Origin of the sequence: Halomonas sp. AOP27-A1-41 (assembly GCF_052378605.1) — a bacterium.
GTDB classification, from domain to species: domain Bacteria; phylum Pseudomonadota; class Gammaproteobacteria; order Pseudomonadales; family Halomonadaceae; genus Vreelandella; species Vreelandella citrativorans.
Genome location: NZ_JBQSXT010000001.1, coordinates 115,343 through 173,013, shown reverse-complemented (window position 1 = coordinate 173,013; position 57,671 = coordinate 115,343). Strand labels below are relative to the sequence as shown.

The 57,671-nt window shown below is 53.6% G+C and carries 46 protein-coding genes, 1 tRNA gene and 1 pseudogene (1 of these 48 cut by a window edge); 24 read left to right on the top strand and 24 right to left on the bottom strand.

Features of this window, described 5'->3' with window-relative positions; genetic code table 11:
• The 3 genes in view from uxuA to uxaC are tightly spaced (at most 30 nt apart) and all read right to left on the bottom strand, a layout consistent with a single transcriptional unit that may run on beyond the window.
• Positions 1-656, bottom strand: the 5' portion of a protein-coding gene (gene uxuA, locus ACT3TC_RS00685) for a mannonate dehydratase (protein WP_444638761.1). 523 nt of this gene lie to the left of the window's left edge; the window shows 656 of its 1,179 coding nt (coding positions 1-656); it begins with the start codon at positions 654-656; the stop codon falls past the left edge of the window.
• Between the two features lie 10 nt (positions 657-666).
• The gene (locus ACT3TC_RS00680) at positions 667-2,133 is read right to left on the bottom strand and encodes a mannitol dehydrogenase family protein (protein WP_444638951.1); all 1,467 of its coding nucleotides are present in this window, start codon (positions 2,131-2,133) and stop codon (positions 667-669) included.
• A 30-nt stretch (positions 2,134-2,163) separates the two neighbouring features.
• Positions 2,164-3,573 (bottom strand): glucuronate isomerase, encoded by a 1,410-nt coding sequence (gene uxaC / locus ACT3TC_RS00675; RefSeq protein ID WP_444638760.1) that lies wholly within the window; start codon positions 3,571-3,573, stop codon positions 2,164-2,166.
• 246 nt (positions 3,574-3,819) lie between these two features.
• On the opposite strand from uxaC, the gene ACT3TC_RS00670 reads away from it, so the two are divergent.
• The 5 genes from ACT3TC_RS00670 to ACT3TC_RS00650 all read left to right on the top strand — a co-directional run bounded on the left by ACT3TC_RS00670 (position 3,820) and on the right by ACT3TC_RS00650 (position 10,003).
• On the top strand, positions 3,820-4,818 hold the full coding sequence (locus ACT3TC_RS00670) for a TRAP transporter substrate-binding protein (protein WP_444638759.1): 999 nt from the start codon (positions 3,820-3,822) through the stop codon (positions 4,816-4,818).
• Positions 4,819-4,822: 4 nt separating this feature from the next.
• On the top strand, positions 4,823-5,323 hold the full coding sequence (locus ACT3TC_RS00665; RefSeq protein ID WP_444638758.1) for a TRAP transporter small permease: 501 nt from the start codon (positions 4,823-4,825) through the stop codon (positions 5,321-5,323).
• Positions 5,324-5,346: 23 nt separating this feature from the next.
• Entirely contained in the window at positions 5,347-6,645 is a 1,299-nt protein-coding gene (locus tag ACT3TC_RS00660; protein ID WP_444630021.1) for a TRAP transporter large permease, read from the top strand.
• A gap of 19 nt (positions 6,646-6,664) precedes the next feature.
• The gene (locus ACT3TC_RS00655) at positions 6,665-9,064 is read left to right on the top strand and encodes a TIM-barrel domain-containing protein (protein WP_444638757.1); all 2,400 of its coding nucleotides are present in this window, start codon (positions 6,665-6,667) and stop codon (positions 9,062-9,064) included.
• A 180-nt stretch (positions 9,065-9,244) separates the two neighbouring features.
• Complete coding sequence (locus tag ACT3TC_RS00650) at positions 9,245-10,003, top strand: GntR family transcriptional regulator (RefSeq protein ID WP_444631553.1); 759 nt, start codon at positions 9,245-9,247, stop codon at positions 10,001-10,003.
• 75 nt (positions 10,004-10,078) lie between these two features.
• Here the strand turns inward: ACT3TC_RS00650 and ACT3TC_RS00645 are convergent, their stop codons facing one another.
• The 4 genes from ACT3TC_RS00645 to ACT3TC_RS00630 all read right to left on the bottom strand — a co-directional run bounded on the left by ACT3TC_RS00645 (position 10,079) and on the right by ACT3TC_RS00630 (position 13,740).
• Entirely contained in the window at positions 10,079-11,368 is a 1,290-nt protein-coding gene (locus ACT3TC_RS00645) for a TRAP transporter large permease (protein WP_444638756.1), read from the bottom strand.
• Positions 11,365-11,859 carry a TRAP transporter small permease gene (locus tag ACT3TC_RS00640; protein WP_444631555.1) on the bottom strand — a complete coding sequence of 165 codons (495 nt, stop codon included), beginning with the start codon at positions 11,857-11,859 and terminating at the stop codon, positions 11,365-11,367. The genes ACT3TC_RS00645 and ACT3TC_RS00640 overlap by 4 nt, the downstream gene beginning before the upstream one ends.
• 90 nt (positions 11,860-11,949) lie before the next feature.
• Positions 11,950-12,906 (bottom strand): C4-dicarboxylate TRAP transporter substrate-binding protein, encoded by a 957-nt coding sequence (locus ACT3TC_RS00635; protein ID WP_444638755.1) that lies wholly within the window; start codon positions 12,904-12,906, stop codon positions 11,950-11,952.
• 93 nt (positions 12,907-12,999) lie between these two features.
• A complete protein-coding gene (locus tag ACT3TC_RS00630) occupies positions 13,000-13,740 on the bottom strand; it encodes a GntR family transcriptional regulator (protein WP_444638753.1) in 741 nt (246 codons plus the stop codon).
• Positions 13,741-14,074: 334 nt separating this feature from the next.
• Between ACT3TC_RS00630 and ACT3TC_RS00625 the strand changes: the two genes are divergently transcribed.
• The gene (locus tag ACT3TC_RS00625) at positions 14,075-14,224 is read left to right on the top strand and encodes a hypothetical protein (protein ID WP_444638752.1); all 150 of its coding nucleotides are present in this window, start codon (positions 14,075-14,077) and stop codon (positions 14,222-14,224) included.
• A gap of 67 nt (positions 14,225-14,291) precedes the next feature.
• Here ACT3TC_RS00625 and ACT3TC_RS00620 read toward each other — a convergent pair whose 3' ends face one another.
• The 6 genes from ACT3TC_RS00620 to ACT3TC_RS00595 form a co-directional block, all read right to left on the bottom strand.
• Positions 14,292-15,575: a TRAP transporter large permease gene (locus ACT3TC_RS00620; RefSeq protein ID WP_444638751.1), complete on the bottom strand. Its 1,284-nt coding sequence runs from the start codon at positions 15,573-15,575 to the stop codon at positions 14,292-14,294.
• Positions 15,576-15,577: 2 nt separating this feature from the next.
• Positions 15,578-16,159, bottom strand: coding sequence for a TRAP transporter small permease (locus ACT3TC_RS00615; protein ID WP_444638750.1), 582 nt, complete (start codon positions 16,157-16,159; stop codon positions 15,578-15,580).
• 83 nt (positions 16,160-16,242) lie between these two features.
• Positions 16,243-17,211 carry a TRAP transporter substrate-binding protein gene (locus ACT3TC_RS00610; RefSeq protein ID WP_444638749.1) on the bottom strand — a complete coding sequence of 323 codons (969 nt, stop codon included), beginning with the start codon at positions 17,209-17,211 and terminating at the stop codon, positions 16,243-16,245.
• Positions 17,212-17,280: 69 nt separating this feature from the next.
• Positions 17,281-18,303 (bottom strand): Zn-dependent oxidoreductase, encoded by a 1,023-nt coding sequence (locus tag ACT3TC_RS00605; RefSeq protein ID WP_444638748.1) that lies wholly within the window; start codon positions 18,301-18,303, stop codon positions 17,281-17,283.
• A 30-nt stretch (positions 18,304-18,333) separates the two neighbouring features.
• Positions 18,334-19,545, bottom strand: coding sequence for a D-mannonate dehydratase ManD (manD, locus tag ACT3TC_RS00600; protein ID WP_192526269.1), 1,212 nt, complete (start codon positions 19,543-19,545; stop codon positions 18,334-18,336).
• Positions 19,542-20,288: a GntR family transcriptional regulator gene (locus ACT3TC_RS00595; protein WP_172116231.1), complete on the bottom strand. Its 747-nt coding sequence runs from the start codon at positions 20,286-20,288 to the stop codon at positions 19,542-19,544. The genes manD and ACT3TC_RS00595 overlap by 4 nt, the downstream gene beginning before the upstream one ends.
• Before the next feature lie 114 nt (positions 20,289-20,402).
• Between ACT3TC_RS00595 and ACT3TC_RS00590 the strand changes: the two genes are divergently transcribed.
• The 4 genes from ACT3TC_RS00590 (at position 20,403) to ACT3TC_RS00575 (ending at position 24,137) form a co-directional block, all read left to right on the top strand.
• The gene (locus tag ACT3TC_RS00590) at positions 20,403-21,578 is read left to right on the top strand and encodes an alpha-hydroxy acid oxidase (protein ID WP_193053862.1); all 1,176 of its coding nucleotides are present in this window, start codon (positions 20,403-20,405) and stop codon (positions 21,576-21,578) included.
• A gap of 373 nt (positions 21,579-21,951) precedes the next feature.
• Complete coding sequence (locus ACT3TC_RS00585; RefSeq protein ID WP_192528543.1) at positions 21,952-22,281, top strand: four-helix bundle copper-binding protein; 330 nt, start codon at positions 21,952-21,954, stop codon at positions 22,279-22,281.
• 267 nt (positions 22,282-22,548) lie between these two features.
• The gene (locus ACT3TC_RS00580; RefSeq protein ID WP_444638747.1) at positions 22,549-23,163 is read left to right on the top strand and encodes a transporter substrate-binding domain-containing protein; all 615 of its coding nucleotides are present in this window, start codon (positions 22,549-22,551) and stop codon (positions 23,161-23,163) included.
• Positions 23,160-24,137: a cation diffusion facilitator family transporter gene (locus tag ACT3TC_RS00575; RefSeq protein WP_444638746.1), complete on the top strand. Its 978-nt coding sequence runs from the start codon at positions 23,160-23,162 to the stop codon at positions 24,135-24,137. The genes ACT3TC_RS00580 and ACT3TC_RS00575 overlap by 4 nt, the downstream gene beginning before the upstream one ends.
• Before the next feature lie 149 nt (positions 24,138-24,286).
• Here the strand turns inward: ACT3TC_RS00575 and hmpA are convergent, their stop codons facing one another.
• From hmpA to ACT3TC_RS00540, 7 genes are all read right to left on the bottom strand, one after another.
• A complete protein-coding gene (hmpA, locus tag ACT3TC_RS00570) occupies positions 24,287-25,456 on the bottom strand; it encodes an NO-inducible flavohemoprotein (protein WP_444638745.1) in 1,170 nt (389 codons plus the stop codon).
• Between the two features lie 207 nt (positions 25,457-25,663).
• Positions 25,664-26,155: a CreA family protein gene (locus tag ACT3TC_RS00565; protein ID WP_444638744.1), complete on the bottom strand. Its 492-nt coding sequence runs from the start codon at positions 26,153-26,155 to the stop codon at positions 25,664-25,666.
• A 128-nt stretch (positions 26,156-26,283) separates the two neighbouring features.
• Positions 26,284-26,523, bottom strand: coding sequence for a DUF333 domain-containing protein (locus tag ACT3TC_RS00560; protein ID WP_193056252.1), 240 nt, complete (start codon positions 26,521-26,523; stop codon positions 26,284-26,286).
• 121 nt (positions 26,524-26,644) lie between these two features.
• Positions 26,645-27,550 (bottom strand): hydroxymethylglutaryl-CoA lyase, encoded by a 906-nt coding sequence (locus tag ACT3TC_RS00555; RefSeq protein ID WP_444638743.1) that lies wholly within the window; start codon positions 27,548-27,550, stop codon positions 26,645-26,647.
• Positions 27,551-27,559: 9 nt separating this feature from the next.
• The gene (locus ACT3TC_RS00550) at positions 27,560-28,819 is read right to left on the bottom strand and encodes a hydroxymethylglutaryl-CoA reductase, degradative (RefSeq protein ID WP_444638742.1); all 1,260 of its coding nucleotides are present in this window, start codon (positions 28,817-28,819) and stop codon (positions 27,560-27,562) included.
• 99 nt (positions 28,820-28,918) lie between these two features.
• Positions 28,919-30,271: a tripartite tricarboxylate transporter permease gene (locus tag ACT3TC_RS00545; RefSeq protein WP_192528551.1), complete on the bottom strand. Its 1,353-nt coding sequence runs from the start codon at positions 30,269-30,271 to the stop codon at positions 28,919-28,921.
• A 2-nt stretch (positions 30,272-30,273) separates the two neighbouring features.
• Entirely contained in the window at positions 30,274-30,507 is a 234-nt protein-coding gene (locus ACT3TC_RS00540; RefSeq protein WP_193053870.1) for a hypothetical protein, read from the bottom strand.
• 178 nt (positions 30,508-30,685) lie between these two features.
• Here ACT3TC_RS00540 and ACT3TC_RS00535 point away from each other — a divergent pair, with 178 nt between their 5' ends.
• From ACT3TC_RS00535 to ACT3TC_RS00510, 6 genes are all read left to right on the top strand, one after another.
• Positions 30,686-32,050, top strand: coding sequence for an aminotransferase-like domain-containing protein (locus ACT3TC_RS00535; RefSeq protein ID WP_444638740.1), 1,365 nt, complete (start codon positions 30,686-30,688; stop codon positions 32,048-32,050).
• A 606-nt stretch (positions 32,051-32,656) separates the two neighbouring features.
• Positions 32,657-33,835 (top strand): ABC transporter ATP-binding protein, encoded by a 1,179-nt coding sequence (locus ACT3TC_RS00530; protein ID WP_444638739.1) that lies wholly within the window; start codon positions 32,657-32,659, stop codon positions 33,833-33,835.
• A complete protein-coding gene (locus ACT3TC_RS00525) occupies positions 33,832-34,764 on the top strand; it encodes a carbohydrate ABC transporter permease (RefSeq protein WP_444638738.1) in 933 nt (310 codons plus the stop codon). The genes ACT3TC_RS00530 and ACT3TC_RS00525 overlap by 4 nt, the downstream gene beginning before the upstream one ends.
• Entirely contained in the window at positions 34,764-35,612 is an 849-nt protein-coding gene (locus ACT3TC_RS00520; protein WP_444638736.1) for a carbohydrate ABC transporter permease, read from the top strand. The genes ACT3TC_RS00525 and ACT3TC_RS00520 overlap by 1 nt, the downstream gene beginning before the upstream one ends.
• Positions 35,613-35,645: 33 nt before the next feature.
• Positions 35,646-36,920 carry an ABC transporter substrate-binding protein gene (locus ACT3TC_RS00515; RefSeq protein ID WP_444638734.1) on the top strand — a complete coding sequence of 425 codons (1,275 nt, stop codon included), beginning with the start codon at positions 35,646-35,648 and terminating at the stop codon, positions 36,918-36,920.
• Positions 36,921-37,033: 113 nt separating this feature from the next.
• On the top strand, positions 37,034-37,846 hold the full coding sequence (locus ACT3TC_RS00510) for a phosphodiesterase (RefSeq protein WP_444638733.1): 813 nt from the start codon (positions 37,034-37,036) through the stop codon (positions 37,844-37,846).
• Between the two features lie 32 nt (positions 37,847-37,878).
• Here the strand turns inward: ACT3TC_RS00510 and ACT3TC_RS00505 are convergent.
• From ACT3TC_RS00505 to ACT3TC_RS00490, 4 genes and pseudogenes are all read right to left on the bottom strand, one after another.
• A pseudogene (locus tag ACT3TC_RS00505) lies at positions 37,879-38,124 on the bottom strand (transposase); the annotation flags it as partial.
• 332 nt (positions 38,125-38,456) lie between these two features.
• Positions 38,457-38,533: transfer RNA gene (locus ACT3TC_RS00500), tRNA-Arg, on the bottom strand.
• A gap of 67 nt (positions 38,534-38,600) precedes the next feature.
• Positions 38,601-39,548 carry an AEC family transporter gene (locus ACT3TC_RS00495; protein WP_444638732.1) on the bottom strand — a complete coding sequence of 316 codons (948 nt, stop codon included), beginning with the start codon at positions 39,546-39,548 and terminating at the stop codon, positions 38,601-38,603.
• 18 nt (positions 39,549-39,566) lie between these two features.
• Positions 39,567-41,678 (bottom strand): diguanylate cyclase, encoded by a 2,112-nt coding sequence (locus ACT3TC_RS00490; protein WP_444638730.1) that lies wholly within the window; start codon positions 41,676-41,678, stop codon positions 39,567-39,569.
• Between the two features lie 250 nt (positions 41,679-41,928).
• On the opposite strand from ACT3TC_RS00490, the gene ACT3TC_RS00485 reads away from it, so the two are divergent.
• The 8 genes from ACT3TC_RS00485 to tnpA all read left to right on the top strand — a co-directional run bounded on the left by ACT3TC_RS00485 (position 41,929) and on the right by tnpA (position 57,503).
• Positions 41,929-43,932, top strand: a complete 2,004-nt coding sequence (locus tag ACT3TC_RS00485; protein ID WP_444638728.1) for a capsular polysaccharide biosynthesis protein — start codon at positions 41,929-41,931, stop codon at positions 43,930-43,932.
• A gap of 1 nt (position 43,933) precedes the next feature.
• The gene (locus ACT3TC_RS00480; RefSeq protein ID WP_444638726.1) at positions 43,934-45,169 is read left to right on the top strand and encodes a capsule biosynthesis protein; all 1,236 of its coding nucleotides are present in this window, start codon (positions 43,934-43,936) and stop codon (positions 45,167-45,169) included.
• The gene (locus tag ACT3TC_RS00475) at positions 45,166-45,975 is read left to right on the top strand and encodes an SDR family NAD(P)-dependent oxidoreductase (protein ID WP_444638724.1); all 810 of its coding nucleotides are present in this window, start codon (positions 45,166-45,168) and stop codon (positions 45,973-45,975) included. Before ACT3TC_RS00480 ends, ACT3TC_RS00475 begins: the two co-directional genes overlap by 4 nt.
• A 1-nt stretch (position 45,976) precedes the next feature.
• Positions 45,977-47,608, top strand: coding sequence for an LTA synthase family protein (locus tag ACT3TC_RS00470; RefSeq protein WP_444638722.1), 1,632 nt, complete (start codon positions 45,977-45,979; stop codon positions 47,606-47,608).
• Positions 47,605-54,963 carry an SDR family NAD(P)-dependent oxidoreductase gene (locus ACT3TC_RS00465; protein ID WP_444638720.1) on the top strand — a complete coding sequence of 2,453 codons (7,359 nt, stop codon included), beginning with the start codon at positions 47,605-47,607 and terminating at the stop codon, positions 54,961-54,963. The genes ACT3TC_RS00470 and ACT3TC_RS00465 overlap by 4 nt, the downstream gene beginning before the upstream one ends.
• Positions 54,960-56,297 (top strand): aminotransferase class I/II-fold pyridoxal phosphate-dependent enzyme, encoded by a 1,338-nt coding sequence (locus ACT3TC_RS00460; RefSeq protein WP_444638718.1) that lies wholly within the window; start codon positions 54,960-54,962, stop codon positions 56,295-56,297. The genes ACT3TC_RS00465 and ACT3TC_RS00460 overlap by 4 nt, the downstream gene beginning before the upstream one ends.
• 4 nt (positions 56,298-56,301) lie before the next feature.
• Positions 56,302-56,847, top strand: coding sequence for a transcription/translation regulatory transformer protein RfaH (gene rfaH / locus ACT3TC_RS00455; protein WP_444638717.1), 546 nt, complete (start codon positions 56,302-56,304; stop codon positions 56,845-56,847).
• A 224-nt stretch (positions 56,848-57,071) separates the two neighbouring features.
• Positions 57,072-57,503 (top strand): IS200/IS605 family transposase, encoded by a 432-nt coding sequence (gene tnpA, locus ACT3TC_RS00450; RefSeq protein ID WP_087721126.1) that lies wholly within the window; start codon positions 57,072-57,074, stop codon positions 57,501-57,503.
• The last annotated feature ends 168 nt before the right edge of the window (positions 57,504-57,671 follow it).

Sequence of the window (57,671 nt, the reverse complement as noted above, 5' to 3'; positions counted from 1 at the left end):
ATCGCCTGTAAGAAGTAGCCAAGATTTTCGCGCAGCTTTTGCGCATCAATCTCGGCATACTCCGCCAGCACATCCCGAAACTGTTCCAGCGTATAGTGCTCTTCCGCCCCAGGCAGCCCGGCAATCAGTGTCGTCACCAGCTTGTCGCGGGCGGTCTGATCAAGCGTCTCAAGGTAGCGTTGGGCCATATGCTTATCCGCTTCGCTATACTCAGACTCGGCCCCTGGCCGCTTAAGAATATAGAGATCAAACGCCGCAAACGCGGTGTGATCAAAGCGCAGCGCCAGCGCACCATCCGGCAGTGCATGGACGAGATCGGTTCGCGTCCAGTCGAGCACCGGCATAAAGTTGTAACAAACGGTGTCGATACCGCAAGCTGCCAAATTACGTAGCGTTTGGCAGTACGTAGCAATCAACGCATCGCGCTCGGGCAGGCCCTGCTTTATCGCTTCATGGACCGGCACACTTTCAACCACCGACCAGCGAAGCCCGGCGGTCTCAATCAGGTTCTTGCGCGCTTGAATAGCCTCGACCGGCCACACCTGGTGATTAGGTATTTCATGCAGTGCCGTCACAATGCCGGTCGCACCGGCTTGGCGAATTTCCTCAAGACGTATCGCATCGTTAGGGCCGAACCAGCGCCAGGTATGCTCCATAAATAACTCCCTATCCTTCGATGCCTAGCGCTGCTAACGCGGCGTTTAACCCATCTTGCGTTAAGGCGCGATAGGCCGCTACTACGTCGTCGACAAACGGCTGATGTGTTGCCAACGCGGGCGGTACCACTTCGTCAATGGCTAAAAATGCGTTTACCAACGCGACCGGCTGGTCACCGTGAGTCTGATGTAGCTCAGCAAACTGTTTTGCCATGGGGTCATCAACGGTATAAAGCTTGCCGTTTAGCTCCTGGCCATCGGTATAACGAATCCACCCAGCCATTCCTAATGCAGTGCAAGGCGATGCCTGACCCGCTTGAATACGCTCAAGAGCGCCGCTCAGCCAGCGCTGGGGCAGCTTCTGGCTGCCGTCCATGGCGATCTGCTGCAAACGGTGGCGCAAGCTGTCATTGGTAAAGCGTGAAAGTAGCGAATCAGCGTACACCGCAAGGTCAGTGCCTTCGGGCATATTAAGCGTCGGTGCGGCTTCTTCCAGCATGTAGCGGCGCAACAGCGCGCGCAGTGCCGGTTGGTTGATGCCGTCATACACCGTTTCAACGCCTTCCAAAGCCCCCAGATAGGCCAGCAGAGAGTGGCTACCGTTCAGCATTCGCAGCTTCATGGTTTCAAACGGGGCAACATCGGCGACCATTTCTACGCCGTCGGCCTCCCAGCTTGGCCGTCCGGTGGGGAAGTTATCCTCTACCACCCACTGCGAGAATGCCTCACCCACCACGGCATTAGGATCAGCAACGCCCAAGGCAGCCAAGCGCTCAAAGTCAGCGTCGGTCATCGCAGGCACAATGCGGTCGACCATGGAGCTTGGAAACGCCACTTCGGCATCAATCCACTCGGCAAGTTCAGCGCTGCGCTGCTGGGCAAGCTTAACCACGGCTTTACGAGTACGCTGACCGTTGTGTGGCATGTTATCGCACGAAAGCACGGTAAACGGCGCCACGCCCGCAGCGTGCCGCCGAGCCAGCGCTTCAACCAGTAAGCCAGGAGCGGTCCGCGGCTCCCCAGGTGAGGCGATATCGCCCGCTACCATGGGGTCATCCAGACGCAGCTCACCGCTGGCCGGGTTCAGGAAATACCCTTTTTCCGTCACGGTCAGCGTGACAATACGCGTAGCTGGCGCCGCCAGCCGCTCAAGCAGCGCGTCTCTATCCCGCCCCCAGTTGCCCGACGCATCGCGGCCGGAAAACAGCGTTTCTTCAATCACGCCGATCTCGCGTAGCGTCAGCGTCTGGCTGTCGGCATATTCCGCCACCTGATAGCGGTAACCCGCCTTGCGCAGGCTATCTACCAGGTCAACACTCGAGCGTAAATTGGCGCTACATACGCCCCACTCGCCATCGCCTGTGCGCTGGCGATAGCGCTCAAGATAAACCGCTTGGTGAGCACGGTGAAATGCGCCCAAGCCAAGATGGACAATGCTGATATGGCCGCTGGATTGGCTAGCTTCGATGGTTTGCATGTTCAATGCAGTATTCTCCTTGGCGAGTTATTACACGTCGACATCGAAATAGCGCCGTGCATTATAGAAGCTGATATTGCTAACCAATTCGCCCAGCCAACGCTCATCGCTGGGAAGCTGTCCATCTTCCACCCAACGCCCTAACATACGGCACAAAAGACGCCTAAAGTATTCGTGGCGGGTAAAGGAGAGGAAACTTCGTGAGTCCGTCAACATGCCCACAAAGTGGCTTAAAAGCCCAAGCTGGGAAAGCTGGGTCATTTGCCGCTCCATACCATCCAACTGGTCGTTGAACCACCAGCCAGAACCGAATTGAACTTTACCGGGAATGCCGCTGCCCTGAAAATTACCAGCGGTAGTGGCCAGCACTTCATTAAACAGAGGGTTCACGCAATAAAGAATCGTTTTGGGCAATTGATCATTGCGATCCAAGGCATCCAAAAGCTGATTAAGCGGCGCGGCTATGGGTCTGTCATCCATGGAGTCGAAGCCAGCATCCGCGCCTATCTCCCGCCAACCGCGAGTACTGTTATTGCGTAACGGGCCCATATGGTACTGCTGTACCCAGCCACGCCGATGGTATTCGCGGCCCAGAAAGACCAGCACTGCCGTCATGAATTGCGCCTGCTCGTGCTCATCAGGCAGCGTGCCATCCAGGCGGCGCTTAAGTATGCCATTTAATTCTGCATCGGTAGCCAAGGCAAACTGGACACGCTCCAAACCATGATCAGCAATTTTGCACCCATGCGCGGTGAAGTGGTCCATCCGCTGTTCTAAAGCGCTATAGAGTGAGTTGATATCACTTATCTCTATCCCCGCTGCCTTGCCTAACTTCTCAAGATAAGAGGGATAATCAACCGCAGCCGGCTTAAATGCACGGTCAGGCCTGAAGCTTGGCAGCACTTTGACACTGAAACTTGTATCAGAGGCTATTTGCGCGTGATGGCCAAGGTCGTCAGCGGGGTCGTCCGTGGTACCCACCATGCGGACATTCATCTGCTGAAGGATACCGCGAGCGGAGAACTCAGGCTTGGACAGTAGTGAATTGCCCCGCTCCCAAATGGCGTCGGCGGTGGTAGGGGACAGAAGCTGATCGGTTATTCCAAAGGGGCGTCTAAGCTCAAGGTGCGTCCAGTGGTAAAGCGGATTACCCAAGGTATTAGGAACGGTAGCGGCCCATGCTTGAAATTTTTCGTAGTCACTGGCATCGCCGGTGCAAAAACGCTCGTCCACACCGTTCCAGCGCATGGCACGCCACTTGTAGTGGTCACCTTTCAGCCAGATTTCGGTCAGGTTCTCGAAACGGCGGTCCAAGGCAATATCTTGAGGAGACAGATGGCAGTGGTAATCAAAAATGGGCTCTTTGCTTGCATATCCGTGGTACAGACGCTTTGCCATTTCGCTATCAAGAAGAAAATCCTCGCCAAGGAATGCTGCCATGAAAACCTCCACTGCCATCGTTACGCCTTAGGGTAGAAAGAAACGAAGCTAGCCACCCCTTGAATTGGTTAGGCCAAAGAGTCGACCCAGACGCACGTATTGTCAACCCTTCGCCCGCCAACCACGACGAAAGGCTCATTTAACAATCATATTGGTTAGTCCAATTTAGCAGGCTGTTCTTATCTGGCCCAATGACTACAACGCACAAGTACTCTTTTAAGCAGGCTTTTCAGGAGATGGGGCAACATGCATAAAGGCATAATTTCAGTCTTAGCGGGCGCTCTGTTCGCGCTTTCGGGCTGCTCAATGCCCTCAGAGGTGTCTTCGGGCGTTACTCAAATGAGGCTCGCTCACAACATGAGCGAGAGCCACCCTGTTCATAAATCCTTGGCATATTTCACTGAACGGGTCCGTGAAAAAAGCGGCGGAGAACTGTCGTTCCAGATTTACGCCAATGGTCAGCTTGGCTCTGAACGTGAAGTCATTGAGTTAGTTCAAACCGGCGCCGTGGATGTTACAAAAGTGAGCGCCACCGCGCTTGAGAGCTTTTCTAACATCTACTCTCTGTTCAGTATTCCTTACCTCTTTGCCAACCCTGATCACTACTATCGCGTCATGGATAGCGATATTGCCACCGATATCTACCAGCAAACCGCCGACAATGGCTTTTTTGGTCTGACCTATTACGACTCGGGCATTCGTAATGTTTATACCATTGATACGCCCGTACGGACTCCGGCCGATATGCGTGGTTTAAAGTTGCGCGTTCAGCCCAGCCAAACTGCGCTGGAGATGACCCGTTTAATGGGCGGCGCACCAACGCCCATGGCATACGGAGAAGTATACACGGCGTTACAGCAAGGGGTGATTGACGGTACCGAGAATAACGAAACAGCCTTGACGTCATCCAACCATGGAGAGGTAGCCAAGGAGTACTCCTATACCGCCCATGCCATCGTGCCCGACCTGTTGATTTTCAGCCAACACCGCTGGGAGAGTTTCACGCCACAGCAGCAAATATGGCTTAGAGAAGCGGCAATTGAATCCACCGCGTTTCATAAGGAACTCTGGGCTAAAGAGATCGAACAGGCGGTCACAAAAGCGCAGGAAATGGGCGTTAACTTCCATCACGACGTGGATGTGGAAGCCTTCCGTGAATCGGTTGCCCCCATGCACGAAAGAGTCGCGAAAAATCCGGTTCTGGCACCTCTTTACAAGCGCATACAAGAACTAACGGAGTCTTGAAGCCATGGTAAACACGATTAATCGCTGGCTGAGCAAAGTCATCACGGTGCTTACATCAGCAATGCTAGTTATCATGGTGCTAGTTGCACTATGGCAGGTGGTGAGCCGCTATTTGCTGAATGATCCCAGCACGTTTTCGCAGGAGTTCCTGCGCTATTCGCTTATCTGGATCACGATGATCGGAGGCGCGCTCGCCTTTCACACTAAAAAGCACATTGCGGTAGAAATGGTGACTAACCGGTTTTCTCCTGGCCTGCAGAAAGCCGCTCGGTTTGGCGTACTCGCCTTCCTGATCCTCTTTTCTATTATCGTCATGATTTATGGGGGCGTCTGGCTGGTCTCTTTAACCATGTCCCAACAGACCGTCTCTCTTGGCATACCGATGGGATATATCTATCTCTCCCTACCCATCTCGGGCGTTCTAATCCTTTGGTTTTGTATTTCAGAGCTTATTAATGCCAGCGCCGGAATCCCCCACGATTTCGATCAAACCTTAGACGTTTAATACACAATTAAGGCATTTGAGCCATGACAATTATTGCAGGTTTCAGTCTACTCATTTCTTTCTTTATCCTTCTTTTTATCGGGGTACCAATCGCCATCAGTATGGCGGGTGCCTCCATCGTAACAATGCTACTGATCGCTCCGTTTGATGTTGCGGTATTTACCTCAGCACAAAAGATGGTGACCGGTATTGATAGCTTCACGCTACTCGCCGTTCCTTTCTTTTTGCTTACCGGCATCATTATGAACCAGGGAGGGATCGCTCTTCGCTTGGTCAATGTGGCCAAGCTCTTCACGGGACGCTTACCCGGTTCTCTTGCGCACACTAATATTGTCGGCAATATGCTGTTTGGCTCACTTGCAGGCTCTTCTGTGGCCTCTGCGGCGGCGATCGGTAAAGTCATGCAGCCACTGCAAGAGAAGGAAGGTTATGACCGTAAGTTCTCTGCCGCGGTTAATATTGCCTCAGCCCCCACGGGGTTAATTATCCCACCCACCGGGCTTTTCATTATTTACTCCTTGGTTAGCGGTGGCACCTCGGTGGCTGCGCTATTTTTAGCAGGCTACATCCCAGGCATACTCTGGGGAATGGCAACCATGGCGGTGGCCTACATCATTGCCAAGCAAAGAGGCTATACCACGCCACATAAAGTCCCCTTGCGCGCTGCCATGAAAGTACTGTGGGACGCCGTACCCAGCCTGTTTTTAATCATCATTATTATCGGCGGTATTACAGGTGGCATATTTACCGCCACCGAGGCGTCGGCAGTGGCCGTGCTGTATGCGTTACTGCTCTCTTTCGCCTATCGCAGCTTATCGATTAAGCAACTGCCCGGCATACTCAAGGAAACAGCAGAGCTTACCGTTGTCATCATGTTCCTTATCGGCACATCCGCCATGCTGGCGCTAGTGATGGCTTTCACGGGGATTCCAGCGGCTATCAGTGAAGGTATTTTGTCGCTTACCGATAACCCCATTCTGATTCTCATAATGATCAATATTATCTTGCTATTGATTGGCACGTTTATGGATGTCACGCCGGCCATATTGATCTTCACTCCTATCTTTTTACCCGTGGTGTCGGAATTTGGCATGAGCCCTGTGCACTTTGGTGTCGTGCTCATCGTAAACTTGTGTATCGGCAACATCACGCCTCCCGGCGGCAGCGCGCTGTACGTTGGCAGCAAGGTAGGCAAAGTCAAAATGGAAGAAGTGATCAGGCCTCTTTTACCGTTTTATGCGGCGGTCATCGCGGTCCTCATGCTGATAACGCTACTGCCGATTCTCAGCGAATGGCTTCCGCGCCTAGCCGGCCTCATGTAATTTTGAAGGATTGACCTCGATGAATATTCAAGAGCGCTATTGCTTTCACTTAGCCAAGACTCAGCAAAACCACCTCATCTTTGCATCAAGGGATGAAGACGTGAAGGCCCACTTCTTTATCCTTGAGGAGGGCATATTTCGCGTACTTTTTGAAAAACAAACAGGACTTGAGGTTGGTAAGACCTGGAGTATTGCGCCAGGCCAAGACGATCTTCCTCATCGTGGCCGAGACAGGTTCAGTACCGAGCACTTTAGTTTGCCGGACTACACGCTATCTGAGGATGAACAGAGCTTTGCAATCCAAACTCGCCAGCTAAAAGCCGTCATTCAAAAGGAAGGTTTTCGAATTGACTGGTATCACACCACTCACGGCCAGTGGCAACTGTTCGCTCAGGATAGACAGACCCAAGCGTATAACTTCAATGGCGAATTAGGCCAGGAACTCAAGCACTACCTGAAAAGAGATATTCAGGAGCAGTATTACGGTTTGGGTGAGCGAACCGGGCACCTAAACCATCATCACCGCCGCTATCGTAATATTACGATTGATGCGATGGGTTATGATGCCGAACATTCGGATCCGCTGTATAAACACATTCCTTTTTATATTACCCGCAAGCCGGAACAAGCGTTCTCCTACGGTCTTTTCTATGACAACTTAGCGCCTGGCTACTTTGATATGGGCCGTGAGCTTGATAACTATCATGGCCTTTATCGTTACTTTGAAGCCGAATCCGGTGACCTGGATTACTACATGATCGCCGGCCCTCATATGCGCGATGTAGTGACCAGCTATACCTGGATGACAGGTAATACGGCCCTGCCACCCAAATGGAGCATCGGTTACTCAGGCTCAACCATGAGCTACACCGATGCTCCCAATGCACAAGAGCAGGTGTGGGAGTTTATTGAGCAGTGTGAAAAGCACGACATTCTCTGCGATTCATTTCAGCTCTCGTCGGGTTATACCTCCATTGATGGCAAACGCTACGTCTTCAACTGGAATACGCAGAAATTTCCCGATGCTAAAAAGCTCTCGGCAGACTTCAAGCGCAAAGGTATCCGCCTTGCCGCCAATATAAAACCGGCGCTTCTCACGGACCATCCGCAGTACGCAAAACTGGAGTCGCTTGGCTATTTTCTAAAAGATGAAAGCGGTAATACAGAGCTTGCGCAGTTCTGGGATGGTGGGGGCGCACATGTCGACTTCACCAATGAGGGCGCCTATAACTGGTGGAAAGAGGAAGTAACCCGGCAGTTGCTTGAGTATGGTATCGAGACGACTTGGAACGACAACAACGAGTATGAGATTTGGAGTAAAGGCACTCAAGCAGACGGCTTTGGCGCTCGCCTTCCCTTTACACGCATTCGTGCGCTCTTCCCACTATTAATGATGAAGGCCTCTTTCGAAGCACAAACAACCTACGCTTCTGAAAAACGTCCTTTCCTCATTTCGCGCTCGGGCGCACCAGGCATGCATCGTTACGTGCAAACCTGGACCGGTGACAATCGCACCGAATGGAAAACCATCAAGTTTAATAACAAGACAGGTATTGGCTTGAGCCTTTCGGGCGTTTATAACTTCGGCCACGATGTAGGAGGCTTTGCTGGCCCTAAACCGGATTCAGAGCTTTTTATCCGCTGGGTGCAAAATGGCATCTTCCACCCTCGTTTTACCATTCACTCCTGGAACGAAGACGCAACGGTCAACGAGCCGTGGATGTATGACGAGGCCGTCGCCCCTATTCGTGAGCTGATAAAGCTACGCTCACGACTAACGCCCTATTGGTATAGCGCGTTTTACAAGGCCCATGTACATCACGAACCAATCCTCAAACCCACCTTCTTCGATTTTGAAGAGGACACGCGCACCTGGCTTGAGAACGACGACTTTTTAGTGGGCGAATCGTTGCTCGTTGCAAGCGTTGTTGAGCCCGGCGTCTCGACTCGCGATGTCTACGCGCCTGAACACCCAGGCGGCTGGTTCGATTTTTATACGGGCAGGTTCATCGCAGGCGGCGCACAAGCCACGCTCGACGCACCTCATCATCAAACACCTCTTCTCGTTAAAGCGGGCGCCATTATCCCCACCAACGAGGCTTCACGCACATTTGCCAATAAAGATGAGGACCAGCGCGGCTTTTTACTGTTCCCGCCACGGGGAGCAAATGGCATATCTCGGTACACCCATTATGAGGATGACGGCGAAACGAGCCATTGGCGCACCGCTCATGCCTTGGTAGAGCTTCACATGCATACTAGCGAGGATGCCATCCATGTAACGACAGACGTCATTTCTAATGGCTATCGCCTCCCCTACGAATCAGCGATCTTCATACTGGCTACCGGCGACACCCGCACGCTGTACATAAACGGTGAAGAGAAGCCGAAAAGCAACGAAGTCACTGCCTCCCTATAGCAGGAGTTAAACGCTGGGATAAGAAGCAGGCTCTAAGAGAGTAAGTGCTCTTGAAAAGTGAAGCGAGGAAAGCCCCCTCGCTTCACTCGCCGCGTTTAAGGAAAACCTGTGGGTACAAACGCTTATTACCGTTTGAATGGCCTTCTGGTTCAGCACTTTATTTAGCCTTGGAACACAAAAATGCAACTGCCTACCCCCCAACGTCTCTATCAAAAAACCGGGTTACAACTGAAAGAGCGCATCTTGTCTGGCCTTTACAGCGAGGGCAACCGGCTTCCCGCCGAGCGTGATATCGCTGAAGAGCTGGGCGTTAGCCGCACAGTGGTTCGTGAAGCGCTGATCATGCTGGAACTCCAAGGGCTAGTGGAGGTACGCAAGGGGTCAGGCATTTATGTGCTGCCGCCTCCCAAGGAGCCTATACCCAGTAAGACCGAAGACGAGGATAACGCGCTCAGCGCCGGCCCTTTCGAAATGCTCCAGGCACGCCAGATTATCGAAAGTCAGATTGCAGCGCTTGCGGCCACTCTAATTACCAAAAACGATATACTGGAACTGATGGAGATCAGCAAACAGGCGCGCGATGAAGACCGCTACCAGGATTCAGAATGGGACAAACGCTTTCATTTACAAATAGCCAAGTCGAGCCAGAACGCTGTTTTAGTCTATCTGGTCGAAAAGCTTTGGTATCAACGCGATAAAAATTTATTGTGGCAAAAACTCCATGATCGAATTGATAACCGCCAATCGCTGGATAGTTGGTGCGACGATCATGATGTTATTTTAAAAGCGCTAATTCGACGCGATGCCAGCGCCGCTCACCAAGCCATGTGGCAACATCTCGAAAATACGAAAGAGATGCTTTTTAAAGCCAGTACATTAGAGGAAGAAGACGAACTCGACTACTACCTCTTTGCCGACAAAGTGGTGTTAAAAGAGTAGCGCCGAGTTATTACCCGGCGCTCAGCAACCCATCGTGTCTTGGCACGTTTACAACGCTAGCTCTTAAAAGTCGCTTCAGCCGAGCAATAGGTTCGGCAAAAATAAAACAATATTGGGGAAGAATATAATGCAGGAGACGACTACAAAAACAGCTAATACATAAGGCAGTAGCTCTCTGCTGTAGTCATAAAAAGAGCAGCGTAAAATACCGCAAACCGTATACATCGAGATGCCTACAGGCGGTGTCATCCCCCCAAATGTCACCAGCGTCATCATCAAAAGCCCGAAATGAACGGGGTCCACACCAGCAGCTTTAATAACAGGCACAAGAATAGGCGTTAGCAGCATCACGACAACGGTTGCTTCAAGCAGCATCCCCATACAAATCAGCAAGAATGCAAGTACAAACAACAAAGCAGTTTGGTTAGTAAAAACGCCCAAGGTAAGTTCCGCTATTGTTTGAGGTACACGCTCGAAAGACACCACATAACCGATAATGCCGGCAAACATGATAATCAGCATGACCATCCCGATATCTCTTACGCTGGCACGCATGGCATTGAGCAACTCTTTAACACCCATTTCTCGATGAATGACGCAGCCGATGAAGAGCGCATAAGCAACCGCAAAAGCGCCCGCCTCGGAAGGCGTAAATAACCCATAGCGGATACCCACCAATAGCCAGACCGGAAACAGTATGGCCCAAATACTTTCTCGCAGCGCTTTTAGAATCTCCTTGCCCTTCGGTAAATGAGACCTTACAGGCTGGTAGCCACGATGTTTGGCCATGATATAAGTGGTGACCATAAACGCGACCATCAATAAAAAGCCAGGAACCAGTCCAGCGATAAATAGGCGCCCGATGGAGACCTCTCCTAGATATCCATACAAGATAAGACCAATACTAGGCGGGATCGTCGCGGTAATGAGACCGCCTATCGAAAGCACGGCACCTGAAAAGCCAGCAGAGTAGCCCCCCTTAATCATACTTTTACCCAAGACGCGCGACTGCATAGCGGCATCGGCTACCGCGGATCCAGACACCCCGCCCATCAAGGTGCTCAATACGATGCTCGCCTGGGCCAAACCGCCACTCATCCACCCCGCCAGAAGCGTCGAAAGGTGAACCAGCCGAGGCGTTATACCGCTGGCATTCATCAAGTGCCCGATAAAAATAAACAGCGGCACGGCTAATAGCGGAAACGACTGAGTGGACGAAACAACACGCTGTACAGCGATACTGGTTGGCAGGAATGTGTCCGGCAGTAAGAAATATGAAAATCCAGCAATGCCGATCGCAAAAGCCACCGGCATGCCTATCGCCATAAGCAACAACCCAAACCCCAACAATAAAGCGGCCGTCATAGTGTTTCCTCCACCGCGTTATCGTCGTCTGCAACCAGGCTTGCGATAATCCCTATCGATGTTATACGACGCAGTAGCGTTATTATCATTAAAACAGCACCAACCGGCAGCGCCAATGTGATATAGCCATAACTCAACCCGGCAACGCCCATAGGTCTTTGCCAGTTTGAAGTAGCTAAAATAAAGCCATACCAGGCAAGCAGCACGAGAAATAGCAGCATCATCCCCAGGCACAAACTGGTAATAATTAACTGCAATTTAGCGGGTAGACGAATAACCAACGCATCTATTCTCACCTGCCCCCCATGGCGCAGCGTAATATCCGCGCCCAATACAGCAGTCCAAATGAACAAAAACTGCGCAAGTTCAGCGCCACCAGCGAAAGGCTGGCCTACAGCTCTAGCGGTTGAGCTAACTAACATCGTAAGAGAGGTGCCCCCTAGAAGCGATATAGCCAGCCACTCTTCGCCCTTGTCGTACCAGCGCCACATATTGAATCCTTCCTACTAAGGGCATACGGAAAACTGAATTCAGCGGTAAAGCGAAAAAGCGCCCTTACCTTAGCGGCAAGGGCTTTAACGCTACTCTTGACTGAATAGTTGATCGCGATACTGGTCGTAGCCCAGCTCTTCGTAAACACCGCCCACTCTTTCACGAAACAGCTCCGCGTCGACCTCTGTAAAAGTAACGCCCTCAGACTCCATACGCTCTTGCACGGCGGCCTGAGCTTCGGCTATGGCGATACTTGCCTCATTCCCTGCGCTTAAAAGCTCTTCATCGAGGATAGTGCGTAACTCTTCCGGTAGGGATTGAAACCACTGCTCAGAGGTTGCGATGCCGGTCATTAAATGAATGTGGTTTGTAAGCGCTACATGGGTTATTACCTCATGCAAATTTTGCCCCTCTGCCGCAGTTAGCTGCGCCTCTGCCCCATCAATAGAGCCTAACTGTAGGGCTGAATAAACTTCTGACCAAGGCAGCGGCGTTGCCGTTGCTCCCATCGCTTCGATCGTTTCGACCCATACGGGAGAGTTGATTGTGCGTACGCGTACACCGCTCAAATCTTCTGGCGCGTTGACCTCGCTCTGGGTCAACATTTGGCGAGATCCTTGAAACCAGTTGTAGTTAAGCAGGCGAAGACCACTTTGATCCGCCAGACTTTCTACCCAATCGCTATAAAGCGCTGAGGAGGTGATTTGGTCATAATCTCTATGATCTTCGACGAGATAAGGAGCACTCAAAATACCCAGCTCAGGCTGATATTCGGACAAGCGGCCTGCATCAATCAAAATAGCGATATTGGCGCCGCTGCGAATCTGCTCAACAACATCTTCGTCTGACCCTAGCTGACTATTAGGAAAAATCTGGATAGCCAACTCACCATTAGAGCGCTCTTCTATTTTCTCTTTTGCCGCATCCAATGCTTGCGCAATAGGGTCTTGCGGGCTTAGCGCAATTGATAAGTTTAGCTGGTAGTTGGCATATGCAGAGCTACTGGCGAGTACCAACGCTATGGGAAATAATGTTTTAAGCTTCATTTTCATCTCCTTAATCTATCGTTTGTTATTGATGTTGTATTACTGAGTTGTAGACATTAGCTCTACGCCCCGCTTGACTCCATAACGTATGTTTTAACCAACATGGCGCGTTATGGGAGTAGCTGTTTCTTCAAACATGTCGTGAAACCGGTGTTCAAGTTCTGGTAAAGATTGGAGTATTTCACGTTGGTGAAGGCTCATCGCTTTTGCTGCACCAGGCGCGTCTGCTTCAGCAATGGCGTTTACGATTGATTGATGTTGATCAGCGAGTTTTGCGATAGGAGTGGAATCAGGAATGCTTAGGTAGCGCACTCTATCTAACTGCGCTTTAGCATTTTCGATAACGTTCCACGCCATGGCTTGTCCGGTAGAAAACGCAAGTCTTCGATGAAACATTTCGTCCAAAATAAAGAAGCGATCATGATCTTGTCTTTCGATACAACTTTTTTGGCGCAAGACAAGTTCATTCAATTCCATTATGTCAGCGGCGGGTAGTTTTGCTTTTGCAGCTTCTAGAACAATTGCCACTTCTACTGCTTCACGTATAAAGCGCGCTTCCAGCACTGCGCGTCGGGAGATCCTGACTACATAGGTGCCTCGCTGCGGTCTGACCTCGACAAGTCCCGCTTCCGAAAGCCGAATAAACGTTTCGCGCACCGGTTGACGGCTGATTGAAAAAGTACTCGCTACTTCTTTTTCAGACAGCGCTTTGCCCGGTGCCAATACCATTTTGATAATGGACTGGCGAAGGACATGATAAAGACGATAACGAATCGATTCCGTCTCCGGTATATCCTGCCATAGCGCTTGTAGCGTGGTACTCATATCGCTCATTTAAAATACGCCTGAGGTGAGTCGTTAAGCCATCAACTGATATAACTAGTATGGTAGAATGGCAAAAAACGTAAGCCCTGCATTCTATACTTTGGTAGCGCCTTCCAAATCGACCTTAAACCACCTATTGAACTTACACTGCAAGCAACTGAATAATAATGGATTTTATCTTTATTAAACTTTAATTCGATATTTAAAAATCGCCGAATCTACACTAATTTCGAGACTATAGTGGTATGTGGGAATCATGTTATTTACTGAAGCCATGAAGAGAGCGTGCTTTTTTTGTAATTTTCAAAGCGTTTAATGGCCTGCTTAAAGAGCTCAGCGCGCTATGAGCAATAAAAATCACAGCTCATCAGAAAATCAGCCCCTTCTCTCATTAAGCATGCGCTATCGATCAAAGGATTTGCTTGCCACGCCGCAGCAGCGTGGCGCCGATGCAATGATGGTGTTCAAAATAAAAAAGCCTGCCGGGTGCTGAAAAGCACCCGGCAGGCTCGTACACAATATGAGACGGGTTGTCGCTTTAACACATTAAACAGTTAAAGCTAGTTACTCCCCATCAGCAGATTAGGCAGCCAGAGTGAAATAGCCGGCACGTAGGTCACCAGCATCAGTACTGCCAGGTTGCATAGCAGGAAAGGGACAATTGCTCGCGCCACCGAAAGCATGGGCAGCTTGCCGATACCGGCGACGACAAACAGACACACCCCAACCGGCGGCGTGGTCAGGCCAATCATCAGGTTGAGCACGGCAATCACGGCAAAGTGCACTGGGTCCACGCCAACGCCCGTCGCCACCCCCACCAGCGCCGGGAATAGAATGATCAGCGCGGCGATGGTTTCCATAAAGGCGCCGACAAACAGCAGGATCAGGTTGAGAATCAGCAGCACAATCAGCGGGTTTTCACTGATGGAAAGAATCAGCGTGGCGATCATCTGAGGAATCTGCTCGCTGGTCAGAATCCAGCCGAACAGGTTGGCCAGGCCCACCATCAACAAAAGCGCTGACGAGGTCAAAACGGTATCGACCAGAATGCCCGGCAGTTTGCGCCAGGTAAGCCCCTTGTAGACGTACATGCCTACCACCAAGGCGTAAAGACTGGCCACAATCGAGGCTTCGGTGGGCGTAAAGAAGCCGCCGATGATGCCGTACAGTATAATTACGGTCATCAACAGCGCCCAGAACGCCGTCTTGGCTTCGCGCAGAAGCTGCAGGACCGGCACGCGCTTCTCTTTGGGGTAGCCTCGACGAACGGCCAGAATGTACACCGTCACCATCATGGCCAGACCCATTAAAAGGCCGGGCACCGCACCAGCCAAAAACATCCGGCCGACCGAAATACCGCTTAGCGAACCCGCAATAATCATCGGCACGCTGGGTGGAATAATCGGCCCTATGGTTGACGAGGCGGCCGTCACCGCGGCGGCAAAGGGCTTGTCGTAGCCCGAGCGCGCCATGCCCGGAATCATCACCGAGCCGATGCTCGCGGAGTCCGCCACAGCGGTACCGGAGATACCGCCAAAAATCATCGAGCCGCCTACGTTGGCAAGGCCTAGCCCGCCGCGAATATGGCCAAGCAGCGCGTTGGAGAAGCGCACGATATGTTCGGTGATATTGCCCACGTTCATCAGATTACCGGCCAGTACAAACCCTGGAATACACAGCAGAACGAAGGTGTCGATACCCGCGTACATACGCTGGGGTACGATAGTGAGCGAAATGCCCTCCAGCAATAGATACGATACAGAAGCGATACCAAGCGCAAACGCGATGGGCATACCCACCACGAGAAGTATTAGAAAAATACTAAACAGAATAATAACTTCCATGCTTACGACTCCTGTTCACGGGTGGCAGAGGGACGACACATTGCGATAATTCCCTCAAGACACCCCAGCACGCTATAAGCCAGGAGTAGCGCAAAGGTGACTACCGTTGAGAAAAAGATATACAGCATGGGAATCCGCAGCGTTGGCGAGGTCTGCCAGGTACCGTTCTGGGCATACTGCCAAGCATAGGGCAGCACCAGAAACGCAAATACCCCAATCATCAAGCAGATCAGCGCCTGAAACGCGGCTTTCACGCGTGGGCCAAGCATATGATGGAACAGCTCGACACTGATATTGCGGTGCTGGCGCATCACCACGCCGACCGAGAGCGCCACCATGTAGATAAACAGATAGCGCGAGAGCTCTTCTGTCCAGGCAATGGAGAACGGCAGAAATAGCCGAGAACTCACCTGCAACAACACCGTGCCCGCAATAGCGACCAGTGCAAGCACAGCCAGGGTTAGAAAACAGGTATCCACCCAGTCAATCATGCGTCCAATAGGACCTTGCAGCCTGGGTACTACCGACATCGAATCCAAACTCTCCAACGCTTCTTGCTCAAGCGCTTTTTGATCCGAGCTCATAAACGTATCCTCATGGGATAAACCACTCTTGCAGATAGACGATGGGCTGGCGCACGGCCAGCCCATCCTCATTACTTACCGACTTACAGGCCTTGAATGGCGTCGAAAATCTCACGCTGTTCAGGGGTCAATGCTTCAAGTACCGCTGGACGGGCCGCTTCAGCGAAGGCATCAACATCCACCTCAACGAACTCCATGCCACGCTCTTGCAGTGCCTGTTCCAGACGCGTTTGGTCTTCGATAAACAGCTCTGACTCATACGCTTGCATGGTCGCTGCAGCATCACGTACCACCTGCTGAAGATCTTCAGGCATGTTTTCCAACTGGTTACGGCCAATCACAACGTAGATCCAGCTGCGCACATGACCGGTCATGTTGACGTAGTCCTGCACCTCGTTGAAGCTGGCGCTTTCGATCAGGCTAAGCGGGTTTTCCTGACCTTCCAGCGTATTCTGCTGAAGTGCGGTGAACACTTCACTGAACGCCATGGGCGTTGGGCGTGCGCCCATCGCCTGCCAGGTATCCACGAAAAGCGGCACGTTAGGTACGCGTAGGCGTAGGTCGTTTAAGTCTTCTGGCGTGCGGATCGGGCGGTTGGACGTCAGCTCGCGAGGGCCACGCTCAAACCAGGCCAAGGGCACCAAGTTGGTACGCTCGGTGATCTGTTCTTCAATCTCGGTGCCGATCTCACCATTAACGGCTGCGTGCAGATGCTCGGAGTCGCGGAAGGCATAAGGCACGGCCATCATGGCCGCCTTGGGCGCCCAGTTTTGCAGGCTCTCGCCGGTAATCGTCATGTCCGCTGTGCCCAGCTGAATGCTGTTGATCACATCCATTTCATTACCCAACTGCTCGCTGGGGTAAAGGCGAACTTCAATACGGCCGTCAGAGTTGGCTTCTACTTCTTCCTTGAACTTCTCGGCCGCCTGGTGCCAGATGTTCTGCTCGTTGGCCAGGTGGCCAAAGCGCAGCGTGTAGTCAGCAGCCAGCGCGGATTGCGCGCTGAGAAGAACCGTTCCAAGTACCGCACTGGTTAATAACTTCTTGATCATTTTTATCGCTCCTGCACTTCTGCATTATTGGTTGTTAGTGCGTATGGTTAAGATGAGTTGGCGTGCCCTTTAGGGGTTGATTTGAATCAGCACCTTGCGAGCTTCTTCAGGACGGTGATCAAGCATATCGATAGCACCCGGCATATCGCTTAGCGGTAACCGATGGCTAACCAGCGCCAACGGGTCCAGCTTGCCACTTGCCATTAACGCTATCACCTCCGGAAACTTACGATTATTAAGCCGTGAACCGACCAGCGTCAGCTCTTTTTTGATCACTTCAAGCTGCACCAGATCGCTTGGCTGAACGCTGAACCCGAGCAGGCCAATACGGCCCGCGGGCGATGCCAGCCGCAGCATCTGAGGAAGCAACGCCGGCACACATGCAGCGTCGGCAATCAGCGGTACGCCTTCACCCTGGGTTAGGGCCAGCACCTCTTTTTCGACATCCTGATCACGGCTGTTGAGAACGTGCGTGGCGCCCAACGCTTTAGCGGCCTCCAGGCGCTCATTGATAACGTCGGTAACGATGATCTCTTCAATGCCCAAGGCCCGAGCCATCTGCAGGATCGTCATGCCGATCACGCCTGCGCCCAAAATCAGCAACCGATCACCGGGATGCGGCTGCATGCGGTCCAGCACGTTGGCAGCAATGGTGTAGGGCTCTACCAGGGCAGCGGCGTCCAGGCTGATATGCTCCGGCAGCTTGTGAACATTCGCTGCGGGCACCGCCACGAACTCTTCAAAACCGCCGTTACGGTGTACACCAATGACTTCAAGGGCGCCGCACACGTTGGGGCGGCCAATACGGCAGGGGTAGCAGGTGCCGCAACTAATAACCGGGTCAACGCAAACGCGATCACCCACCGAAACATCAGCTACGCCTTCGCCAACCGCGTCAATAACGCCCGCAAATTCGTGGCCCGTGATGCGTGGAAAGCGCACAAAGGCGTTATCGCCGTGGATAATATGCATGTCCGAACCGCAGATACCGGCAAACGCTACGCGTACCCGTACTTCGCCTGCAGCGGCGGTGGGTACTTCAACATCGGCGACCTGGTAGTCATGGGGCGCCTTGACCTGAAATGCTTTCATGGATGCAAAACTCCTTACCCGTTCGTTAGGTCACCAATGCCAAAGAGTGCCGTCTTCCAACCGATTAACCGGCAGGCTGGCACGCTTATAGGGGTATTGCTTGGCAAGCTCTTCGTCGATATCCACGCCATGCCCAGGCGTTTCGCCCACGATAAAGTGGCCATCCTCAAAACGGTAATCGTGAGGAAACACCTCGTCAGTCGCGCTGGTATGCGGCATGTACTCCTGAATACCAAAGTTAGGCACCCAGGTATCAAAGTGAATAGCTGACCCCAGGCACACCGGAGAAAGATCGGTCGGCCCGTGGAAACCGGTACGCACGTGGTAAAGACCCGCTAAATCAGCAATACGGCGCACATGAGTGATGCCACCAGCGTGAGTCAGCGTGGCACGAATATAGTCGATCCACTGGTTTTCGATCAGCGCTTTGGCGTCATGAATACTATTGAATACCTCACCTACCGCTAGCGGTGTGGTGGTGTGCTGACGTATAAGACCAAACGCTTCCTGGTTTTCAGCCGGTACGCAGTCCTCAAGCCAGAAAAGATGATAAGGCTCAACTTCCTTGCCCAAGCGGGCTGCTTCAATGGGCGTTAGGCGGTGGTGAACATCGTGCAGAATATGCAGATCATCACCAAAGCGCTCGCGTACGGCAGCAAACAGTTTGGGCACATGGTTCAAGTACTTGCTGGTACTCCATACGTGCTCGGCGGGTAAATCGGCATCTGCAGGCTCGTAGGGTTCGCCGTCTTTTTTGGCAACGCCATAAATACTTGCGATGCCTGGCACACCAGCCTGCACGCGCACGGCTTTATAGCCTTCGTCTACATGGCGGGCGACTTCTTCAAGGCACGAATCGATATCGCGCCCGGTGGCATGGCCATACACCATCACGCGGTCGCGGCTCTTGCCGCCCAGCAGTTGGTAAAGCGGCATACCCGCGAGTTTCGCTTTGATATCCCAAAGGGCCATGTCGACAGCGGCAATCGCGCTCATGGTAACCGGGCCACGGCGCCAGTAAGCGCCACGATACAAGTAGTGCCAAATGTCTTCGATGCGCTGAGGGTCACGGCCAATCAAGGCCGGGATTACATGCTCATCCAAATAGGCGACCACGGCCATTTCCCGACCGTTTAGCGTGGCATCTCCGATACCGTAGGTCCCCTGGTCGGTAACGATTTTCAAGGTAACGAAGTTGCGCCCCGGCGAGGTGACAATGGTATAGGCGTGTTCGATTTTCATGGGGTTGCCTCCTCAATGAGGGATACCGTTTCCTGAGTATCGAACATCTCGGGAAACCGCTGTACTAGATCGGGAAGTGAAACAAAAATTTCACGCAAATGGCGCCGCATGGATTGCTCGGCAAGTGCTACGTCGCGGGCTTCAATCGCCGCCATAATATCGGCGTGCTGTTCAATCAAACGGGCAATCGGTGTGGTGTCAGGAACGCTTAAGTAGCGCACACGATCCAGCTGCGCCCTCACCTCTTCGATAACCTTCCAGGCGGCCTGTTGGCCAACGCCCAGCGACAGCGTTTTGTGAAAACGCTCATCCAGCCGGTAGAAACGAATGGTGTCGTGCGGCTCAATACAGCGGCGCTGGCGCTCCAGCAAGTCGTGTAACTCGGTGAGCACTTCGTCGGGAAGCCCTTTGACCGTTGCCTGACGCACTACCGCCACCTCAACCGCCTCACGTACAAAGCGCGCTTCAAGCACTGCTCGCTGAGATATTCTGACCACATAAGTACCACGCTGTGGCCGGACTTCGACGAGCCCTGTTTCAGAAAGACGGATAAAGGCCTCGCGCACCGGCTGACGGCTGACCGAAAAAGCGTCCGCCACCTCTTTTTCAGACAGCGCTCGGCCAGGTTCCAACACCATTTGAATAATCGACTGGCGTAGTACCTGGTAAAGACGCTGACGCACCGACTCGGTCTCCGACGTCTCCTGCCATAGCGCTTGTAGCGTAGTGTTTGTATCACTCATCTGCCGCCGCTTGGGTAAAGGGGCATGACGCCCTTATCTGATACAACTAGTATGGTAGTATGGCGAGATAAACAAAAGCCTAAACGCCCTATACTTTGGTTGAAGGTAACGCACATGAAACGCCAGCTTTACACGGGTTCAAACTATAAGAAATCAATAAACATCAACGACCTTGAACGCATCGCCAAAAAAAGACTGCCGAACTTCGTGTTTGAATATGTGTATGGCGGAAGCGATGACGAACATACGCTGCATCATAATCGCACTGTGTTTGATCAATACCTGTTTGAACCCAGAACAATGACAAAGGTGGGTACGCGGGATTTAAGCACCACACTGTTTGACCGCTCTTACCAAATGCCAGTAGCGATTGGTCCAACAGGCTTTAACGGTATGCTGACGCGTGATGGCGACCGAAAACTTGCCTGTGCCGCCCGCGATGCGAATATCCCGTTTGTGCTGAGCAATGTCTCTACCACCGCCATGGAAGATATCCAGGCCATTGAAGGCTTGACGGCGTGGATGCAGCTGTACTTCTATCGTGACCGAGCCTTCGTAAAATCGCTTATCAAGCGCTGCCAGGACGCCCGTTTTGAAGCCATTGTGATCACTACGGATAGCGCCATTTACGGCAACCGTGAGTGGGACGTGCGCAATTTCCGGCGGCCCATGAAACCCACCTTCGCCAACCTGGCACACATGATGACCAAGCCTCGCTGGATGCTGGATGTGTTGCTGCCCGGCCTACCTACCTTTAAAAACCTGGATGAGCTTCTGCCACCGGAAAAGCGTGGCGCCCAAGGCGCATCGCAAATTATCGGCTCGCAGTTGGACCCGTCGCTTAACTGGGAAGACATTGCCTGGTTACGTGAGACGTGGCCAGGCAAGATAATTCTCAAAGGAATTCTGGCGCCGGAAGAAGCCGAGCAGGCCGTAAAACTTGGCGTTGACGGTATCGTACTTTCCAACCACGGTGGAAGACAGCTCAATCACTCGCTCTCGCCCATGGATACCCTGGCCGACGTAAAAGCCTGCGTAGGGGAACGCTGCCATGTGTTTGTGGATAGCGGGTTTCGGCGCGGCACCGATATTATAAAAGCATTGGCGTTAGGCGCAGACGCCGTTTGGCTTGGAAGAGCGACGCTTTACGGGCTTGCGGCGGGTGGCCAAGCGGGTGCAGCGCATGCTTTAAACCTGCTGAGAGGAGAAGTAGACAGAACGTTAGGCTTATTGGGTCACACCAATATAGAGGATTTAACCTCAGCATGCCTGGTCAAACGACCTCGTTGAATTACTTATGAAACCTCTGATTACCTATGAACGCAATTGCGTATGCTCAGCGCTTGCAATTGCGTTTAAAAACCAGGTTACTGACATAACAACATTAACGATCCATACATAAAAACCCTCTCTATTACGCTATTGCTTATCTTCTTTCATGCTGCATAAACCAAGCCAGAAACGTTAAAAGAAAAAGAGCAACCTGCGCCACAGGGTTTAAAAAATATTAAAGATCCTCTTCTCCTACGCAAAACACCCACTTAGATCCTATTATCAAACAATGGCTAGCATCATCAACTACTTATTAAGCGTGAACGCCTTTTCCGGCTACTCTTCAAACTAATTGAGTGTAAAGGCGCATCTTCATAAAGGAGGTACTAACGTGAGCATACCGAAATTTAAAGAGTGCATCGAAGCCTGTAATATATGTGCGGTCTATTGCGATAACTGCGCGGCCTCCTGCCTTCAAGAACCCAACATTGAACACATGGCTGAATGTATTCGGTTAGATATTCAGTGTGCACAAATTTGCCGGTTGGCCGTCTCCTTTATGGCCCAGAATAGCGAATATGCTCAGGATGTCTGCCAGCTGTGTGCGGATATCTGTCAAAAGTGCGGTGATGAATGCGACCAACATGACGCAGAGCACTGCCAAGAGTGCGCCCAAGCATGTCATCTGTGCGCCAGCCTATGTGCATCAATGGTGGCATAAAAAGGCAGCGCTGCTAAACCCAGCCCTTCATTTGGAAAATAGCTGATTACGCCTAATGTATAAAGTGAGCAAGGCTTGAGCGACCCTATGCTCACTTTTTTGTAAGCCTTATTAATGAGCGGTTATCTACATCCCCTTAACGGGAGCGGCTATACGATGCAAAGCAAGGATAGCTTTATATCATGCGTTTTTCGGACCCACATGCTGCTCATTTGTGCAGTTTTCGCTTTGGCAGGTTGCCGTTATCCAGCCAATATTGAACGCCCCATGACAGAGATGCAGGGCGGGGAGCTGAACGTTGGCCTTTCCGAGAACCCGCCTTGGGTCATACATACTGACCAGGGCCCGGCAGGGCTGGAAGTCGACATCATTCGTGCGCTTGCAGAAGATATGGATGCCACCGTTAACTGGCACTGGGATAGCGAAGGAAACCTGTTAGCGGCGCTCTCCCAATACCAGCTTGACCTGGTGGCCGGAGGGCTTACTCAGGATTCAAATGTGAGCGCCCTCGCCACCCCCACCAAGGCCTACTATGAGAGCCGCTATTCAGTCGGGGTACCCAGAAGCACTTCCTTACCCAGCCATCTTGAAGGTGTTGAGGTCGCCCTTCCTGCCGTTAATCATATCGCCCATGCGCTTAAAAAAGAGGGCGCGATTCCCCGCCCCACTTCAGATATTGATGCACTAAACCAAGCGGTTGCCAACCCCTCCTGGTGGCTGCATGCGCACAACTATCAGGTTGGAGAGTGGGAAATCGCCACCGACCAGCATGTTATGGCGCTACCCAAAGGAGAAAATGCCTGGATGCTGGTCGTACAGCGCCATTTAAATAGCTACCCCGGTATTGAACAACGCCTTCAACAGCTGGAGGCTGAACAATGAAAATACGCAAGCTTTATCACCTGCCTCCAGAGAAACAGCAGGATCTCGACTATCTGATCCGCCTTGAATGGTGGAATTTAGCGTTTCGTCTTTCCATTGTAGCGGTACTGGGTTCGGTACTGGGCAGCAGCCAGGCAATGAAAGTCGCATGGCTGGAAGACATGCTTTCGCTCATTCCGCCTATCGCTTTCTTGCTGGCCGTCCGGTTGCGCAATCGCCCGCCTAATAAAACCTACCCTTATGGGTATCAACGCGCCACGATCATTGCCTTTTTATGCACCGCCACTGCACTAAGCGCGATGGGCCTGTTTTTACTAGGAGACTCGTTGCTAAAGCTTGCCCACCAGGAGCACCCCAGTATCGGCGCCATCACGCTGTTTGGTGAGACGGTATGGATGGGCTGGGTGATGGTTGGCGTGCTTATCTACAGTGTCATTCCGCCGGTTATTATCGGGCGCTTACAGACCAAAGCCGCCGCCAAAGTGCATGAAAAAACCGTCTTTGCGGATGGCAAAATGAGCAAAGCTGACTGGATGACCGGGATGGCTGCCATTGTAGGCGTGCTGGGCGTAGGGGCCGGTTTTTGGTGGGCAGACGCAGTTGCTGCGGCCATTATTGCCCTGGATGTTACCAAGGATGGCATTACCAATTTAAAAGAGGCCGTAGGCGACCTGCTTGATCGCCGCCCTCACTTTACGTCTCGCGAAAAGCCGGAGCACATGGAAGAAGCACTTGAGACCGAGCTTTGCGCCATGCCTTGGGTAGCCACCGCCTCGGTACGCTTACGTGAAGAAGGCCCCATCTTCAGCGGCGAGGCCTTTGTCACCCCGCATAGTAATGATGATTTGGCGCAGCATCTGAAAGAAGCCTCTCAACACCTTAATAATTACGACTGGCGCATTTATGAAGTTGTCGTTACCGCATGGCCCAATGAAGAGCACACACCTTCCCCCGCCAATGCCACTCCTTCATAACTGCTTTTTCATGACTCTTTTTTCATAATCCTTTTTTCATAACCCCTGTTCCAGAACCGCTTTGGTCCAGCGGATTAACGATGATCTAAACCCAAGGCCGCCTCTTTCGCATTCACCCACGGCGAAGGAGGCGGTTCGGTGCTCTTCGACTAAGCGATGTCTAACGCCTTCGCCGGGCCGAAGTGTTCGAAGTGGCGGTGTGACTCGGGCACACCCAAGCGAGTCAGGCTTTTATCCACCGCACTCATAAAGCCATGAGGCCCGACAAAGTAACAGCGCTCGCCGGACACGATATGTTTCGCCAAGAGCTCATCACTGATACGCCCCTGGTAGTCACCGCTGTCATCCTGCTCAAATACGGTGACGACGCTTAACTGCTCAGGATACGCGTGCGCCAATTCCTGTAGCGTGGTCGCAAAGGCACGGTGCTCAGCGTCTATCGCGGCATGCAGATAAGCAACCTTACGGCCTTGCTGCAGCGCCTCTTGAGCAATCGGCAGTAAGGGCGTTTGACCGATACCGCCACTCACCAACAACAGGGGCTCATCGCCCGGTACGAGTGTCATTTCACCCGCTGGCGGCAGCAGCTCAATCGTATCGCCTACGTTGAGTTGGTCATGAAAATAGCGGCTGGCAAGCCCGTGAGGTTCACGCTTGATAGACAAGCGATAAGAACGCCCATCCGGCATACCTGACAAGCTGTAATGGCGATGTACCGGCTCGCCATCAATCATAAGCTTCACGCCGATATACTGGCCGGGCGTATAGTTTGCGACTGGGCCGCCATCTTCAGGCACCAGGATGAACGAGCGAATAACGCTACTCTCCTGCTGTATTTTTTCAATACGAAAACGCCGTGTGCTGCGCCAGCCGCCAAGGCGCTGCTCGAACTCCTGGTAACGCTGCTCTTCAAGCTCGATCAACAATTCGGCAAGCTCCTGGTACAACGCCCCCCAGGCATCCGCAACTTCAGGCGTCACCGCATCGCCCAGCACCTCACCGATAGCCTCCATCAGGCACTCCCCAACAATCGGGTACTGGTGCGGCTGAATATCCAGCGAGATATGCTTATTAACCACGGTTTCCATAATGTGGCGCGCCGTTTCAGGATTCTGGCGAACCTGCACATACGCCAGAATGGAACCTGCCAGCGCCCGTGGCTGCCCGCCATTTTGCTGATGCGTCTGATTAAAAAGCGACTTTACCTCAGGATAGCGCTCAAACATTAACGGATAAAAGCGCTGGGTAATCGCATTGAGATGTTCAGCCACAACGGGGGCTGTAGCAGCAATGACCTGTTCTTGTGCCGGAGTGAGCATGGCGGCCTCTTCCCTATAGCTTAAAGATTCATTTTAAATGCACCTTTAAAATATCAGGTTTCAGCAAGCCTTGGCATGAGCTGCGTCAATAAATCGCTCCTCATGGGGAAAAGAAAAACGCCAACAACGCTGATGCCACCTATTGAACACAGAATTTAGGCAATGCACGCCCAGCGCCTTCCCTGCGATTAACAGGGCTACTTTTTATCAGCGCGTACCCGGCGTTAGATCACCGTAATGCACAGCGGTAACCGCATTTTTTGGCGAGCCATCCACCAGCTTTGTGCTATAGGTCAGATACACAAAGGTTTGTGTTTCAGTATCATGCATGCGCACTACGCGCATATTCTTGAAGAGCACCGAGCGGCGCTGGGTGAACACCACCTCTTGCGAATCTATCTCATCGGGATTAAAAACAATCTCGCCCGTTTGCCTGCAGGCCACGCTTGCTTCGCTGGCTTCTTCAGCAAGCCCAATCGCGCCTGAAATCCCACCAATCTGGGAGTAGGAAATATAACAGGAGATACCCTGCACTTTCGGGTCATCGAACCGCTCGACTTCAATGGTATTGTTAGGCCCCAGCATTCTGAACTCGGTGCGCACGCTACCAATATGCGCCTCCTGAGCCAATAACGAGGCAGGAAGCAGAGCAAGTAAACCCGCCAACGATGCACTGGCGATACGGTTAGGCGACAACATGGGCAGTGTCCTTGAGAAGCGACGAGGTAATAAGTAGGCGACGAGCATACCTGAGTGCGCCTATTCAGGGGAGCCGCATTAACCCTAATACCGAAATGGGCCAGCAAAGAGAACGCCCGCCTTGTGTATCAATCGTTTCTCAACCCTTCGGTTCGATACAGCATATTCACTTCAACAACGCGGCCTTCAACTAAATGGCAGTAATCACGTTGAGTACCACCAGATTCACGACTGCGCACTTCCCCACCCTCACGTTCGCAGTACTCAACGGCATAGCGGTGTGCTTCTTGTGCACCATCCGCCGTACCTTGCGTTGAACACCCAGCCAGTGCAATGGCTATCAAAGCCAGCAGGCCATAACGAGCCATTCGCACCTCCCTTTGCGTCAATGTGTTGAACAGCCTTCATTGGCGTCCAAGAACGCCTGCGCCTGGTTCACTATAGTCAATATTCTGGCTTTCCCGGGCCAAAGGAGAACAGCCAAGGCCGTTATACCGCCGCTGCCATCAAGGCGCTGCCCGCGCGTGACCGGTTAGGGGCGTTGATCGCTTGCGTGATCCACTCCCCCGTTCTTGCTAGCGCGTTTAAATTGATGCCTGACGCAATACCCAAACCTTCAAGCATATACACCACATCTTCGCTGGCCACATTGCCAGAAGCCCCTTTGGCATAGGGGCAGCCACCCAAACCGGCGACAGAACTATCAATAACGCTTACGCCCTCTTCCAGCACCGCATAGAGATTAGCAAGTGCTTGGCCGTAGGTATCATGAAAGTGGGCGGCCAGATTATTCACCGGTACTTGGGCGGCAACAGCCCCCAGCATACGCTTGGCTTTGGATGGCGTGCCGGTGCCAATCGTGTCGCCCAGCGACACCTCATAACAGCCCATCTGGTATAGCGCCTTGGCCACCCGCGCCACCTGTAAAGGCTCGATTTCTCCCTCATAAGGGCAGCCAAGCACGCAGGAAACATACCCTCGCACGCGCAGCCCGGCCTGGCGCGCACGGTCGACCACCGGCTCAAAGCGTTCGAGCGACTCGGCAATAGAGCAGTTTATGTTCTTGTGCGAGAAGGCTTCGCTCGCCGCACCAAATACAGCGACCTCTTCAACACCACACTCAATCGCCGCTTCCAGGCCTTTCAGGTTAGGCGTCAAGGCTGAATAGACAACGCCGGGGCGCCGCTCAACACCCTGCATTACTTCCCGGTGATCAGCCATCTGCGGCACCCAGCGAGGCGACACGAAGCTCGCCGCCTCGATATTGGCACAGCCCGCCTCCACCAGGCGCTGGATGAACGCAAGTTTCAGATGAGTCGGCACGCGCGCCTGTTCATTTTGCAAACCGTCGCGCGGGCCGACCTCGACCAGACGCACAGAGGATGGCAGGGTCATGTCTTCTCCTTATCCGTGACGCAACTGTTCAAGAAGCTGTTGGGCGATATCCACACGCACCTTACCGCCATCCACAAGCAGAGCCGCGATCCGGTCAACTTCCTCATTTTCGGCCCCGGCCATCACTGCGATATTCTTGGCGTGCAGCGCCATATGGCCTTTCTGAATACCTGTGGTTGCCAGCGCCTTCATGGCGGCAAAATTTTGCGCCAACCCTACTGCGACGATAATACGCGCCAAGCGATCCGCCGTTTTTACACCCAGAATATCCAGGCAATGCCGAGCACTGGGATGCGAGCGAGTAGCGCCGCCCACCAGGCCTACCGGCATGGGCATTTCCAGCGTACCGGTCAGGTTCCCTTCGCTATCAGCCTCCCAATGTGTCAAGGAACGGTAGCGCCCGGTACGCGCGGCGTAGGCATGCGCGCCCGCTTCCACCGCACGAGTATCGTTACCGGTTGCCAGCACAACAGCACTCACCCCGTTCATGATGCCTTTGTTGTGGGTGGCTGCCCGATAAGGGTCCTGATCAGCAAAGCGATACGCATTAAGCATGCTGTCACGTACCGACTCGCCGCCAAGATCTTCGAGCTTCCAGGTAGCACGCGCACGCGCAATGCGCCGATCTGCAAGATTGGAAAGAATACGCAGGCAACTGCGGCCACCGCTCCACTCTGCCAGAGAAGGCGCGACGGCTTCCGCCATCGAGTTGACGGCATTAGCGCCCATGGCGTCACGCACATCCACCAGCAGATGCACGATCAGCATGTTGTCGAGCACGCGCACTTCCAGCTCGCGAAAACCGCCCCCGTGCTGCAGCAACACCGGGTCGGTTGCATCGCAAATGCTTTTTACCTGCTCAAACTCGGAAAGCAGCCGGAGGCGCGCAAACTCAGGATTGGGCACATCCAGTAATTGCACCTGTGCAATCATGATGGGTTCTGACGTATCGGTATAAAACCCACCCGAGGCGCGACACTGCCTGGCCGCATTACACACAGCAGCGACCACGGAGGACTCCTCGGTCGCCATGGGCACCAGCTGTTCCTCGCCATCAATGACCAGATTGGTAGCAACCCCGATGGGCAGGTTCAGCGTACCGATAACGTTCTCGATCATGGCATCGGCAGTGGCTGACGAAATATTGCCCGTATCGGAAAAATGCGCGCGAACCTCGTTGCCAAGCCCGGCTATTTCAATGACTTTATCGAGCCGCTCGCTGGGGGGAAGTTGATAAAAACCGGGAATGCGTGATGTGCTGTGTGCCATTGATAATGCCTCTGATCAATTGAGGTTGAATAAGTAAATGTGCCTGAAGCAGGCGGTTTACCAGGACGCTGCATATGCTTCAGGCATGAACCAAACGTATTAAGCAAGCAGCCCTAAAATCCACGGTGCGGCATATAGCGTCATGAACTGCACACCGTAGTTGACGCCCCACCGGTTGAGCAGACCCGCCATCAGTGCCAGCACCATCACGCCCAAAATGCCCATTACGCCAGCATCCATATAAGCGAGCAGCATGACCAGCGAGAAGAACATCGCCAGAAACGCTTCGTGGGGAATGTGCTTGAACACAAAGATGCAGATACGCCGCGCGTACCGAACCGCAATCGGGTAAGTAATCAGCAAAGCGACACCGGCGCCCAAGATGCTGGCGATGGTAATTTCAGAAAAACTCATCAAGTGGTGAGCGTTCTGCTCAAGCGTCAGCACCGGCGGTGCGTTGAAGAAGGCATTGCCCGGACCAATCGCCATCGGGCTCATGGGAATGCCCAGCGCCGCCAAGGGAATCAAGATGCCCGCGATGTAAGAAGCATTGGTGACCGCATCCATTGACGAGAGCGCTCGGCTGGCCTTATTAACCGTGCCCTTCACCCAGCTCGACATTACTTCGCCCAGAAAGATCGTGATGCCCACTGGGCTCATGAAGAACGTAACCGAGCCCAGTACGGAGCTTGCCGCGGCCGAGGCGGTTTCCTGGCGCGTCAGGATACGAAACGGATTAGGTAGCTGCCCTTTTTCATCGTCACCGTAGATCTGGATCTGCTTGGGCTCAGACTCCACCATTTTATGGCGCTCACTGTTGACCGTAAGCTGCGCCAGATTAAACATCATCGGACCAATGGTGATGCCCAAAAAGAACGAAATGAAGACCGTCTGTCCTTCTGGAATGACGCCCATTCCCCAATACAGGTGCCGTAACCCCTGGATCAGAGCCGCCAACAGCACAATACTGATCAGACTGATGACTTTCTCCTTGCTCATCAGCGCCAGAAATACGGCACCGCCAAAGAAAATCTGGCTGGCGTACTGGCCAAGCACATCGGCTAGCGGCGTTAACAGAAAGGCGAGGAACAGGCTGATGGGTATTGCGACGAGCGTGCCGATGACCGAACCGGAGGCCATTTTACGAATCGCCAGGGTAGCGTGCCCTTCCCGCTTTAGAATCAGCGCGTGCTCGACCATAGGGGCCGACATCACCCCGCCCGGTATACCGGCTACCGAAACGGGGATAGAGTCGGTCAGCTTCTTGGCAACGATTGCCGCCATAAAGAAAGCCAGCACCACGGGAAGCGGTATACCTGCGACCACCAGCGCCAAGATTACGGGGGCCAGTACGGCGGTTTCATCAGTACCCGGCGCAACGCCAATGGCGGTATAAACGACGACAGCAATAATAGCGGCCGCCAGCATTTGAAGTAATAAGACGGGATCCATTACTACGTCTCCTCACCGGTTTGCAGCTGCCGCTTAGGGCGAAACAGCAGCGCATTGATGAAGAACCCCAGAATAGCGCCGCTTAGCCCCAGAATAAGCGGAAGCGGAGGCTGCGCCGGGGCAAGCAGATAGCCGCCTAGTGTTAACGGCGTGGAAATACACAGTGACAGCAGGAGGTCTCTCCCACTCACCGTGTCATCCCACACATTGAGAAACCGGTTCTTTTGTTCAGCCATAGCGTGTCTCCTTGAATTTATTATGGATGTTTCTTTTTTAATGCCGCTCATGATGGGTAAACTTGCTGATTACTGACAGGTACAGTTAGCGAGATTGTACGAGGTACTGTACCTATCAAAAGAGAGGTACACTGATTTCACCGGGTTGGGTTTAGCCCATTTACGGGAGGCACCTACCATGTCGAAATCCAGACGCGTGGCTGACACCATCCTCAAGGCTATCGAAGAAGGCCGCCTGGCACCCGGTGCCAGGCTCGCCTCTATACGCGAAGCCGCCCGCCAGCATGGGGTTTCGAAAAACACGATTGTTGATGCCTATGATCAGCTGATTGCACTGGGCAGGTTGCGCGCCCGGCAAGGAGCCGGTTTTTTTGTTACGCAGCCACCCGCGCTTGAAGCGCTGGAAAAGACCCACGAGCTCAATGAAGCTGTTGATAGCGTCTCGCTTTTGAGAGAGCAGTTGGTAGGTAATTTTCAGGTGCGGGTAGGCGACGGCCGAGCACCCGCTAGCTGGATGGGCGGCGCGGCGCTTGCACGGCAAGCCAAGCGGCTAACATCCATCGGCAATGATGATATCGAGTACGGTGCCCCACAAGGGTATCTCCCACTGCGTGAAACGATTGCCAGGGTATTGGCCGGGCGCTCTATTCATGCTTCCCATGAACAGGTACTGCTGACCTTCGGCGCCAATCACGCTTTCGATCTTATTATTCGCCACCTGATCGCCCCGGGTGACCGAGTTCTGGTGGAAACACCCGGCTATTACCCGTTGTTCGGCAAGCTGCGCTTGGCCAAGGCGAAGCTGATTGGCGTTTCGCGCAGCCACGAAGGGTTGGACCTTGATGACCTTGAGCGCAAAATTATTCAATACCGCCCCAATGTTTTCTTTCTACAGCCCAATGCTCACAACCCGACGGGCTCTACCCTTTCACTTAACCAGCTGTACCGGCTACTGACTCTCGCGGAGCGCTACAACCTGATACTGGTAGAAGACGACGCCTTTGCCGACCTGCTCCACCGAGGAAGCGCCCACCTGGCGGCCCTGGATGACCTGAGTCGCGTGATTTACGTAGGCACGTTTTCCAAGACGCTTTCCACCGGCATTCGCTCGGGCTATTTAGCGGCAAACCCTGCGCTGGTTAATGCACTTACCGATATCAAAATGGTCACCGTCGTTAACAGCTCTACCTTCAGCGAGCGCCTAATTCACGACATGATTAACCACGGGCGTTACCGCCGCCATCTGGTACAGCTGCGCGAACGCATTACCAAGGCCAGCGCCAGTACCATTACCGCGCTGAAAGAGGTGGGGCTTGAGAATATAGAGGGGCCAGGGGAAGGTTATTACTTATGGGCGCGCCTGCCGAACAACATTGATGCAATGCAGCTAGCCAAAAAAGCCTCGGACGAAGGTATTTTCATCGCCCCTGGCAGCATCTTTTCACTACGCCCCAATGGACCGGATGCATCGTCCATGCGTATGCATATTGCCTACGCTAATGATCATCGGTTTTTGGGGTTTCTTGAGCGTTGGTTGGGGTAGGGTTTGGCGGCTATAAGGGGCACAATTCATCACTTAAGCCACTTATAAATAAAATTTTATCTTATTATAAAAGTCTTCCGCATACCTTATCGCATACTATACGTAATGTGGTAGGGCCCTTCTATCACTCTGCTGCCGAAAAGCCATCTACTTTTCATAGGGGCTGTTACCGCCTCCTTCGCTATAAATAATCTCAGTCTAAACACTTCAGGCGCTTCCCGAACACGCTAACAAAAAAGCCTCAGCGCAATGGCCAGGGGTTCTTCGTGCTTAATGCCACTGCCTTAGCCAGCTCACCACTTCGCAGGCAACACTTTCTTTGAGCACGTTTCAAACCCTACCTTGCCATCGATAAAAGCAGGCGAGCGGGTTAGTTGGGGAATGAGAACTCCTATCGGCGAGCTTTGTGATAATGGCATGCATTAATGGATGAATCACATATTCCCCGAGCCCTATCACGAATGGAGTCAGGTAGCGGTACTACTGCAGCCGGTATTCCTATGCGGGATCAGCCTGACATCAGACCATCATAGTTCTGTCACGCCTCTGACACTTCTTATCCCTAGCCTCTTGTCCACTGAACAATGAGTAAAAGGGGCTCCAACCATGACAGACAGCGTCGTGCTTACGAACATTACCAAGAAATATGCCGACAATGTCGTTCTGAATGGCATCTCCCTCGACATCCGCCCAGGAGAATTCCTATCGCTAGTTGGCGCGTCAGGCTGCGGTAAGTCGACCCTCCTGCGTATCATCTCCGGCCTAGAGGAATCGGACAGCGGCACCATCTCTATCGGTGAGCGAAATGTTACCCATCTAGAGCCGCAGCAGCGCGATGTGGCAATGGTCTTCCAAAGTTACGCCCTCTACCCACATATGACCGTGGCCGAAAACATCGCTACTCCCCTGCGTATGTCCCGTCTGAATGCTCTCTCTCGACTGCCGCTGATCGGCATGGCCACCCCCGGACGTCGCAAGATACTGGCAGCGATCAAAGCGGAGGTCCATGCAGTAGCCGCCCAGTTGCAGATTGAGGCTCTGCTCGGGCGCAAGCCAGCTCAGCTCTCCGGCGGACAACGGCAGCGCGTGGCACTGGCTCGTGCCATGGTCCGTCGGCCAGCCGTCTTTCTTATGGACGAACCGCTCTCCAATCTAGATGCCAAGCTGCGCGTGCACATGCGTACCGAGCTCACTGAACTGCACCGCCGTCTGGACACTACCTTCATCTACGTCACCCACGACCAAGTGGAGGCGATGACCATGTCTGACCGAATCGCACTGATGGCGGACGGCAATATTCTCCAGCTCGGCACGCCCAATGAGCTCTACCACCACCCAGCCACTCTGCAAGTGGCGCAGTTCATTGGTTCGCCAGCAATCAACTGCTTCGAAGCGCCAGTTGCCAACGGCGCAGTTACGTTGCAGGGCCAGCCGATGACAGGCTTAAGCGTGGGAGAGCATCGCAGCGTGGTAGTGGCAGTACGTCCCGAAGCGCTGCGTCTGAACGCCGAACCGGGTGACATGGCACTGCACACCACCGTTCGACGCCTAGAGCTCCAAGGCGCCGACTGTTTCCTGATCGCCACGCAGAAAGATCAGGACCGCATGCTGCATGCCCGCCTCTCCCCTGAAGAAGCGGTCAAGATTGATGTCGGCCAGAAGATCATGCTTTATTTTCGTCCGGCGCTAGCGCACTTCTTCACAGAGGATGGCTTGCGCATTGAGCCTACCGTCGAAAGTCTGAAGACAGCGGCTGAAGAGTCGCGTGCCGAGGTGTTTGCATGAGCGGTATTGTCGAGACTACTGCCGTACCGGCGACACGGTTAGCAGACGCGGCGGGGCTGCCCCAGGCTCGCCGGCGCCAGCTCAAGGGCTATGCCTTCGCCACGCCGGCAGCGCTACTATTACTGTGCATTTACATCGTTCCACTGATCACCCTGCTGGTAATGAGCCTAACGGATTATCGCCTGGGCGCCGTGGTCACTCAGTTCGTCGGTCTGGATAATTTTTCGCGAGCCTTCTCAGACCCAGTGTTTCGCCGAGCTTTTACTAACACCCTGCTCTATGTGGCGATCGTAATCCCTCTTGGTGTCGGACTGGCGCTGCTTATCGCCACGCTAATCCACAGCCGCGTACGCAGCCGCTCCTTCTACGAGGTGGTCTACTTCCTACCAGTGACCTCAACTCTTGTGGCGATGGCGGCTGTGTGGCAGTTTATCCTACACCCACGCCTCGGCCCGGTTAACGCCGTCCTAAAGTCGTTCGGGATCGGCGAGATCGCCTTTCTCTCGAACCCAGCGCTAATCATCCCCACTCTCGCCATCATCGGCGTATGGCAAGTCATCGGTTTCAACATCATCCTGTTCCTCGCTGGACTATCGGCGATCCCACGCGATCTATACGACGCTGCCCGAGTAGATGGCGTGAGTCGTCCTCTTGATCGTTTCCTGACAGTCACTTGGCCTATGCTTGGCCCCACTGTGATGTTTGTCGCGGTGACCACCTCAATCACAGCCTTCAAGGTGTTTGAAACAGTAGCAGTGTTGACCCGGGGCCGAGACGGATCAGAAGTTTTGCTCTACGCACTTTATTTAGAGGGGTTCGAGTACTTTCAGATGGGCTACGCCGCAGCTTTGACTCTAATTTTCCTAGCCTTCGTGCTGTTCCTGTCCATCGGGCAGGCACTTCATCTCGACCGTAAGGTGCACTACTGATGACTGATGTTCGTCGCCCCCTAACTGGGTATGCCTGGCGCCAGCTGTTACCCCACGCGGTGCTGATGACAGGCGCTCTGTTCATACTGCTGCCTTTCTATTGGATGCTACTGACCTCGCTACGCGCACCGGCTGAAATTTTTAGCGTTAGCCTATGGCCGATCCCTCAATCCTTCCATGCTTTGGATAACTTCACTTCGGCCACACAGGCAGTGCCACTGTTCAGATTCATGCTCAACGGCGTTATCGTCTGCTGCAGCATTCTCATCGTGCAACTGCTGGTGGCTATCCCAGCCGCCTATGCCTTAGCCAAGCTGCCGTTTCCCGGCGCTAAATTGTTTTTTTCATTGGTTATCGGTGCGCTGTGCATCCCGATGCAAGTGCTGGCACTGCCGATGTTCATTGGTCTGGCATGGGCCGATCTGCTCAATACCTATTTCGCTATGATGGCTCCCTTTTTCCTCTCAGTGTTCGCCATCTTCCTTTTCCGTCAAACCTTCAAATCCTATCCAGACGAGATCATCCAGGCGGCGCGGCTCGACGGCATGAGCGAAATGAGTATTTGCTGGCGCCTTGTGGTGCCTTCAGCGCTACCGGCGATTGCAGCCTTCACCGTATTCTCCATGGTGGCGCACTGGAACGACCTCTACTGGCCAATGATTGTCATCTCCGACATGCGATTAGCCACTCCTCCACTCGGCATGCTGTTTTTCGCTGATGCCGAGGCTGGAACTAACTACGGTGCCCTCATGGCCGGAGCCACGGTACTAACCATGCCACTGGTGATCTGTTTCCTACTCGCGCGCCGCCAGTTCATCGAAGGAATCACGATGACCGGTGTGAAGTAGGCGTTATACCCAACCGCAACTGGAGATTAATTAATGAAATTTCGTTATCTCGCCGCCATGGCTACGCTAGGCACCGGCTTGGCTCAGACTGCTGCCGCCGAGACCGTCACCCTCGACGTACTGCACTGCAACGCCAGCTTTTCACGCTTTCACCAGCCCATCGCTGACGCCTTTATGGCCGAGAACCCGGACATTCATATCAACTTTCTTGCGCCCTGCGCCGACTATGACGCTGGCCATCAGCAAATGCTGCGTTTTGCGGTGACCAATAATCTGCCCGACCTCTACTTCTCAGGCTTCCACCTACTTGAGGAACTGACCCAGTCGTTGGCGGAACGTGGTCAGATACAGGATTTGCAGCCCTATCTCGACGAGCTGGGCGAGACATTCATCGCTGAAAACTACGACCCTAATATCTTGGCGTTGGGCCATGTCAATGGTTCCCAGTACGGCCTTCCGGTCAACGCCTCTTCGCCAATCATGTACTACAACATTGAGATGGTACGCGAAGCTGGCGGCGATCCCGACAACATGCCCGATAACTTTGATGACCTGATCGAACTAGCGGCCCGCATCGACGCGCTAGGCGACGATATTAGCGGCCTTTCTTACGACGTACATGGCTGGAGCGATGACTGGCTCTGGCAAGCGCTTCTCTACCAGCAAGGGGGTTCGTTACTCAACGCAGAACGCGATGGTGCCGGCTTCGATAACGAATTCGGACTCAACGCCTTGACATTAACCCAGCGCTTCGCCACTGAGGCCGGCATGGAGGTAATCGACCCAGACCAGTCACGGCAGCAGTTTGGCGCAGGACTCACCGGCATTATTTTCGATACGCCAGCCCGCCTGCAGACCCTTAACGGACTCGTAGGCGAACGTTTCGAGTTGGGCACAACAACGTTCCCTCTTAACGATAAAGAGCAAGGAGGGGTCCCCACCGGCGGCAATGCTGTTGTGGTTACATCCCAAGACGAGACACAGTTAGAAGCGGCGCGAAAATATGCATTATTCGTCACCGGTCCAGAAGCACAGGCCATCGCCGTCAAAATCACCGGCTACCTGCCAACGAACCAGCTTGCCTTGGGCGATAACTACCTGGCTCCCTACTATGAAGCCAACCCGAATGCCGCTACCGCCACCCAGCAGGCCGACCGTTCACTGCCTTGGATCGGCTATCCGGGTGGCGAGTCGGTGCGTATCTGGCGTACCCAGCGCGATATCATCAGTCAGGTGATGCGCGGCGAGGTAACTCCGGAAGAGGGTCTAGACCGCATAGTCAGTGAAACCAATGCATTGATTCGCTAAGCACGCTCTGCGCTAAGCCCGGACGGCTCGCCAAGTATTAGCTTTGGGGCGTCAGGAATCCCACAATTGGGAGCGCCAACGCTCCTCTTTATATTGAGAAGAATACTCCTATCATGAAGATTATCCAGATCACCGATACCCATTTCGTACCACCAGGGAATACACTCTATGGGCTAGATCCTGCCGCCAGCCTGCGGCGCGCTGTAGCAGATATAAATGAGCATCATGCCGATGTCGACCTCGTCGTCGTTACAGGCGACCTGGCCAACGACGGAGACGAGAGCGCCTATCGGTTGCTGTGCGATACTTTAGCTCCGTTGCCCTGCGAAGTAAGGTTGCTGCTAGGCAACCATGACAACCGCGAAAACTTCCGCCGCGTTTTCCCAGAGGCGCCGGTAGACTCTCAGGGCTTTATTCAGTCAGCACTCACTACATCAGATGGTACATTGCAGTTACTATTCCTTGATAGCCACGAGCCAGCGACTATCGGTGGAAAATACTGCCACCTGCGTCTTGATTGGCTTGCGACTGAATTAGCCAAGACCCCAGATATACCAGCGGTGATCTTCATTCACCACCCCCCCTTCGATACTGGTTTTGCGCATTTCAAGCATATCGGCTTCCATGATCCCGAAGCGCTGCTAGAGGTATTACAAAACCACCCTGCTGGTATAAGACATATGTTTTTCGGACATATTCATATCTCGCTTTCCGGTATTACCGAAGATGGTATCTCCTATACTTCGGGACGCGGCGTAAGCCACCAATTTATTGTTGAGCCCAAGGACCCAGCCCCCTATTGGACCGCTGGCACAGGCCCAAACTACACAGTCATAACCCAGCGGGGTAAGGAGCTACGCGCCATGCACGTAGATACGCTGGATGCTCAATCGCTAGTCAGGTCCAGCGAATGTTCCGGCCCCTGACATAATCCCAATGAGCACCAAGGTTTGTTAAAAAAACCGAAAAACCAGCGATAGGTGACGTTGGTCTGAATCTCGCGCATCAACTGGTGCTCACTTCGAATACCGAACAGGTAACCGATAAGCAACGCCTTGAAGAGCAGCACGCGGCCGGGCGCAGGCCGACCGTTATCTGCACAGTAGAGATGCCGCGTTTGATCAAGGATGAAACCAAAGCCAAGGACTGCCTCGATCTGACGCAGCAGATGGTTCGATGGCACGATTTCTTCAAGCGTTACCATCTCAAGCTAGTACTGATGCGGGGAGACTAGAAGAAGTGGCATAGCCCAAACGCCACTCACGGCGGCCATCGGGCCAGATCCTAAGTTCTAATCCCATGCCATCTGAGAGGGTAACAATTTTCGTGCCAGGCTTAGTTGCGTTTATCTGACGGATAGTTAGCGCCATACGGGTATACCGAGCGTCTTCGAATGGAGGTCTATACCGTACTGTATACCACTTGGAAGCGGGATTTGGAAGGAACACCGAGGAACAACGGGGAGCTAAAAATCTATGTCTTTCAGAGTATTACACTCTATTTTTGGCCTTCTCAGGACTGCTCAAGAATGGCCGTTGGCGTCCCTGGCAGGAGTCGAACCTGCGACCTGCCGCTTAGGAGGCGGCTGCTCTATCCTACTGAGCTACAGAGACTTTGCTTGCAGAAGGGGCGCACAGTATAACGTGTTACAGATAACACTCCAACCCGCCTCTGCCCTTCTTACACCCAGCCCAACAAACGCAGCGCAAAAATGCCCAGTGTTACCGAAATACTGGCCATTAAGGTGGTGATCGCAATGATGTTGGCGGCCAGGCCTGCGTTGCCGCCCATGGCTTTTACCATGACAAAGCTGGCGGCGGCGGTGGGGCTGGCAAAAAAGAGGAACAACAACCCCAACTGTTCGCCTTCAAAGCCTAACAGCCAGGCAGCTACGGTAGAGAGCACAGGTAAGACGGCCATCTTCATAATGCTGGAGCTCACCGCAATGTCGCTTTTATCTCGAATGCTGGACATCGAGAGCGTTGCGCCAATACAGATCAACGCCAACGGTAGTGTGAGCGACGCGAAATAATCCCCAGAGGTCATCACCCAACTGGGGAGCGAAATGGAAAAAGCGGTAAACGGTAAGGCCACAATCACTGAAATAATCAGCGGATTCGCCGCAATATGCTTGAGAATGCTGCGCCAATTAGCGGCTTTTTCTGCTTGATACGCGGCCAGTACCACCACTGATAGCGCGTTGTACATAATAATGACCACACCAACCAACAGGCTGCCCGTTGACAGCCCATAGTTGCCGTACATGCCCGCTGCCAACGCCAGCCCAACGACACCGCAATTACCGCGAAAGGCTCCTTGAACATAAATCCCGCGCTCGGCATAAGGAACGCGAAAGTGTGCCCATAGCCAACTCAACACAAACTGCCCCAGTGTGGCGATGGCAAAAAACACCATTAACGAGATATCCAGCGCAACGCTAATATCGGCTTTAATCAAACTTAAAAAGATCAAGGTGGGCAGCGTGGCTTTAAATACCAACGCAGACGCGGTGGTGACAAAAGTGCGATCAATCCACCCCAGGCGCTTTAGGCCAATCCCCAGAAAAACCATGGCAAACACGGGTAAAGTGATATCAAGTGTTTGAGTAAACAATTCAAGTAGGTTCACAGTGTTGCCTCAGCCAATTCAGCGTGCCCTTTCAGTTTGCGGTGGCGGGTAGTTTATCGAATGCATATCAAGAAAGGCAGACGCCGGACAGCATAGCTGTCGTGACCTAATAACGTAATCAAAGAGTTCCTGAAGGGTCTGGTCGGTCGCTGCGTTGACTACCACGCTGTTGCGCCCTTTTCCTTTCGCTTCATAGCTTGCGGCATCTGCCCGCGAAAGTGCGTCATCGACGCTGGCATCCCGCTCATCAAAACTGGTCACGCCAACACTCGGCGTTACCCGATACTCTTTGCCTGAATGGACAACCGTCACCTCACTGATCGCCTGGCGTAGTGCCTCCGCAATGGTTTGCGCCTGCCCCAGTGTACAGCTTGGCAGTAACACACCAAACTCATCGCCCCCTTGGCGGGCAACGTGGTCGCTACGCCGTACTTTCCACGCCACTATTTGAGCAATTCGGCGTAGCATCTCATCCCCCAGCGCATGGCCACCTTCATCGTTAATGGGCTTGAAACGGTCCAGATCAAACATTAACAAGGCAGCAGGTTTGCTGGTTTTTAGGAAATCGGCAAAGGCTTCTTCCAGACGACGCTCAAACCCGCGGCGGTTTAAAAGCCCCGTTAACGAGTCGTGTTCGGCCTCCCAGCGCTGAAGCGCTTCCTGCTGACGACGTTCGGTAACATCTTTCACCACCCCTACTAGACCCAGCGAATGGCCGCCCTGAGCAAGCACAACGACTCTGGCATGAATATCCAGCCACAGCATTTCGCCTTCAACGTGGGTAAATCGCATTTGGCGGATAAAGTCATTGCCATTTTTCAAGCTGTTGATCCACATATTCCTGACGCTCTCGCGATCATAGGGGTGGATCTGATGTAACAGGGCTTCCATCGTCCAGTCAGGGGTAACGCCCAGCATTTCTAACAGCGCAGGGTTTATATAGGTAATCGTGCCATCGAAGCTGGCCACAAACATGCCTTGTGGAGCAGCGTTCAGCACGGAGTCTAAAAACGCCTGGCGCTCCTGCAGGTGGTCAACCAGGGTCTGGCGCTCCTCCTCGACGCGATTAAAGGTCGTGGCAACCTGCTGTAACTCTTGCATAGTGGTCGCAAGGCTTACGTTCTTGCGCAACCCGCTTCCCACTTCACCAATTTGAGCCTCAAGATGGTTAAGGGGCGTCAAGATACGCGCCAATATCCACCACAGTAGAGGCATGATGAGGACAGCTAAAAGTAGCCACATCCACCCTAATTTACGGATAAACCCGGAGAGCGGCAGCTGCGCCTGCTCATTAGGTAAATAAAGCCCAATGACCCAATTGGCAGGCCAAACTTGAGCATACGCCTGGAGCCCTACTCGCTCACTCAATAGGGTGCCAACGCCATCACCCTGCCAACCATCAAGCGCCAGATCCAATAACGGGTTAAGATATTTGCGATCAATGGAGGTGTTAACAAGTTGAGAATCGGGGTGGTAGAGTATCATTTCAGAGGCGGTGACCACCGCTGCATAGCCTTGTTCGCCTAAACGTACTTTTGCCAATCGATTAAATAATCCACCCGCATCCAGGCTTAGTACGCCACTGGTAACGCCCATGAACTCTCCCCGCTCATCAATGCGAGGCACACTTACCAAAACGAGAGGCGCTTGGCTTGCACGTCCTATAAAGGGTTCACTGACATAAGGTTGCCGCGTACCGCGCAGCATTTTGAAAAACTCTGTATTCCTGTTATCAAGCCCTACGCGTCCGATTACGGCAGGCCAGTCAGCAATTATATCTCCATCACGATTGGTGACCACGATGCCTTCAAACCATGACAGTAGCGTATCGTTATTACGAAGTTCATAACTTAGCCCGCTCGGGTCATCAGCGTAACCGATAATATTGTTTAGCCGCTGCAATGCATCGAAGCGAAGCTCAACCTGCTGAGTGATCTCATCCGCCAGCAACCGTGCTTCATAACGCAGGTGGGCCATGTTGGTTTCAAGAACCATAGTCTTACCCACCTGCCAAGCCAAGCCTAACAGCAGGGTAACCAGCAACAACAAGGTAGCCAAAAGCCCCAGCAATAGCCGGCCTTTGAGCGTCCCGAATGAAATTGTTTTTCTTAGCAGGCGAAACAGAGGCACTAACGATCCTTTTTTAAAAACTTCTCTATGCCATACAGCTCTAACACTCTGTTTCTACTACAGAACCTAATCAAAACAGAAAACCTTCTCGCACCGCATTAAATTTAATTAAATCGATTATTAAGCTTCATGACTATAAATACAAATTTCTATAGTCATGTAAGTACTTGCCGTGACTAATTGATAAGCAGGGCTGTTTCACGTATGTTCGCTCGCCTAACTTCTTGCTCCGTTACGAATGACAATATTTATGGCAAAAAGAACAGCAGGTTATTCATCATCCGGTATTGTTAAAATTAACGCGCTCCCCGCCTTGCTGTCTGATTTTAGCCACTTTTCACGTTTACAGCCACTGCAAAAAAAACCAGATGCAGTTATTGGATGGGGCTTAAAGCCCTCTAGCCTCCGGGCGCGACGTTATGCAAAACGCCATCAGCTACCCTATATTGCCTTGGAAGACGGCTTTTTACGCTCGCTTGGCTTAGGGGTAATGGGCTACCAAAGGCATAGTCTGGTGGTCGATCACACCGGTATTTATTACGATGCTTCAAAACCTTCCGATTTAGAAAACTGGCTGAACAACGCCACTTTTACTATCGACGAAATCAACCAGGCTGAACGGTGTATTCATCAGCTTACCCGCTACCGCCTTTCAAAGTACAACCATGCGCCAGATGCTGCTTCAAGCAATTCACCCCAGGAGAGAGTGCTGGTTGTTGATCAAACCGCAGGCGATGCCTCTATTGAGTATGGGGGAGCGAATGCGGATAGTTTCGAGCAAATGCTGGCAACAGCGCTTACCGACCACCCTACGGCTGAGATTCTGGTCAAGATTCACCCGGATGTTATCGCAGGCAAAAAACAGGGCCACCTGCTCAGCGCGCAAAACCACCCCCGCTGCCGCGTGATCAGTGAAGACATTAACCCTTGGGCATTATTTGATCAGATTGAAACTGTATATGTCGTGACCAGCCAGCTCGGTTTTGAAGCGTTGCTGGCGGGCAAGTGCGTTCACTGCTTTGGCCTGCCCTTTTATGCAGGCTGGGGGCTCACCGAAGACCGGCTAACCTGCTCGCGACGACATAAAAAGCGCACGCTTTATGAAGTATTCGCGGCAGCTTATCTGCGTTATACGCGCTATGCCAATCCGTATACGCTAAAACCTGCCACGCTAGAGGAGACCATTGCGCTAATTGCCGACCAAAAGCGCCAGCAGGAGCGGCTACGCGGCAAGTGGATAGGCTGTGGCTTCTCCTCGTGGAAGCGACGCTTTATTCATGACTTTTTAGGCGGTGCCGCACAGCTTACGTACCAGAAAACGCTGCCTGAGGCGCCACCTTCACAAAAGCTTTTAGTGTGGTCCAGCCGTATTGATCACACCTTCGAGCAGCAGTACGCCGCACTGATGCCCCATTTATGGCGCATTGAAGATGGCTTTATCCGTTCGGTAGGCCTGGGGGTTGATCTTACTCAACCGCTTTCACTGGTCATTGATGCTCAAGGGATCTATTACGACCCAAGCCAACCCAGTGACCTGGAGTCGCTGCTTGAATATTCCGATTTTAGTGACGACCTACTAGAGCGTGCCGACCAACTACGAGAGCGTTTAGTGGCATTAAAGCTCTCCAAATATAACGTGCGCGGCCACGACACTCTTGAGCTGCCCAATAACCGGCTGATAATACTCGTACCCGGCCAGGTCGAGAGTGATGCGTCCATTGCCACTGGATCGCCGCATATTCGTACCAACAGCGCGCTTTTACGTGAGGTGCGCCGTACTCACCCCCATGCGTTTATTATTTATAAGGCACATCCCGACGTGGTCAGCGGTGCTCGCATCGGAGCACTCGAACCCGATACTAAACACCTGTATGATCTGGATGCCAGCCATGTGGAAATCACCACGCTACTTGAGCGCGTCGATGCGGTTCATACCATGAGTTCGCTGACAGGCTTCGAGGCGCTATTACGTCACCGCAAAGTACATACGTATGGCATGCCGTTTTACGCAGGCTGGGGGTTAACACAGGATGCCATGCACTGCCCGCGCCGTTCTCGTGCATTAACGCTTGAGGCGTTGGTGGCAGGCACGTTAATCCTTTATCCATGTTATGTAGACCCATTGAGCCACCAGCTTTGCAATGCGGAAACCGTCGTTAGCCTCTTAGAGCAGGCACGCACACAGCAACCGACGCTGACATGGAAGCAGCGCCTCTACCGGCTTTACCGTAATTTATTGATTGGAAGACACTGAGTTGAAGTCAAAGCGCGCATTCTTATTCTTACAAGGGGTCTGCTCGCCCTTTTATCAACGTTTAGCACGTCGCTTGACAGAGGACGGGCACCGCGTCGTAAAGGTTAACTTCAACGCTGGCGATATTGCTTACTGGCAACGTACCCGCAGTGAAAACTACCTGTTTCGTGAATCATTAAGCGAACTGCCTGACTACATAGCATCGCTCTGGCAGCGCCATGCGATTACCGACCAGGTCATGTTCGGTGACCGCCGCCCTATCCACCGGCCCGCGGTAGAGAACGCCCCTGCGGCAGGGGTACGCACCCACGTGTTTGAAGAGGGCTACTTTCGCCCATTTTGGGTAACGCTTGAGCGCGACGGCGTAAACGGTCACTCACTCTTACCCCGCGACCCCAGCTGGTTTTATGAAACGGGTAAAGCGCTCCCCCCATTACCCCCACCGGTGCGTTTTAGATCATCATTCAAGATCCGCGCCATGCACGATGTCAGTTATCACTTGGCGGGGTTAGCCAACCCCTTGGTGGCACCGCACTACCGAAACCATGCACCGATTACTGCGCCGGTTGAATATGCAGGCTATATCAAGCGTTTTACGCTATTAAAACTGTGGAAAAAACAGGATGCCCAGCGCATAAAAACCTTGATTGAAAGCGCCAAGCCCTACTTTATGTTACCGCTTCAACTCAATACTGATGCCCAAATTCGTGACCACTCACCCTATGCCAATATGCAAGAAGTGATGGATCATGTGATGGGATCGTTTGCAGAACATGCACCAAGCGATGCCCTGCTTTGCATCAAGAATCACCCGCTGGATATGGGGCTGGTCAATTACGCCAGAATTATTGAACAGCTTTCCCAGTTTTACGGCTTGCAAGGTCGTATCGTCTACCTGGAGTCCGGTAACCTGGACGTGCTGATTAAACATGCTGTGGGCACTGTGACGGTTAACAGTACCGTCGGCTTTGTTTCTTTGGAAAAACAGTGCCCTACGTTTGCGCTAAGCGACCCCATTTACAATCTCGCCGGGCTTACCTATGAAGGCAGCCTCGACGAGTTTTGGAATCGGCCGCCGCCGCCAAGCCAAACGTTTTTCACTTACTTCCGTAATACGGTGATGCATAGCGTTCAAGTAAACGGCGGTTTTTACTGCCAGCCTAGCATTGACCTGGCCGTTAACAATGCAGCGCGCATACTGGAAGCCTGCCCATCGCCGCTGGAGAAACTACTTTGAGTGCCGCTCCACACCTCACCACAGCTGAGCGCTGCGTGCTGATTACAGGCGCAACCGGTGCTATAGGTGGTGCCTTGGCACGCGCCTATGCCGCCCCGCGCACTCACCTGGTGTTGCATGGCAGGCAACAAGACGCACTATCCCGCCTGGCGGATGCTTGCCAAGCGCTGGGCGCTCAGGTGACAACCAGCTCGGTTGACCTGGTCGATGAAGAAGCACTCAAGCAGTGGCTTCATACACTGCGTAAAGATCACCTGCCCGATATTGTGATCGCCACCGCTGGCAAGAACACCCATCCTCAAACAAACGGGGCATTAGAGCCCTGGGAGGATGTTCAAGCGCTTCTGGATATCAATCTGAAAACACCCATCGCCATGGCCCAGCATTTGGTGCCCGCCATGCAAAAACGAGGCAGCGGGCAGTTAGTGTTGATTAGCTCGCTCGCCGCTTGGCACGGCCTGCCTACCACTCCTACTTACAGCGCCAGCAAAGCAGGGATTAAGGCTTATGGGGAAGGCTTACGCGGGCTGCTGGCCCCTTATGGTGTGGGGGTAACGGTCGTAATGCCGGGCTATGTAACCTCGCCCATGTGCAATGCCATGCCAGGCCCCAAGCCTTTTGAATGGCCGCCAGAACGAGCTGCCAAGGTGATTAAGCGGGGCATTGAAGCGAACCGGGCTCGTATCAGCTTTCCGTTCCCACTCAATTTTGGCTCCTGGTGGCTAGCCGTACTTCCGGCCGCTATTTCACAATGGCTCATCAAACGCCTGGGCTTTAACCATACTGACCATTCGGGGAGCGATTGATATGACGACCTCGCTGCCCTTTGCGCTTTTTTGGCCATTGCTGGTTGGAGGGATGGGGACGATCATCTTCGAAGCCCTCCTTAACCCTCGCCCTCAGCCGCTTTGGCGGCGTGGTCTGGCGGCCAACTGCGTCCATTTAGGCAGCTGGCTATTGCTGTTTGGCGCGTTTATTCTGGTGCTTCAGCGGCCCTGGTTTACGGTGGTGTTTATTCTGGCGCTTCAGTTGGTGCTCGTTCAATCCAGCAATACAAAATCTCGCACACTCTGTGAGCCGTTCATCTGCCACGATTTTGAGTACTTTTGGGATGCCATTCTTCACCCTCGCCTTTATGTGCCCTTTTTTGGGACCGGCCTTGCCATAGCCGCCATTGGCGCGGGAGCCGCAGCCATCGGAGCGTTTCTGTACTGGGAACCTTCGCTCGTATCTCAGTGGGGCGGGCAACGCTTTATCACGCACTGCGGCTTACTCGTCGCAATAGGTGCGCCGCTTATCGCCTTGGGCTGGCGGGCACTCGCTCCCACCACATTGAACCCGGTAGATGACATAAATCGTTTGGGATTATTTGCAAGCCTATGGGCCTATGGCATCGCCCTTATGCGTTCATCTCCTCCCGCGCCTGAACAATCCCCGTTTTATCTGTTAACCCAAAAGATTGAAGCCAGTCGCCTCACCGCAACATCGAACGTACGTCCTAATGTCGTACTGGTGCAAAGCGAATCCTTTTTCGACCCACGCCCCTGGCACCCTGACATTAGTGACAGCTTATTAAAGAATTTTGATGCTACGCGCTTACAAGCGCAGCTGCATGGCGAGCTGAAGGTGCCCGCGTGGGGTGCTAATACCGTGCGTACCGAATGTGCTGTACTTACCGGACTTTCACCGGCCGCGTGGGGCCCGCGCCAATTTAACCCCTATCGCACGCTGTCGCGCCATCCACTGCCAAGCCTGGCCAGTACATTTAAGGCAGCGGGGTACCGTACGGTATGCGTTCACCCCTACCCCGCCAGCTTTTATATGCGCCATAAAGTGATTCCCCCGTTAGGGTTCGACCAGTTTATCGATCTCACCGGTTTTGAGAGTAGCGACAAGCAAGGCCAGTACATCGGTGACCTGGCCGTTGCACGAAAGGTTGGACGCCTGCTTGAAGATAGCGATAATGGGCCTCTTTTTATATTTGTGATTACCATGGAAAACCATGGGCCGTTGCACCTGGAAGCACCTCACCAGGAAAGCCTCGCGGCTGCACTGCCCACAGCGCCTTGGCCGCTACCTGCACATTTACACGATTTAGCCGTGTACTTGCGCCATCTAGGCGAGGCCGACAAAATGTTGGCTAGCGTTAAAAGCACGCTGGATGAACATAAGCGGCCAGGATTGCTGGGCTGGTATGGTGATCATGTACCTATATTGCCCGAAGCGTATGAGCACTTCTCGTTACCGGCTGGCACGACGCCGTACATGATATGGTCGACGCAGGCTAAAGAGTGGTCGAACGACTTTATGCCCGAACAGCATGACACGTGCGCGTTAACCGCCAGTGAACTTGGCGTCCAGCTATTTAAACAAGCGTTTGGACACGATATAAGTAGCGATGTGATCAAGGCAGAACCAGAACCTCAGGAGCAAGAATGACTAGACGCGTTGCCATTATCGGCGCCGCCCATCGTTTCCCCGGCACCACCCCTGAAACGTTCTGGCAGGACCTGCAAGCCGAAAAAGATCTGGTCACCCAAGTGGCCTATGACCGCTGGAGCCATGAGGCTTTTTTGCACCCCGACAAGCGCCACCCAGGCACCAGCGTTACCTTTGCGGCAGGAAGCCTTGGCGACATCAGCGGGTTTGATGCCGAGTTTTTTGGTATTTCGCCCCGCGAAGCGGCCAATATGGACCCACAGCAGCGCATGCTGCTGGAGCTCGCTTGGGAAGCCATCGAAAGCGCCGGCATCGTCCCCAGCAGCTTACGCGGCAGCCAGTGCGGCGTGTTCCTGGGGGTCGCCAGCCTTGACTACTCGTATCGCATGGCGGATGACATGGCGGCCATTGATGCGTCAACCGCGACGGGTAACACGTCAAGTATTGCCTCCAACCGTCTCTCTTACGTGTTTGACCTGCATGGCCCAAGCATGTCGCTGGATACCGCCTGTTCGTCATCCATGGTGGCGTTCCACCAAGCCTGCCAATCCATTCGCAGCGGCGAAACGACCATGGCGCTGGCGGGGGGTATCAGCCTTCACCTACACCCTTATGGGTTCATTATATTCTCCAAGGCGAGCATGCTCTCGCCAACGGGCCGCTGCCAGGTGTTTGATGATTCAGGCGATGGCTACGTGCGCTCTGAAGGCGCGGGGCTTTTCCTGCTCAAGGATTACGACCAGGCGATCGCTGACGGCGACAATATTCTCGCGGTGGTCGCTGGCTCGGCGGTGAATACCGATGGCCATAAATCAGGCATTACGGTACCCAACCCCAGCGCACAGATTGACCTAATGCGCCGTGCCTACGAACAGGCGGGCATCAGCCCCGACGAGATCGACTATCTGGAAGCCCACGGCACGGGCACCGCCGTTGGCGACCCAATAGAAACCCGCGCCATTGGTGAAGCCTTGGGCAAGTATCGCCAGGCCCCCCTGCCGATTGGCTCTATAAAAAGTAACGTCGGCCACTTGGAAACGGCGTCAGGGGTCGCGGGGCTTGCCAAAGCGCTTTATAGTCTGCAACACCGTGAAGTGCCTGCTACCATCGGCATTCGCAAGCTTAATTCACGCATCAAATTTGATGAATGGAACCTGCATGTCGTTACCAAAGCGCAGCCTCTTAAAAAAGAGGGCCGCTTGGTCATCGGGATTAACTCGTTTGGCTTTGGTGGCGCCAATGCCCACGTTATTTTAGAAAGCGCACCCGAAAAGCCGACAGCACCTGGCCACACATCCGCTCATGCACTGCCCATCCGACTAAGTGCTAAAAGCCAGGACGCACTTACGGATAGCGCTCACTTATTAGCAGAGCATCTCATAGAAGGCAGCAGCGCTTTCTACAATGTTGCCCATACACTGTTTAACTACCGTGAACAGCACACCTTTGGCGCATTTTGCTTTGCGCAAACGCCAGAAGAAGCCGCAGCGGCGCTGAGCCAATTTGCCAAGGGCGAAGACACCCCGCATGTGATCACGCTGGAACGACTGCCCAATGCGCGTGGCCCGGTATTTGTTTATGACGGCAATGGCTGCCAGTGGGAAACCATGGGCCGTGAATTGCTCAATACAGCCCCCGTTTTTGCCGATGCTATTGACCGCGTGGACAGCCTATTTCAGCAGCACGGCGATTTCTCGCTACGTGCTGAACTTGAGGGACAGAACGGAGAGAACCGCTTCGAGCTTACCGAAATCGCTCAGCCAGCCCTGTTTGCTCTACAGGTCGCGCTAACAGAATGGCTAAAAGCGCAGGGCATTATACCTACCGCTGTGTTTGGGCATAGTGTCGGGGAAGTCGCTGCAGCCTGGGCTGCAGGCGCACTCAGTCTTGAAGACGCCGTCAAGGTCATTTATTTCCGCAGCTTTTATCAAGGCAAAACCCGCGGCAAGGGCGAAATGAGCGCCGTCGCCATGAGCGCCGAAGACATAGCGCCATGGCTTGCCAAGCCAGAATTTGACCAGGTTTGCCTCGCGGGTATTAACAGCCCTAAAGGCATCACGCTGGCAGGTAACCGCGATCAACTGGCCGAGCTTGAAGCCGCGTTAAGTGAACAAGGCACTTTCGCTAAGCGCCTACCGTTGGACTACGCCTTCCATAGCCCCGCCATGGATAGCATCCAGCAGGGGGTTATTGATGCCCTGGCCGACATTACCCCTTGTAAAACACAGCTGCCCTACTACTCAACGGTTACCGGTGAACTTAGCCTGGGCACTGAGCTTGACGCCACGTATTGGTGGAAAAACATCCGCGAACCGGTCCTGTTTGATAACGCAGCCACCGCGCTGATACAACAAGGTTATAACGTATTTGTAGAAGTTGGCGCGCATCCCATTTTGCGCCGCTACCTCAATGAAACACTGCGCCAGCAAGAGCGTAAAGGGCTGGCAATTGGCACTATTGAGCGGCACAAGCCTGGTCTTGAACAACTGCAACAAAGCGTTGGCCAGTTACTGTTGAGCGGGCTCTCATTTGATATGCGTCATGTGTTCCCCGTGGAAGGCCAACGTACCTTACTGCCCCGCTACCCATGGCAACGCACGCGGCACTGGGTCAGCAGCACACAAGACAGCCAAGGACTACTGTCACGCTATTACCAGCATCCTCTACTGGGCTACCCGCTGGCGCAGCAAGAGCACACCTGGGAAAGCCAGCTGGACATTAAACGTCAGCCTTGGCTTGCCGATCACGTGGTGGGTGAAGGCGCGGTGTTCCCCGGTGCCGGATTTGTTGAGCTAACCCTGGCCGCCGCACTACAGCAAAAAGATACCCCGCTTTTGGATATCGAAGAGCTGGAAATTCGTGCGCCCCTTTTGCTGGATGGGCCTAACGGTCGTGCTCTGCGCTTAGCGCTCAATTCGGAAGACGGCCGCATCGCCATTCACTCCCGCGAACCAGCCAATGGTCACGAATGGCAGTTAAACGCGGTAGCGCGCAATATGCACGAAAGCCGTGGCTTTCTGCTCAACCGTCGGGCACCTAAACTGCCTTCGCGCGCACCGGACTACACGCTAACGGAACACCTGCAAATGGCCGAGCGCATCGGCCTGCACTATGGCCCTGCCTTCCAGGCAATTAGCCACGGATGGATCGAAGATAACGCCGTCATCGGCGCCATCGATTTATCCAGTAACGTGCAGGCACAGCTAGCGACGCTTCACCTTCATCCCGGCATTCTGGATAGCGCCTTCCAGATGTTTATCCCCTTGCTAGCGCAGCACAGCGAATTTGCCGCACAGCTTGCGTTTGTGCCTGTTCGGGTTGGTCGTATACAGGTCAACCTCGAAGCGGGTGTGCCGGTACTGGCTCGCGCCGTGATGGGCAAACGCGCGCCCCACTCGTTTACCGCAGATTTTGAACTGTACGATGCGAATGGAAACGCCGTGGCCGTGCTGAGCCAAACACGCTTCAAGGCGATTCGTTTGAACCGCGCGCATCATCAATCGTTTAGCTATCTGGATATCGAGCTTACGCCAGCGCCGCTTGACGCCAAGCCACTGCCCCTGGCGGCCGATGCCCTAAACCGCTTGGCGCAACTAAGCGGCCACTACGCGTCATATACCGGTCAACGCTACGCCCAGGAAGTCGCTCCGTTACTCGATAGCCTAAGCGAAGCATTTACCCAGCATGGCTATGCCATTGAAGGTGACGAGGAAGCACTGGCGCCCGAAGCTATCTGGCAACTACTGGTGCAGGATTACCCCGACTATTTTGCACCGATTCACCTGGTGGGCCGCTTGGGCTTGCACCGTGATGCACTACTCAGCGGCACGACATCGCTTGAGACACTGGGCATTACCACTGAGCTAATGGCGAGGCTAAACCGTGTACTGATCGGTGAATGCGGTTGGCAAGCGCTTGCCACTGAGCTTGGCAGCCTGATCGAAGCGTCACTTTCCCTATTGGGCCAAGGCAAGCGCCTGCAACTGCTTGAAGCGGGCCCCTGCGCGCCTGCGCTGGGCCAGCGTCTGCTGGAACAGCTAGCCAATGCAGGCCAGGCAGGTAATCACCACTACCGAGTGATTACCACGCATGACAGCGCACGCCACCAGGCAGAACAGCTGCAAGAGCGCTACCCGCTTATTGATGTGCAGTCGCTGGATGATGCGCCACACACGTTAGCAAACGCAGAAAAAGCCCAGCTCGCCTTCATCAGTACCGATGCCACTCAACCTGCTCGCACGCGCCAGCTGATTGAAGCCTTGCCTGCCCAGCTGGCTCCTGGCGCCCACCTTATGGTAATGGGTATATCCCCCAGCCAGTGGCTAGACGACGTGCTGGCAACGCCAGGCATCGACCAGACGGCACTGGAACACAGCACACTAAGCGATTGGCTAAGTGCCCAAGGCTTTATGGTTTCAGCCCCTATTGAGCTTGAAGAGAGCTCGGCGGGCGCTTACCTGCTGCATGCCCAGTTGCCACTGGCATCCGTCACTCCTCAGGCGGATGAAAGCCTTGCCGACACGCCTTGCCAGTTAATCATCACCGACCCGACCAACGAGGCGCTTGCGGCGCGCTTGGCTAAAGCACTTACCGCACACCAGGCCAAGGTCCGGGTTGAGCAAAGCAACGACGCACCCGATACGCTATTGCAACATACACTCGGCGAATGGGGCGATGCTGCTCAAACGTTGAATGTGATTGACCTGCGCGACCTGGGCGGTAGCGACACCAGCGTGCAAACCTTGCGTTGCTATCGTGCCCAGCAGTGGAGCCTGGCGCTGGAAGCGGCCAAACTCAGCTCGGCAACACTATGGCTTACCACTCAAGGTGTTAGCCTGCTTTGGCACACTCAGCAAACACAGCAAGCACACGACAACGTACCCGATGATGCGGCACTTTGGGGCTTTGGTCGCTCGCTTGCCAATGAAGCCGTGGGGCATACGGCCAGCCTGCTGGATATCCCCCATGAGGTTAGTGATGCAGCGTTAAGTACATGGGCTGCATCGCTGACTATCGCGGACAGCGAAAACGAAGTCGTCATCCATGCAGGCGGTGAACGCTTTGCCACCCGCTTGCGCACCTTGCCTGCACCAGCACCTCAACGAACCGTTAGTACGCCTGCCCATCAAGCAATGACCCTCGGCTTTGCTCTACCCGGGCAGTTGCGCCAGTTACAGTGGCGCCCACGAGCGTTACCTGCGCTTAAGGCCGATGAGGTTGAGGTCAAGGTAAAAGCTACCGGGCTTAACTTCCGTGACGTGATGTACACGCTCGGCCTGCTTTCTGACGAAGCGATCGAGAACGGCTTTGCGGGGCCAACCTTGGGTCTTGAGTTCTCTGGTGAAGTTATTGCCGTGGGCGACAACGTTACTCACGTAGCCCCAGGGCAAGCCATCGTCGGCTTTGGGCCAGCCAGTTTTAGTGACCGGCTGATTGCTAGTCAGCACGCGATAGCGCCTCTTCCAGAAGACGTGAGTTACGCCGCCGCTGCCACCATCCCGACCACGTTTTTTACCGTGTACTACGCGCTTAAACACTTGGCACGCCTGGAGCCAGGCGAAAAAGTCTTGATTCATGGTGCAGCCGGTGGTGTCGGTATTGCCGCGCTGCAAATTGCCCAATGGCTTGGCGCGGAAATTTACGCCACAGTGGGTTCGGAAGAGAAACGCGACTTTTTACGGCTAATGGGCGTGGAGCATCTTTATGATTCCCGCTCGCTCACCTTTGCTGAAGAAATTCTTGAAGACACTCAGGGCGAAGGTGTCGATATCGTACTGAACTCACTTGCCGGGGAAGCCATCAACCAAAACCTGCGCGCCCTGCGCCCCTTTGGTCGATTCCTGGAACTGGGTAAGCGCGATTTCTACGAGAATACCCACATTGGCCTGCGCCCTTTCCGCAATAACTTAAGCTATTTCGGTATCGACTCCGATCAGCTAATGAAAGTACAGCCTGCGCTGACCCAGCGGTTGTTTGGCGAAATGATGGCGCTGTTTAACGACGGCACCCTCAGCCCGCTACCGTTTACCGCGTTCAGCCATAGCCAGGTAATCGATGCTTTCCGCTATATGCAGCAAGCGCGCCAGATCGGCAAAGTCGTCGTTACCTACGAGCAGCCTGTTGCGCCGCCCAAGAGCGAAGCGCTGGGCCGTGAAACGCTGAGCCTATCAAACGATGGCAGCTACCTGGTAACCGGCGGCTTGGGCGGGTTCGGCCTTAAAACCGCCCAATGGCTGGTAAGCAAAGGCGCTCGCCAACTGATTCTGCTTAGCCGCAGCGGCCCGGGCAGCGAAGAAGCACAAGCTGCTATTGCGGATTTTAATGCTCAGGGCGTACAGGTAATGGCCGCAGCCTGCGACATTACCAACCACGACGCACTGGCCAGCGTGCTAGCTCGCGCCAAGGATGAGCTGGGCCCGCTGCGCGGTATCGTGCATGCCGCCACGGTGATAGATGACAGCTTGATCCGTAACCTGGACGCCGAACGCATTCAAAAGGTGCTAACGCCCAAAATAGAGGGTGCTCGCCACCTGGATGCGCTAACGCGTAATGAGCAATTGGACTTCTTTATCCTCTACTCGTCAGCGACCACGCTATTTGGCAACCCAGGTCAGGCCAATTACGTGGCTGCCAACCATTGGCTCGAAGCGTTTGCCGCTAATCGTCGTGCTGCCGGTCTTCCCGCCACATGTGTACGCTGGGGTGCTATTGAAGATGTCGGTTTCCTGGCGCGCAACTCTCGCACGCGTGACGCACTGCAAGAGCGTTTAGGCGGTTCTGCCCTTCGTTCAGATGACGCGCTTAACGTGCTTGAGCAGATGCTGGTATCACCCGGCCCCAGCCTTGGCGTGCTGGAGCTTGAATGGGGAGCGCTCGCCCGCTTCTTGCCGACCGCCAATGCGCCACGCTTTAACGAGATTGCCCGTGCCAGCGATGACGACAGCAGCAACGATACCGATGACGATATCAGCGCTCTGCTTGCCGACCTTTCCCCGGAAGAGCTGCATAGTACGGTCACAGAGCTCCTTCGAGCAGAGCTTGCCAGCATCCTGTTAATTGAAGAGGAAAAGATTGACGTTAATCGCTCGGTCTACGACATGGGTTTTGACTCGCTGATGGGGGTCGAGCTGATGACAGCAATCGAGAACCGCTTGGGTGTTCAGGTGCCGGTAATGATACTTAGCGAAGCCTCAACGCTTAACAAGCTGGCGGGTGTGCTGATTCAAAAGCTCCATCAGCATGACGGCGATGTTGAAGAAGCACCGCAAGATGCGTTAGCCTCTCTGGCCGCTCGCCACGGGGCAGGCGGGCTCACCGAGCCAGCATCAACATCATCGACAACCGAGACACCATGACCGCTAAGCGCTCTGATTTAAAACGGCAGCTGTTGGAACAAGCACGTAAACGTACGACGCCACGCGCAACGTCCAACACTGCCGCCCCTTCACAGGGCAACGACTCAAGCAATCCGGTGCCCGAGCGCTTTACGCGGTTTGATGCCCACCCAGGCTACCAGCAGCTTGCCATGCTGCGCCAGGGTGCTGAACAGTTGGGGTTAAAAGACCCCTTCTTTAAGGTGCATGAAGGCATTGCCGGAGCAACCAGCGTTATTCAGGGGCAACCGTGCATTAACTTCGCCAGCTACAATTACCTTGGCTACTCGGGTGACCCGCGCGTTAACCAAGCCGCTTGCGAGGCGGTGACGCGTTACGGCAGCTCCGTATCGGCCAGCCGAGTCGTTTCTGGTGAGCGCCCTATTCATCGGGAGCTGGAACACGCCATTGCCAAGGCGTATCAGGTCGATGATGCGGTCGCGTTTGTAAGCGGGCATGCCACTAACGTATCAACGCTTGGCTATCTGCTTGGGCCTAAAGACCTCGTGCTACATGACGAGTATATTCACAACAGCTCACTGGTTGGCGCGCAGCTTTCCGGCGCCAAACGCATATCGTTTTCGCATAACGACCCCGATGCCCTCGACGCCTTGCTTAGCCGTCATCGGCATCAATTTGAACGGGTGATTGTCGTCATCGAAGGGCTTTACAGCATGGATGGCGACATTCCTGATCTGCCCCGCTTTATCGAGCTCAAAAAGCGGCACCAGGTATGGCTAATGGTTGATGAAGCACACTCCTTCGGCGTTATGGGTCATAACGGCTTGGGGCTTCATGAGTACTTTGCCATCGACCCACGTGATGTAGATATCTGGATGGGCACGATGAGCAAAACGCTCTCCGGCTGCGGCGGGTACATTGCGGGCACTAAAGCGCTGGTTGAAACGCTGCGCTACTTTGCGCCCGGTTTCTTGTACAGTGTGGGGATGCCTGCCCAGGTCGCCGCCCCCTCTCTCAAAGTGCTAGCGCTTATGCAGCAAGAGCCTGAACGGGTGGAAAAGCTTCACTCGATCTCGCGCTACTTCCTGCAGCAAGCCAAAAAGCACGGCATGGATACCGGGCACAGCATCGGCGCCGCCGTTGTTCCCATCATTGTGGGCAGTTCACCGCTGGCAGCACACCTCTCTCACACGCTGCTTGAACAGTACCACATCAATGTTCAGCCGATTCTTTACCCAGCCGTACCGGAAAAGAGCGCCCGGCTACGCTTTTTCCTTGCCTATGATCATACTCAGGCACATATCGACCAAACCCTAGAAGCGCTAGCTACACTGCTCGCCCAGGCACAGAGCTAACGGCATGGAACCCACTGACCTAGAGCTAACCACTTCCGAGACCAGCATTGAAGAGCGCGCCCTGCCCAACTGGTACGTTATTCAGTGCAAAGGCAGCGAATCATTCCGTGCGGCCGAACACCTCGCTCACCAGGGTTATGAGGTGTTTCATCCAGTACTGAATGTACAACGCAAGCGCCAGGGCAAGCTTGCCACGGTGAGCGAACCGCTGTTTCCCTATTACCTGTTTATTCGTTTAGACTTGGTTGTCAGCAATTGGCGCCCCATTCGCTCTACCCGTGGTGTATTACGCCTGCTGACGTTTGGCAATACGCCCATTAGCGTGCCCAATACACTGGTGGAGACGCTTCGCGCCCAACCTCACCGCTTAGAAGGGAGTCATACCTATTTCTGCGCGGGCGAAAAAGTCACCATTACTGACGGCCCCTTTAAAGACCTCGATGCTATATTCGAGCGCTGCAAGGGCGAAGAGCGCGCCATTGTGTTGCTGAATGTACTCCAGCGCCCGCAACACCTTAACGTGCCGATTGAACTGTTGCGTAAGCCCTGAAAGGTGAGCCCCCCAACGGTTCGCTGCGGCCTGCTTCGCCTAGGGTTTGTACGAAAAGTCGCTGAGCGAAGACCAGACAAGGCAAAAATCAGCGAAAAAACGGAGTTTACATGGGTAAATAAATAAGGTAATCCCCCGGCTTTGCCGGGGGACTACCCGAGGTTTGACCGTGTGATGCGGTCAAAGGGAACCTCCAATCTCAGCCAAGAGATAGGAAGTTCCCAATGAGAGAGTACCAGAGTCTTGCTCACACAACATGGAACTGCAGGTATCATGTCGTGTTCATCCCCAAAAAGCGAAAGAAGGCGATCTTTGGTGGTATCCGAAAACACCTTGGTGAGGTGTTCCATGAGCTGGCAAGACAGAAGGAGTGCCAGATTGTAGAGGGGCACCTGATGCGTGATCACGTTCACATGTGTATCAGCATCCCTCCGAAGCACTCGGTGTCACATGTGGTTGGCTACATCAAAGGGAAGAGTGCGATATCTATAGCCAGAAATTTCATGGGCAGATCGCGAAATTTCTCTGGTGAAAGCTTCTGGGCGAGAGGTTATTTCGTCTCGACAGTAGGGCTTGATGAAGGAATGGTAAGGGCCTATATCCGGAATCAGGAAAAGGTGGATGAGCATTATGATCAGCTCAAATTTGGAATGTGAGGCAGCCGCCTTCAGGCGGCTCAGATTCTTGCCCCTTTGAGGGGCTAACAATATAAAGCCCCCGGCTTTGCCGGGGGATACTTACTGAGTATTTTGAGCTGATTTTTAACGCCGTATGGTCGAGCGCAAGCAGTTTTCGTACAAAGCCTAATACGTAATCAAGGCTAT

Excerpts from the sequence above, each read along its gene's own strand:
- ACT3TC_RS00680 (WP_444638951.1), bottom strand. The coding sequence starts at position 2,133 with ATGCAAACCATCGAAGCTAGCCAATCCAGCGGCCATATCAGCATTGTC.
- uxaC (WP_444638760.1), bottom strand. The coding sequence starts at position 3,573 with ATGGCAGCATTCCTTGGCGAGGATTTTCTTCTTGATAGCGAAATGGCA.
- ACT3TC_RS00670 (WP_444638759.1), top strand. The coding sequence starts at position 3,820 with ATGCATAAAGGCATAATTTCAGTCTTAGCGGGCGCTCTGTTCGCGCTT.
- ACT3TC_RS00665 (WP_444638758.1), top strand. The coding sequence starts at position 4,823 with ATGGTAAACACGATTAATCGCTGGCTGAGCAAAGTCATCACGGTGCTT.
- ACT3TC_RS00660 (WP_444630021.1), top strand. The coding sequence starts at position 5,347 with ATGACAATTATTGCAGGTTTCAGTCTACTCATTTCTTTCTTTATCCTT.
- ACT3TC_RS00655 (WP_444638757.1), top strand. The coding sequence starts at position 6,665 with ATGAATATTCAAGAGCGCTATTGCTTTCACTTAGCCAAGACTCAGCAA.
- ACT3TC_RS00650 (WP_444631553.1), top strand. The coding sequence starts at position 9,245 with ATGCAACTGCCTACCCCCCAACGTCTCTATCAAAAAACCGGGTTACAA.
- ACT3TC_RS00645 (WP_444638756.1), bottom strand. The coding sequence starts at position 11,368 with ATGACGGCCGCTTTATTGTTGGGGTTTGGGTTGTTGCTTATGGCGATA.
- ACT3TC_RS00640 (WP_444631555.1), bottom strand. The coding sequence starts at position 11,859 with ATGTGGCGCTGGTACGACAAGGGCGAAGAGTGGCTGGCTATATCGCTT.
- ACT3TC_RS00635 (WP_444638755.1), bottom strand. The coding sequence starts at position 12,906 with ATGAAGCTTAAAACATTATTTCCCATAGCGTTGGTACTCGCCAGTAGC.
- ACT3TC_RS00630 (WP_444638753.1), bottom strand. The coding sequence starts at position 13,740 with ATGAGCGATATGAGTACCACGCTACAAGCGCTATGGCAGGATATACCG.
- ACT3TC_RS00625 (WP_444638752.1), top strand. The coding sequence starts at position 14,075 with ATGAGCAATAAAAATCACAGCTCATCAGAAAATCAGCCCCTTCTCTCA.
- ACT3TC_RS00620 (WP_444638751.1), bottom strand. The coding sequence starts at position 15,575 with ATGGAAGTTATTATTCTGTTTAGTATTTTTCTAATACTTCTCGTGGTG.
- ACT3TC_RS00615 (WP_444638750.1), bottom strand. The coding sequence starts at position 16,159 with ATGAGCTCGGATCAAAAAGCGCTTGAGCAAGAAGCGTTGGAGAGTTTG.
- ACT3TC_RS00610 (WP_444638749.1), bottom strand. The coding sequence starts at position 17,211 with ATGATCAAGAAGTTATTAACCAGTGCGGTACTTGGAACGGTTCTTCTC.
- ACT3TC_RS00605 (WP_444638748.1), bottom strand. The coding sequence starts at position 18,303 with ATGAAAGCATTTCAGGTCAAGGCGCCCCATGACTACCAGGTCGCCGAT.
- manD (WP_192526269.1), bottom strand. The coding sequence starts at position 19,545 with ATGAAAATCGAACACGCCTATACCATTGTCACCTCGCCGGGGCGCAAC.
- ACT3TC_RS00595 (WP_172116231.1), bottom strand. The coding sequence starts at position 20,288 with ATGAGTGATACAAACACTACGCTACAAGCGCTATGGCAGGAGACGTCG.
- ACT3TC_RS00590 (WP_193053862.1), top strand. The coding sequence starts at position 20,403 with ATGAAACGCCAGCTTTACACGGGTTCAAACTATAAGAAATCAATAAAC.
- ACT3TC_RS00580 (WP_444638747.1), top strand. The coding sequence starts at position 22,549 with ATGACAGAGATGCAGGGCGGGGAGCTGAACGTTGGCCTTTCCGAGAAC.
- ACT3TC_RS00575 (WP_444638746.1), top strand. The coding sequence starts at position 23,160 with ATGAAAATACGCAAGCTTTATCACCTGCCTCCAGAGAAACAGCAGGAT.
- hmpA (WP_444638745.1), bottom strand. The coding sequence starts at position 25,456 with ATGCTCACTCCGGCACAAGAACAGGTCATTGCTGCTACAGCCCCCGTT.
- ACT3TC_RS00565 (WP_444638744.1), bottom strand. The coding sequence starts at position 26,155 with ATGTTGTCGCCTAACCGTATCGCCAGTGCATCGTTGGCGGGTTTACTT.
- ACT3TC_RS00560 (WP_193056252.1), bottom strand. The coding sequence starts at position 26,523 with ATGGCTCGTTATGGCCTGCTGGCTTTGATAGCCATTGCACTGGCTGGG.
- ACT3TC_RS00555 (WP_444638743.1), bottom strand. The coding sequence starts at position 27,550 with ATGACCCTGCCATCCTCTGTGCGTCTGGTCGAGGTCGGCCCGCGCGAC.
- ACT3TC_RS00550 (WP_444638742.1), bottom strand. The coding sequence starts at position 28,819 with ATGGCACACAGCACATCACGCATTCCCGGTTTTTATCAACTTCCCCCC.
- ACT3TC_RS00545 (WP_192528551.1), bottom strand. The coding sequence starts at position 30,271 with ATGGATCCCGTCTTATTACTTCAAATGCTGGCGGCCGCTATTATTGCT.
- ACT3TC_RS00540 (WP_193053870.1), bottom strand. The coding sequence starts at position 30,507 with ATGGCTGAACAAAAGAACCGGTTTCTCAATGTGTGGGATGACACGGTG.
- ACT3TC_RS00535 (WP_444638740.1), top strand. The coding sequence starts at position 30,686 with ATGTCGAAATCCAGACGCGTGGCTGACACCATCCTCAAGGCTATCGAA.
- ACT3TC_RS00530 (WP_444638739.1), top strand. The coding sequence starts at position 32,657 with ATGACAGACAGCGTCGTGCTTACGAACATTACCAAGAAATATGCCGAC.
- ACT3TC_RS00525 (WP_444638738.1), top strand. The coding sequence starts at position 33,832 with ATGAGCGGTATTGTCGAGACTACTGCCGTACCGGCGACACGGTTAGCA.
- ACT3TC_RS00520 (WP_444638736.1), top strand. The coding sequence starts at position 34,764 with ATGACTGATGTTCGTCGCCCCCTAACTGGGTATGCCTGGCGCCAGCTG.
- ACT3TC_RS00515 (WP_444638734.1), top strand. The coding sequence starts at position 35,646 with ATGAAATTTCGTTATCTCGCCGCCATGGCTACGCTAGGCACCGGCTTG.
- ACT3TC_RS00510 (WP_444638733.1), top strand. The coding sequence starts at position 37,034 with ATGAAGATTATCCAGATCACCGATACCCATTTCGTACCACCAGGGAAT.
- ACT3TC_RS00485 (WP_444638728.1), top strand. The coding sequence starts at position 41,929 with ATGGCAAAAAGAACAGCAGGTTATTCATCATCCGGTATTGTTAAAATT.
- ACT3TC_RS00470 (WP_444638722.1), top strand. The coding sequence starts at position 45,977 with ATGACGACCTCGCTGCCCTTTGCGCTTTTTTGGCCATTGCTGGTTGGA.
- ACT3TC_RS00465 (WP_444638720.1), top strand. The coding sequence starts at position 47,605 with ATGACTAGACGCGTTGCCATTATCGGCGCCGCCCATCGTTTCCCCGGC.
- ACT3TC_RS00460 (WP_444638718.1), top strand. The coding sequence starts at position 54,960 with ATGACCGCTAAGCGCTCTGATTTAAAACGGCAGCTGTTGGAACAAGCA.
- rfaH (WP_444638717.1), top strand. The coding sequence starts at position 56,302 with ATGGAACCCACTGACCTAGAGCTAACCACTTCCGAGACCAGCATTGAA.
- tnpA (WP_087721126.1), top strand. The coding sequence starts at position 57,072 with ATGAGAGAGTACCAGAGTCTTGCTCACACAACATGGAACTGCAGGTAT.